The sequence below is a fragment of the Actinomadura sediminis genome, assembly GCF_042675525.1.
Lineage (GTDB): Bacteria > Actinomycetota > Actinomycetes > Streptosporangiales > Streptosporangiaceae > Spirillospora > Spirillospora sediminis.
Map to the genome: position 1 here is coordinate 1 of NZ_JBHTJA010000002.1, position 54,507 is coordinate 54,507.

Sequence of the window (54,507 nt, forward strand, 5' to 3'; positions counted from 1 at the left end):
CCGCCGCGGCGCCCGCCGCCGCGGCCGCCGGACCGGCGGCCGCGGCGGCCTCCGCCGCGTCCGTCGCGGCGGCGGGGCCGATCGCCTTCCCGGTGTGCCCGGGGACCTGGATCTGCGGGAGCGGGCCGGTGTTGCGCAGCGGCATCAGCGTGATCTGCTGCAGGGTGACGGGCCCGGCGATGGCGCGGGCCTGCGGCTCCGGCGGCTTGGGCGCCTCGGCCTCGGCCTCGTCCGTTTTCTGCGATACGTACCGATGCAGTGTTCGCAGCAGGACGAACAGTCCCAGCATCGACACGATCGGCGGGACGGCGGCCGTCACCTGGTACGAGAACGTCCGGTTGCCGACGTGCCCGACGTTGAAGATGAGGCTCGCGGTCCACCCGGCGAGGGCGATCGTCAGCGGCAGGAAGAAGTCGAGCCAGCTCATCGCGCTCCTGCGGTGCAGGACGAACGCGTCCACGGCGAGCAGGAACAGGCCCAGTTCGCCGACGATGATGAACAGGTCGACCAGCAGCGGGAACGAGCTGGCCTTCCAGCCGGTCAGGCCGTGCTCCAACGCCCAGTGGTACAGACCGGCGTACGACTGGGCGAAACCACCGGCGGTGGCGGTGATGACCGCTGCCGCCATGAAAGAGATGGCCCCCCACCGTGTGATGACCTGTACGCGGTTGGCAGCGCTCATGCGGCGTACGCTCCAGACTTCCTAACGCGACCAAAGGTGATCGTCGGGAGACTATCCGTTTCGTCCGCGCTTCGTGGGGTAATCCCATTACTTCGAGGTCACGTTCGCCGAAATCGGCGAAAGCGGGCGCCCCCGCCGCGGCGGAGCGGCCGCGGCGGGGGCGGTTCCCTGGAGGGGGCTTCGCGGAGCGTTACGGGACCCGCAGGACGAAGTCGAACGTGGCGGCGCGTCCCGACGGGCCGCCCTGGACGTCCATCAGCAGCGCGGGGTCGAACAGCATGTCCGTCCGGTTGCGGGGCTCGCCCGGGAAGTAGAGCTGCGTGGTCAGGATCGGCTGGTAGGGGGCCTGCACCTTGACGTGGATGTGGCGGGTGCGGCCCGGGTAGAGGCCCGGCACGATGGTCGACAGCGTGAACCGCCCGGACGCGTCGGTGTACTGGTGGCCGCGCAGCGTGTAGCCGTAGTTGTCGTACCGGCCGTAGTAGTCCGCCTGCCAGAAGTCGAGCAGCGCGCGCGCCACGGGGCGGCACGACAGCGAGTACACGTATCCGGTGACGGTGAGCGGCGTGCCGGGCATGCCGGGACGGACGAGCGAGGCGCGCTCCGGCGAGCCGGGCTTGAAGTACGGGCCCTCCATCTGCGGCGGGGTGGGGTCGTCGCCGTCGTCGCACATGGGCGTGGGCGTCAGCGGCCCCTGCTTCGTGCGGGCCGAGGCCGGCGCCGCCGCGGCGGACACCGCGGCCGGGACCGCGAGCGCGCCGAGGCCCGCGGCGATGATGAACTTCTTGCGGGTGATGCCGGATTCCTGGGGTTCGTCCTCGGGCATGGTGTTCCTCTCCGGGATCGTCCGGTTCGGGCGGGGGATTCGGAGCCCCCTTCGCCGGTTCACGGCGGCGGGCGCTCGTAGCGACATGTATAGGCCGCGCGGGAGCGGCCGGTCTTGGCGTTGCCTGCCACCGTCTTGGCGCCGAGTGCCGAATCCGGCGCGGAGTCTCGTCTCGACTCGCTCATTGACGGGCCCGGGGTGCTGTAGAAGCCTTGCGGGTGGCGTCCGGGACCGCCTCTGCACCGTGAAGGAGCGTCATGGCCACGCTCGTCCGCACCTCGGACCGCCCTGCCGCCGACCAGGCCGACTTCTGGCGGCACACGATCAGCTCGGCCTTCGGGCCGTTCCATCTCCGTCCCGCCGCGCCCCGCGACGCCTTCCCCGCCCGGCTGCTCGGCCGGACGTACGGGGACGTCGAGGCGGGCGACGTCCGGGCGCCCGCGCACGAGGTGCGGCGCGGCGACCGGCAGATCGCCCGCGACACCCGCGAGTGCTACAAGATCGGCCTCGTCCTGCGCGGCTCCTGCGTGCTGCGGCAGAACGGCCGGCGGGTCGCGGTCGCCGCCGGCGACGCGGTGTTCTACGACCTGACCCGCCCGGTCGAGATCGCGTTCGGCGCCCACCACATCTTCACCGTGGTGATCCCGCACCGCGCCCTGCCGCTGCCGCACGCCCGGGTGGCGGCGCTGGGCGGGACCCTGCTGTCCGCGCGGGCCCGCACCGGGCGGGCGGTGACGTCCCTGCTCGCGGCGCTGGCCGAGGACGCCCGCGAGCACGGCGAGGACGGTGAAGACCGCGGGCGCGGTGGCCACGGCGGGCCCGGCGGCGACCCGGACGGCCCCGCGCCCCTGTCCGACGAGCCGTACGCGCACCATCTCGGCGGGGCGATCGTCGAGCTGGTCGCCGGGGCGGCGGGGGAGTGGCTGGGCCTGCGCGGGGAGTGCGCGGACCGCGCCCCCGAGCGGGCGGCGATGCTGCGCGCGGTCCGGGAGTGGATCGAGGCGCGGCTGCACGAGCCCGACCTGTGCCCGGCGCGGATCGCGGACGCGCACCACATCTCCGTCCGGCAGCTCTACCGGCTGTTCCAGCCGACCGGCACCACCGTCGCCCGGTACGTCCGGGAGCGCCGCCTCGAGCACTGCCGCCGGGAGCTGGCCGACCCGTTCCTCGGCACCCAGCGGATCGGCGCGATCGCGGCGCGCTGGGGGATGCCGGACGCCGCCGGGTTCAGCCGCGCGTTCCGGGCGGCGTACGGGGTCACGCCCAGCGCGTACCGGGCGGCCTCGACCGGCCTGCACCGCCCCGGGTAAACCCCCACAAAAGGGATGTTTCGGCCGGGAATTGAACCGCCCATCGGGGGGAAGGCGGGGAGCACGACGAACAACGGAGAAGGCGCAACGTCGGGACAAGGGGGAACACCGATGCCACGCCCCGGAAGCCACAAGTACGACACCGAACGCGCCCGCGCCCGCAAGCGCCTCGAGAACGAGGGCACGGCGAACGACCAGGGCGCCGACCGCAGGGCCAACGAGGAGCTCCAGATGCGGGAGGACCACCGGCCGCGGCGCGCCACCGAGCGGGGCGCGGGACCCAAGGGCGAACGGAGGGGGTCGCGGTGAGCGATGCCGACGACGTGCGCGGCGCCGCCCTGCCGCTCGAGTACGAGGAGGACCTCGGCCCGCTCCTGGAGCGGGTCGGGGACGCCTCGTGCGTGCTGCTCGGCGAGGCCAGCCACGGGACGCACGAGTACTACGCCTGGCGCGCCGCGATCACCCGGCACCTGATCGCCGACAAGGGCTTCTCGTTCGTCGCCGTGGAGGGCGACTGGCCGGACTGCCGCCGCGTCGGGCGGTCGGTGGCGCTCGCGCCCGGCGCCGCCGACGACCCGCGCGCCGAACTGGACGCCTACGAGCGCTGGCCGACGTGGATGTGGGCCAACGAGGAGACCGTCCGGTTCTGCCGCTGGCTGCGCGAGCACAACGCGGGCCTCCCGGCGGACGAGCGCGCCGGCTTCTACGGGCTCGACGTCTACAGCCTGTGGGAGTCGCTGCGCGCGGTCGTCGACTACCTCGCCGACCGCCGCCCGGAGTACCTCGAGACGGCCCTGCGGGCCTACCGGTGCTTCGAGCCGCACGGGCAGGACCCGCAGTCCTACGGGTGGAACACCTCGCTCGTCCCCGAGGGGTGCGAGGACGAGGTGCTGGCGCTGCTGACCCGGCTGCGCCGTCCCGTCGGGCACGCCCGCGACCACGAGCGGGAGGCCGAGTTCGACGCCCGGCAGAACGCCGAGGTCGCGGCCGGGGCGGAGCGTTACTATCGGTCCATGATCGGCGGGGGAGCGGAGTCGTGGAACGTCCGGGACGTCCACATGGCCGACACCCTCGGCCGGTTGATGGAGTTCCACGCCGCCGGCGGACGACCCGGCAAGGCCGTGGTGTGGGCGCACAACACCCATGTCGGCGACGCGCGCGCCACCGACATGGCGCGGGCGGGGATGGTCAACCTCGGGCAGCTCGCCCGGGAGCGGCACGGACGCGACCAGGTGGTCGCGGTCGGGTTCGCGGGCGGTCACGGCGAGGTGATCGCGGCGCCGGCCTGGGGCGCGCCGATGGAGGACATGAACGTCCCGCCGCCGCGGCCCGGGTCGCTGGAGGCCGTGCTGGCCGAGTCGGAGCTGCAGCGCGGCATGTTCGTGATGCCGCCCGAACGCGACAAGCCGTCCTTCCTCACCCGCACCCTGGGGCACCGGGCGATCGGCGTCGTCTACGACCCGGACCGGGACGGGCGCCAGTACGTCCCGACGAACCTCGCCGAACGCTACGACGCCCTGTGCTGGTTCCGCGCCACGACCGCGCTGCAGCCGCTCCACCTGGAGCGGGCGCGCCTCGGCGAGCTGGAGACGATGCCCACCGGTGTATAGGAGTCGCTGATGTCGCTCACCATGCCGCCCGGGCCGCTCGCGGGTTCGCCCGGCGAGACGGTCAATTTCACTATCGACGGGCCGAAGCACCGGTTGTTCATGCAGGACTTCCCGCGCCGCGTCCGCGCGCGCTTCGCGGGCGAGACCGTGCTGGACACCGAGCGGGGCAAGTTCCTGCACGAGACCGGCCTGCTCCCCGTCCTGTACGTGCCGGAGGAGGACGTCCGCACGGACCTACTGGAGCAGACCGAGCACAGCACGCACTGCCCGTTCAAGGGCGACGCCGCGTACTGGACGCTGCGGGTGGGCGACCGGGCCGCGGAGAACGCCGTGTGGGCCTACCCAGAACCGCTCCCCACCGCGTCCTGGCTGCGGGGCCACATGGCGTTCTACTGGGGCCGGATGGACGCCTGGTTCGACGAGGACGAGGAGGTCCGGGGCCATCTGCGCGACCCGTTCCACCGGGTGGACGCGCGCGCGACGTCCCGCCGGGTCCGCGTGCTGCGGGGCGACGACGTCCTCGCCGACACGACGCGGGCGAAGCTGCTGTCGGAGACGGGGCTGCGGAACCGGTTCTACATCCCGGCCGACGACGTGAACACCGATCTCCTGACGCGCAGCGGCACCCGCTCGGTCTGTCCCTACAAGGGGGAGGCGACGTACTGGTCGCTGCGGGACGGCGCCGCCGACGTGGCGTGGTCCTACGAGGAACCTTTGGAGGACGCGGCCAAGGTCGCCGGTCACCTGTCGTTCGACCACGACGACCTGACGGTCGAGGCCGGCCCGCCCGCGCCCTGACGGCCTGGCCGTCGGGCACGCGGGTGCGATCGGCCGGATGTGATCCGCCTCCCGGACGGCGATTCCGCGTTGCCTCGCCCGCAACGCCGGTTTACCGTTCGGGTGACGGATCCGCACCCGCCGCGCAAGGAGGACCGTTGGCCCCGCACGCGTCCTCCCCGCATCCCGGCTTCTGGCCCGCGCTCGACGCCGCCCAGCAGGCCGCGCTCCGCGCCGTCGCGCGCGTCCGGCAGTTCGGGGCCCGCGCGCCGCTCGTCTACCAGGGCGACGAGTCCGACCATGTGATCGTGATCGAGCGCGGCTGGGCGAAGGTGACCGCGACGACCGCGGACGGCCACGACGTCGTGCTCGCCGTCCGCGGGCCGGGCGACCTCATCGCCGAGAGCGCCGCACTGGGCGGCCGCACCCGCTCGGCGACGGTGACGGCGCTGTCGCCGATCCGCGCGCTGGTCGTCCCGGCGTCCCGCTTCACCGGGTTCCTGGAGACCCATCCGGAGGTGTGGCGGCTGGTCACCGGCACGTTCGTCGACCGGCTCGACGACCACGACCGCCGCCTGCAGGCGCACGCCGCCGCCCGCGGCGCCCGCCGGCTCGCGCTGCTGCTCGCCCGGCTCGCGGAGCGGTCCGCGCAGCACGTCCCGCCCGCCCGCGACGGCGCGATCGAGATCGGCCCGCCGCTCTCCCAGGCCGAGCTGGGCAGCTGGACGGACGCGTCGCGCGAGACGGTCGCCCGCGCGCTCACCGTGCTGCGCCGCGCGGGGCTGATCCGCACCGGCCGCCGCCGCATCGTCGTCCTCGACCTGCCGGGCCTGCGCGACTACGCCGCCCAGGACCCCGACGACCTGGCCGACCCCGACGACCTGGGCGACCCCGACGCCCCGGACGGCTCCGGCCGGGACGCGTCGCGTCCCACCGGCTGAGGCGTTCCTCCGAACCACCGGTCCGCAGCACCGGCATCTCACTTCCGCGCGGCGGGGTCCCGCGCTTCCGCGGCGAGGCGGCGTTGCGCGTCGGCCCAGTCGATCGGCAGCTCGGAGCCCGTGACGCTCCAGAACACGAACGTCGAGTCGCGCATCACCCCGCGCTTGCGGCGCATGGTGGACCGGTGCGGCTCGGCGGCCGCGTACGCCCGCAGGGCCGCGTCGTCGCGCCACGCGGACAGCGTCCAGAACGTCCGCTTCGCGAGTTCGGCCTTCAGTGTGAACCCGTGCGCTCCCGGCGCCGTGCGCGCCTGCCGCAGCAGCGCGAGCGAGGCCAGGAAGAAGCCCGGGACGTGCCGGAGCGAGCGGACCTCGAACCGGGAGGCCATCACGACCGCCTCGGCGGCCGGGTCCGGGGCCTCCCGGGGGATCCAGGGCAGTGTCGGCATGTTCCCCTCCTCGGCGAGCAATCTAGTCAATGTCTAGATTGCCTCGGCGTCGCAAACTTGTCAATGGCAAGATATGATCGGCGCGACCGAGGGAGGACACCATGGAGCAGCCGAGCTACCACCACGGGAACCTGCGGCGCGCCGTCCTCGACGCGGCCGCCGACGCCATCGCCGAGTCGGGCCCGGCCGGCTGGAGCCTGCGCGAGCTGGCCCGCCGCGCGGGCGTCTCGCACGCCGCCCCCGCCCACCACTTCGGCGACAAGACGGGCGTGCTGACCGCCGTGGCCGCCGAGGGCTACGCGCGGTTCGCCGACGCGCTCGAGGCCGCCGGCGACGACCTGCACGCGACCGGCCTCGCCTACGTGCGCTTCGCCGTCGACCACCCCGCCCACTTCGCGGTGATGTTCCGCCCCCAGCTCTACCGGCCGGACGATCCGGAACTGGCCGACGCGCGCGCCCGCGCGGACGCCGCCCTCACCCGGGGCGTGCGCGGCGTCGCCCCCGGCGGCGTGGACGCCGACGGCACCGCGGCGCTCGCCGCCTGGTCGATCGTGCACGGCTTCGCCGACCTGTGGCTGAGCGGCGCGCTGCCCGCGGACCTGGGCGACGACCCGGTCGCCGCCGCGCGGCCCATCATCGGCCACCTGTTCCGCGCCTAGAACGGCCGGCGGCCCCGCCGGGCGTCCTCGATCAGCGGGACGTCAGAAGGCGGGACGTCAGAAGGCGGGGGCGGCGCGGTGCCTGCGACGCCGGTAGCGCGGCAGCCAGCTGCGGCGGCAGACCAGCCGGATCGGGACCGGCTGCAGCTCCAGCACGGCGCGGCACGTCGGCTCCGGCGCGCCGTCCAGCAGCCAGGGCAGGAAGAGCCGCAGGCCGCGGACGCCGATCTCGTGCCGGAACTCGACGTCGAAGGTGCCCCACTCGAACGCCGTGAGGCTGTCGTGGATCAGCGGCAGGACCTCCGCCTCCTTGTGGTCCAGGAGGGCGTGCACCGCCTTGCGGAGCTCGCGCGCGTACGCGGTGAGCACCTGCGCGTCGTCATGCTCCACCGCCGCGTCCACCGCGTCGATCAGCGGGACGACGCGGAGCGCCAGGGCGTCCATCGCGTCGAGCGCGGCGGCCCGGCCGGGCGGCCCGCCGGGCACGTGCCGCATCACCGACCACAGCGCCCGCCGCTCGGCGGCCTGCTGCGCCCGCCAGTGCAGCGCGAACAGGGGCCACACGTCCGCCGCCGCCGGTCCGGCCCGGTCCTCCGCCGCCAGCCAGTCGGCGTCGCGGCGGAACGCGCCGTACGCGGCGTGCAGCATCGTGAGGTCGAAACGTCCCGGTGCGTCCCGCATGTGTTACCTCTACCCCGCAGACCGTGTACCTACCGGGCCCGCGCCGCTGCCGCGGCCCGGCGGCTTCAGCGTACGACGCCCCGCACCCGCCGATCACCCGGGGGACGATCATGCCTCGCCGGCGCGCTCCCGGAGCCGTTCCCGCTGCGGCACCACCGTGTACTTCGGGTCCTCCGCCGACCGCATGCCCGCGTGGAACGCGCCGAACCGGGTGCAGGCGGAGGCCGCCAGCAGGGCCGCGCCGCCGAGCGCCGCCGCCGTCCGGTTCCGGCCGCCCAGCAGCGCCCCGGTGGCCGCGCCCGCGACCGTGAGCACCCGCGCCGCGCGCACCAGCCGCCCGGCCGTGCCCTCCCGGTAGGCTTCGGCGATCACGCCGAGCCGCCGCTGCATCAGCTCCATCGCGCCCAGCTCGAGCGCCGCGCCGCACACCGCGGCCGTCCGCATCGGGCCCGTCTCCCGGCGCGGCGCCGCGACCAGCGCCATCCCGGCCGCCGCGATGGTCGCCGACCCCGTGAACACGAACGGCATCTCCCGGTACCCCTCGTGCCACGCGGGGACGGCCGTGTCGGCCGCCAGCACGGCGGTGTAGGCGGCGACCGCCGGCCCGAGCGCCGCCGCGCCCGCCGTGGCGGCGTGCCCGAGCCGCGGGAACAGCCCGGTGACGTCCAGGACGGCCGCCGCGCCCGCCGCCGGGCCGTACGCCGCCAGCAGCCACGAGCCCATGCTCATCGGCGACGTCGGCTTCATCACCCGCAGCATGTTGTAGAACCGCCCGGGACGGCCCAGATCGTGGATCAGCGCGGCGGTGGAGCCGGAGATCGCCGCGAGCGACGAGACCTTCAGCGCCCGCGCCGCCGCCGGACGTCCGGTCCACTGCGCGCCCGCGGCCAGCACCGACCCGGCCCCGGCGAGCCCGCCGAGGAAGAAGTACCCGGCGATATCGGCGGCCTTCCAGACCGGCGGGTTCAGGATCGGCTTGCCGTAGTACGAGCCGAACTCGGCGTCCGGCACCATGGCCCGCTCGCCGCGCCCGCCCCGGCGCCGCCGCCCGCCCGGGCGGTCCCGGTCCCGCCCGTCCGGGCGGTGCCCGCCCTGCCCGATCATCGCCTCCCGGTCGGGCCGCGCCCCCTCGACGCCCTCGCGCCCCACGTCCGACGTGCTCATCGCGCGCCTCCCCGCAGGCCGTGGACGGCGAACACCGCGGCGAGGCCGCCCGCCAGCGCGGCCGCCGCCGCGCCCGCGTGCCGCCACATCGACGGCAGGTCCCGGGTGGTCACCACCGGGTCGGGCGGGAGCCCGTACACCTCCGGTTCGTCCAGCAGCAGGAAGAACGCGCCGTCGCCGCCGACCCCGTCCTCGGGGTCGTGCCCGTACAGCCGCGCGTCCTCCACCCCCATGTCGTGCAGCTGCTCGACGCGCATCGAGGCCCGCTCGCGCAGCTCGTCCAGCGGCCCGTACTGGATGGAGTCGGTGGGGCACGCCTTCGCGCACGCGGGCTCCATGCCCTCCCCGAGCCGGTCGTAGCACAGCGTGCACTTCCACGCCCGCCCGTCGCCCTTGCGCTGGTCGATGACGCCGTAAGGGCACGCCGGGATGCAGTACCCGCACCCGTTGCAGATGTCCTCCTGCACCACCACCGTGCCGAACTCGGTCCGGAACAGCGAGCCGGTCGGGCAGACGTCCAGGCACGCCGCGTGCGTGCAGTGCTTGCAGACGTCCGACGCCATCAGCCAGCGCATCCCGCCGTCGCCCTCGGCGGACGGGACGCCGTCGGCCATCGGCCGCGACGACACCGGCCTGTCCTGCTCGATGAACGCGACGTGCCGCCAGGTGTCGGCGCCGAGGCCCTGCGTGTTGTCGTACGACATGCCCGTGAACTCCAGGCCGTCCTCGGGCACCGCGTTCCATTCCTTGCAGGCGACCTCGCACGCCTTGCAGCCGATGCACACCGACGTGTCGGTGAAGAAGCCCATCCGGGGAGGCGGGTCCCGGTGGCCGGCGTTGCCCGCCACGTCGGGTTCCGGTCCCGCGAGCAGGTTGCGGCCGACGAGCGTCCCGTCGGATCCGGAGCGGCCCATCCGACGACCTCCATCCCGGTGGTGCACGGCGCGTGTCCATGGCGCCGCCCGCCGCACGGCGCGCGCGGCGGGCGGAGTGCCTGCACCCTTCCCGGGACGCGGCCCCCTACACGTGCTTCCGCGGAGGCGCGCGCCGCCGGGGGCGGGCCGGGAGGTCAGGGGCGTGTTGCCGTGCGGGTCGAGGAAGTAGGGCTGCCACGCGGCGAGCTGGAGGGACGCCGCCACGGCGGCCCGCGCGCGCTCGAACCGGCGGTCCGTGAACGCGTCGAAGACGTCCCGGCCGGGGCCGCCCGCGGCGAGCAGCAGCCCGGCGAGGACGGCCGCGTCCTCCAGGCACTGCGCGGCGCCCTGCGCGAGGGTGGGCGGGCGGGCGTGCGCGGCGTCCCCGATCAGGACGGCCCGCCCCCGGTTCCACGGCCGGTCGACCAGCAGCGACTCGAACCAGGTGTCGTTGATGCGGTCCGGGGCGGTGATGTCGTCGCGGATCTCCTCCCACGTCCCGCCGTACGCCCGGGCGAGCGCCCGCATGTGCGCCGGCTTGTCGGCGTCCGCGATCTCCGCGAGCAGGCTCCCGTCCGGAGCCCGCGGGCCCAGCACGTCGAACGCGAACCCGGCCGCCGCGACGCGCTCCCAGACGCCGAGGTCGCGCAGCACCCGCAGCGCGTTGCCCTGCAGGGTGATCCCGGACCCGAGCGCCGTCGGCCGGGCGCCGAGCCCGGCGACGTCGACGTCGACGCCCGCGCGGGCGAACGACCTCGAAGTCCAGGGCAACGTGGGTTTATCCACCACGTTCCGGGACAGGGTGACGGCGAAGCCGCCGGGCTTCGGGGAGCGCGAGCCACGCGCGGGCCCGGCGACCGGGGGAAGTGAACACGATGAGGGTGATGCTCAGAGCACGCCTGGACACCCAGATCGCGAACGAGCTGATCGAGGACGGGACACTGCCGGAGCTCATGCGGTCGGTCATGGAGCGGCTCAAGCCCGAGGCGGCCTACTTCCACGCCCACGACGGCGGACGCGCCTGCACGCTCGTCTTCGACATGCAGGACAGCGCGCAGCTCCCGTCCATCGCCGAGCCGTTCTTCCTAAAGCTCGGCGCGGAGGTCGACGTCTTCCCGGCGATGAACGTCGACGACATGCAGAACGGGCTCGCCGCACTCCCGACCTGACGGCCGAGCCGGACGGGCGCGCGGCCCGGCCGCCGCGCGCCCGGGGCGTCAGCGCGCCAGGTGGCGGGAGATGACCAGCCGCTGGATCTGGTTGGTCCCTTCGAAGATCTGCATGACCTTGGCTTCGCGCATATTGCGCTCCACCGGGAAGTCGCGCGTGTAGCCCGCGCCGCCGAGCACCTGCACGGCGTCCGTCGTCACCTTCATGGCGTTGTCGGTCGCGACCAGCTTCGCCACCGACGCCTCCCGCCCGTACGGCCGTCCCGCGTCTTTCAGCCGCGCCGCCGCCAGGTACGTGGCCCGCGCCGACTCGATCGCCGCCTCCATGTCGGCCAGGACGAACGCGAGCCCCTGGTGCTCGATGATCGCCTTGCCGAACGCCTCCCGCTCCTTCGCGTACGCCACCGCCGTGTCGAGCGCCCCCTGCGCGAGGCCCGTCGCGACCGCCGCGATGCCGAGCCGTCCGGCGTCCAGCCCCGCCAGCGCGATCGACAGGCCCTGCCCCTCGCGCCCGATCAGGTGGTCCGCCGGGACCCGGACGCCCTCCAGCCGCACGGTCGCGGTCGTCGAGCCCATCAGGCCCATCTTGTCCTCGGGCGGGTCGAACTCCAGCCCGGGCGTCCCCGCCGGCACGTGGAAGCACGAGATGCCGCGCGCCCCGTCGTCGGACGTCCGCGCCATCACCGTGTAGAAGTCGGCCTCGCCGCCGTGCGTCGTCCACGCCTTCGCGCCGTTCAGCACGTAGGAGCCGCCGTCCCGGACGGCCTTCGCGCGCATCGCCGCCGGGTCCGACCCCGCGTGCGCCTCCGACAGGCAGTACGCGCCGAGCCGCTCGCCCGACAGCATGTCCGGGAGCCACCGCGCGCGCTGCTCGTCCGTCCCGTACGCGAACAGCGGGAAGCACGACAGCGCGTGCACGCTCACCCCGACGCCCACGCTCGCCCACACCGCGCCGATCTCCTCGAGGACCTGCAGGTAGACCTCGTACGACTGGGCGCCGCCGCCGAACTCCTCGGGGTAGGGGAGCGTCAGCAGCCCCGCCCGTCCCAGCGTCGTGAACACGTCGCGCGCGAACTCCCCGGTGCGCTCGGCGTCCGCGACCCGCGGCGCCAGCTCCTTGGCCGCGATCTCCCGGGTCAGCGCGATCAGGTCCGCCGACTCCTCGGTCGGCAGGTGGCGGATGGCGGGCATGGGCGTGCTCCTCTCGTCACCCCGACGGTACCAAAACGGGTACCAGCGAACCCATTTTGGTACTGTCCTGCTCATGACCTCGGTGGACGGCACCCCACGGACCCGCGCGGAACGCCGCCGCGCCGACCTCGTCGACCGCCTCACCGACCTCTTCCTCGCCCGCGGCTTCGCCGCCCTCGGCGTCGCCGACCTGGCCGCCGAGCTGCGCTGCTCCAAGAGCACCCTCTACACGGTCGCCCCCAGCCGCGAGCAGATCATCGTCACGGTCGTCCGCGCCTTCTTCCGCCGCGCCGCCGAGCGCGTCGAGGCCGCCCTGGACGCCGTCCCCGCGCAGGACGGCCCGCGCGAGCGCGTCGGCGCCTACCTGCGGGCCATCTCCGCCGAACTCGCGCCCGCGTCCCCCGCCTTCTTCGCCGACCTCGACGCGTTCCCCCCGGCCCGCGAGATCTACAAGGAGAACACCGGCTTCGCCGTCCGGCGCGTCCGCCGCCTGGTGCGCGAGGCGTCCCCGGACGCCGACGCGGCCTTCGTCGGCGCCGTCGCCGGCCAGGTCATGGAGTCGATCCACCGCGGCGACATCAAGGCCCAGACCGGCCTGGACGACTCCGCCGCCTACGCCGCGCTCGCCGCCCTCATCGTCGCCCGCATGCGGGGCTGACCGCTCCCCGGTGCCCGCGGCGGCGCGTCCGTGGCCTCCCGCTCGGGCGCGGTCAGTAGCCCGCCGTCTGCAGTGCGTGCTCGACCAGGGTGACCAGGATGCTCTTCGCCACGTCCGGACGGCGGACGTCGCACAGCACCACGGGCACGTGGGGGTCGACGTCGAGGGCGTCGCGGATCTCCTCGGCCGAGTAGCGGCGGGCGCCGTCGAAGACGTTCGCGGCGACCACGAACGGGATCTCGCGCTGCTCGAAGAAGTCGATGGAGGCGAAGCTCGTCGTCAGCCGCCGGGTGTCGACGAGGACGACCGCGCCGACCGCGCCGTAGGCGATCTGGTCCCACATGAACCAGAACCGCTCCTGGCCGGGCGTGCCGAACAGGTACAGGCGCACGCCGCCGGAGAGGGTGATGCGGCCGAAGTCCATCGCGACGGTCGTGGTGGTCTTGCCCTCCACGCCGCGCAGGTCGTCCACGCCGGCGGAGACGTCGGTGAGCGTCTCCTCGGTGCGCAGCGGGCGCACCTCGCTGACCGCGCTCACCAGCGTCGTCTTCCCGACGCCGAAACCGCCCGCCACCAGGATCTTCAACGTGTGCAGCGGGACGTCGTCGTCCCGCGCGGCGGCGGAGACGGCGTCAGAGGCGGCGAAGTTCATCGAGCACTCTCATCAGTAGCCGGGGGTCGGGTCGGTCGGCCTGCCGGACCTGCTGCACCTCTTCGATGAGGCCGTAGTGGTGCAGGTCCTCGAGCAGGATCTGCACCACCCGGAACGGCAGGTCGGTCTCGGAGGCCAGGTCGGCGGGGGTGGAGGGCCGCCGGCACAGTTCCAGCAGCGCGCGCTGCTCGCGCGACAGCCAGACCCGCTCGCCCGGTGGGCGCCCGGTCGCGACCAGGACCGTGACCAGGTCGAGGACGAGCCCGCGGGTGCGGGTCCGTCCACGGGTCATCGCGTACGGCCGCACGACCGGGCCCGCGTCCCGGCCGACCCAGCGTTCCCTCGGCGTCTCCACGGCCGCGCTCAGCCGGAGGCGCCGGCCCGCATCGCCGGGTCCTCCGGGCCGGACGAGCGCGGCGCCGTGCCCAGCTGGCGCCGCACCCGCTTGATCAGCATGGTGGTCTCGTAGGCGACGAGCCCGGCGTTGCCGCCCGCGTCGCTCAGCACGGCCAGGCAGCTCCCGTCGCCCGCCGGCATGATGAAGAACAGCATGCCGTCCAGCTCGACGACGGTCTGCCGCACGTGCTTGGCCTGGAAGTGCTCCCGCGCGCCGTTGGCCAGGCTGTGGAAGCCCGACGACAGCGCCGCCAGGAACTCGGCGTCCTTGCGGGTGACGCCGCCCGAGGCGCCCATGACCAGGCCGTCGCGGGACAGCAGCACCGCCTGGTGCACCTCGCCGACCCGTTCGACCAGGTCGTCGAGCAGCCAGTCGAGCTCACCGGTCGCGTGCCCCTGCTGCTTCATGATCGCCCCCATTCATCGCGTGGTTCGAGATCGTGTGGTTCGTCGTCCTCGTCCCTGCCGCGCAGCCATCCCGACTGTAGCGAGGACATCAGGTCGCGGCTGAGCTCCGGGCTCGGCTCCGGGAAGTCGTCGTCCACCGGCCCGCCGTCCGCCGACCCGCCGTCCGGCGGCGCGGGCCGCCGGCGCAGCTGCGGCGCGAGGTTGCGCTGCCGCACCCGCTTGGGGAGCCGGCCGGTGACCTCGCTCGACTCGGCGTCGCCCGGCCCGCCGTCCGCTCCGGGATCCGCCGGGACGGACGGTTCCGCGGGCGGCCCCGCGTCCGGTTCGGCTTCCGGCTCCGAGGCGGGCGCCGCGAGGGGCAGGGGACGGTGGGACGGCGGGGGCGCGTCGAACGGCCCGGCGGCCGGTGCGCCGACCGGCCGCGGATCCGGCCGGGGCGTGCCGTGGACGGCGGGGGGATCGGCGGGCGGGGCGTACAACGGCGTGTAGGTCGGCGTGTAGGTCGGTGTGGGCGGGGCCGCCGGCTCCGGGCGGGCGCCGCGCCCGAGGCGCGGCAGCGACTCCAGCCGGGTGACCGAGCGGCGGCCGCCCGGCCCGTCCGGGCCCGCCGCCGCGGACAGAACGGGCCGGTCGGCGGCCGCCGCCGCGGGCTCCAGGTCGTCGTCCACCGTGACCAGCGCGTGCGGGACCAGGACGATCGCGGTCGTGCCGCCGTACGCCGACTGCTGCAGCGACACCTTGACGCCGTGCCGGGCGGCCAGCTTCGCGACGACGAACAGCCCGAGCCGGTCGGTGTCGGCGAGGTCGAACTCGACGTCGCTGGCCAGCCGCCGGTTCAGCTCGGCGCGCTCCTCGGCGCTCAGGCCGATCCCGCGGTCCACGACCTCGACGGCGAGCCCGTTGGCGACGGTGTCGACCTTGACGGTCACCTCGGTGGCGGGCGGGGAGAACGCCGCGGCGTTCTCGATCAGCTCGGCCAGCAGGTGGATGACGTCGGCGACCACGGTGCCGATCACGGCGGCCGACGAGGCGCCCGTGACCACCACGCGCGTGTAGTCCTCCACCTCGGCGATCGCGGCGCGCACGACGTCCTCCGCCGGGACCGGACGGTCCCAGGCCCGCACGGTGGGGGACCCGGACAGGATGACCAGGCCCTCGGCGTGCCGCCGCATGCGGGTGGTGAGGTGGTCGAGCCGGAACAGGTCCTCGAGCTCCTCCGGGCTGGACGCGCGGCGCTCCATCTGGTCGAGCAGCCGCAACTGCCGGTGCAGCAGCGACTGGCTCCGCCACGACAGGTTGATGAACACGCGGTTGATGCCGGCGCGCAGCTCGGCCTCCGCGATCGCCTCGCCGATCGCGGTGCGCTGCACCGCGTCGAACGCCTCGCCGACCAGCGCGATCTCGGTCGTCCCGCCGGTCGCGGGCGGGGGCGCGGCGGCGTCGACGTCCACCGTCTCGCCCTTGCGCAGCCGCGCCACGACCGCCGGCAGCCGCTCGTGCGCGAGCCGCTGCGCCGTCTCCTGCAGGCGCCGCAGCTCGTCGGTGAGCCGCCGCGCGAACAGCAGCGACAGCGTCACGGACGCGATGACCGCGAGCAGGCCGAGGCCGCCCGCCGCGTAGAACCCGAGCATGATCCGGTCGCCGGCGGGCTCGACGTACTCCCGGGACAGCGAGTCGTTGGCCTGCACGGCCGCGCGCAGCCACACCGGGTCGAGCTTCTCGACGCCGCCGCGCCACTCCCGGCGGGACGGCGCGATGCCGTTGTTGACGACGCCGCTCTCGAGCGTCGTGTACGCGGCGTACTCCCCGGAGTCCGCCAGGTCCTCCATGATCGTGGCGATCTCGCCGTCCGCGCCGGCCCGCCCCAGCGCGAAGAACTGCTCCCGGCTGCCCGCCCAGGACGCGAACGCGGCGCGGCTGACGGTGTCCATCGGCCCGGCCCCGAGCGCCGTCAGCAGCGCGTCCTCGCGGAGCATGAACTCGCGGGCCCAGTAGTTGTGCAGGACGGCGCTGGTGTTCCGGTAGACGGTGACGTCGTCCACGCTGACCAGGGTGGTCAGCGTCCGGACCACGGTGTCGACCACCGCGCTGTAGCCGTTGATCGCCGCGAGCGGGGTGGTGCCGCCGATCTCCACCTGGGAGCGCAGCGAGCCGAGGACGTCGAACGTCCCGGCGCTCCACTCGACGCGCCGCTCGATCGGCGCCTCCATCGCGTCCCGGGTCCCCTGGGACAGCGCCGAGGAGCGGAACGCCGCCACCGCGGCGTCCGTCCTGTCCGCGAGTTCCCGGAAGCGCTTCTCGTCGGTGGCTTCGCCGGTCACCAGGGCGCGGACGGCCGCGGCGCGCTCCTGCTGGACCGCCTCGACCGCCGTCGTCGCCGGGACGCCGACGTCGGTGTAGACGGTCGAGAAGTCGAACCGCTGGAGGGCGTTGGTCAGCGTGACGGTGGCGGGGACGCCCCACATGACGAGCAGGGCGCTGAGCGGGATCGCCAGCAGCAGCGCGATCCGGCGCCGGATGGGGCGCGTGCGCCGCCGCGCGGGCGTCCCGCCGGCGTCCCGTGGGTTCGACACTGCTTCACACTCCGCGCATTCATAACGGCCGTCACCAAAGGCCACGGAGCATACTTGCGTTTATTTGAGGAAGGCCAGAGGGGATGCCGGTTGAGGACACGCGCGACCTTCGTCGTTCACGGAACGCGACGGCGTGATCACGTTCGATCGTTCCGAGTTGCATTCGGCGAGGCCGGGGTTGTAATGGGCGCCCGGGGCGCCGGCTCCCGGTGAGCGGTCCGTCCCGAACGCCTGATCACCGTCCCGCGGGCGGACCATTTCCGCCGTCCCGTCGAGCACGGAAATCGTTTCCGAGTCCGTTCAGGTGATCATTAGCGGGACCGGCGATGCGTGAGCCGCACCCTGATGTGCGGTTTCGTCCAGGGGCCCAAGAAAGGCGTCAGTCATCCCTTGTGGCGTGAATTACCTCATGTCAGGATTCGGATGCTTCGTCCCCCGGACATCGGAGACAGAGTCATGCGCAGAACCGCGCTGGCGTCGCTCCTCGGCCTGTCGCTCGCCGCCACCACCGTGACGGCGACCGCGGCCCAGGCACAGCCGACGCGCCCAGCGGACCCCACCACCGGCGCCGCGGCCGGACCGGCGAACGCGGCACGCTCCGAGCTGGCCCGGCTGGTCCGGCTCAAGGACGTCCGCCGCCACCAGCTGAACCTGCAGCGGATCGCGGACGCCAACGGCGGCAACCGGGCCGCGGGGCTCCCGGGCAACGAGGTCACGATCAAGTACATCGTGAACCAGCTCGAACGGGCGGGATACGACCCGCGGGTCCAGAAGTTCGAGTTCGACTTCTGGCAGGAGGTCTCCGAGCCGGTCTTCGCCGAGACGGCGCCCGACCCGCGCACGTTCGCGCCCGGCACCGACTACGAGACGCTGCAGTACTCCGGGGCGGGCGACGTCACGGCCGCCGCCACGCCCGTCGACCCCGCCGCGGGCGGCGCCGGCAGCGGGTGCGAGGCCGCCGACTTCGCGGGATTCCCCGCCGGGAACATCGCGCTGATCCGGCGCGGCGGCTGCTTCTTCTCGGTCAAGGCCGACAACGCCATCGCCGCCGGCGCGAAGGCCGTCGTCATCTACCAGCAGCCCGGCACGGAAGGCCCCGTCGCGGGCACGCTCACCACCCCCTACGACGTCCCGGTCATCGGCCCGACGCACGCCGTCGGCACCGCGCTCGTCGAGAAGGCGCAGGCGGGCGGCGTGACGCTGCGCGTCAAGACCGACGTCCTCAACGACCGCCGCGAGACCGCCAACGTGATCGCCGAGACCGGCCGCGGACGGGACGACAACGTGGTGCTCGTCGGCGCGCACAACGACAGCGTCACCGACGGGCCCGGCGTCAACGACGACGGCTCGGGCGTCGCCGCGCTGCTCGAGATGGCGAAGCAGATCCGCAAGCTCGGGCCGAAGGTCCGCAACCAGGTGCGGTTCGCGTTCTGGGGCGCCGAGGAGGAGGGCCTGATCGGCTCCCAGCACTACGTCGACACGCTCCCGCAGGACCGGCGGGACGACATCGCGCTCGTCCTCAACTTCGACATGCTCGGCTCGCCCAACTTCGTCCGGTTCGTCTTCGACGGCGACAACAGCGCGGGCCAGAACAACGTCGAGGCGCCCGCCGGATCCGGCGCGATCGAGCACGCGTTCAACGAGTACTTCGCCGCGCGGGGCCTCCGGACCGACCCGACGCCCTTCAACGGGCGGTCGGACTACAACGCCTTCATCACGGTCGGCATCCCGGCGGGCGGCCTGTTCACCGGCGCGGAGGGCCTCAAGACGCCCGAGCAGGCGGCCGTCTACGGCGGCACGGCCGGGGAGCCCTACGACCCCTGCTACCACTCCGAGTGCGACCGCTACGGCAACGTGAACCTCCGCGGCTACGACCAGATGGTCGACGGCGCCGCCGCGATCACGCAGAAGTTCGCGCACAGCACGCTCACCGTCAACGGGAACGCGCTGGCGCCGCAGCAGGCCCGCCCGGTGACGAAGAGCGCACCGGAACACCGCGGCCATTACGCGACCGAGTAAAGGCGCGCCCGAACAAAGGAAAGAGGGACGCGCCGGACCATCGTTCACCGATGGTCCGGCGCGTCCCTCAATTCCGCCCGGCCGTGCCGCGCTCCGGAAAACGGAAAGGCGTCAGAGTCCCAGTTCCGCGGCGAGCGCCCGCAGCCCGGGAACCGGGTCCTGCTCGTCCTCGGTCAGCAACTGGACGGCCACGTGGTCGGCGCCCGCGTCGTGGTGCGCCTCCAGCGCCGCCGCGACCGCCGCCGGCTCGCCGTGCGGCGCCAGCGCGTCGATGAGCGCGTCGCTGCCGTCGCCGGCGATGTCCTCCTCCGCCCAGCCGAGCCGCTCCAGGTTCGCGGTGTAGTTCCGCAGCTTCAGGTACGGGTTCGCGACCTGCGCCCGGCCGATCGCGCGCGCCCGCTCCGGATCGGCGTCCAGGACGACCTTCTGCTCGGGCGCGAGCAGCCGCCCGTCGCCGAGCTCGGTGCGCGCCCGGCGGGTGTGCTCGGGCGTGACCAGGTACGGGTGCGCGCCGGCCGTCCGCTCGGCGGCCAGCCGCAGCACCTTCGGCCCGAGCGCCGCCAGCACCCGGCCGTCCGCCGGGACGCCCGCGGCGTCCAGCCGGTCCAGGTAGTCGACGATCATCTCGTACGGCGCCCGGTACTCCTGGGTCGCCTCCCGATGACCGACCCCGACGCCGAGCACGAACCGCTCGCCGTGGGCGTCGCGCAGCCGCAGGTAGGACGCCGCGGCCTCCGCGGCGGGCGTCGCCCACATGTTCACGATGCCGGTCGCGACGACGATCCGCTCCGTCGCCGCGAGCAGGCGCTCCGCGATGCCCGGGTCGGTGGGCGAAGCGCCGATCCAGATCGCCCCGTACCCGAGCGCCTCCACCTCGCGTGCCAGCTCCGGAGTCAGCCGCGGCCACGGCCGCCAGATGCCGTACCGGCCCATGTCGATCTTCGTCATGCTCGCTCCAACATCGCGCCTCGCCGGATCATGCCCGGCCTTCCCCGCCGCACCACATCTACCGGTCTCCCGGCACGCGCGTCCCGTAAGCGCGCACCGTGTTTCTCGCACATCCCCACGGGCAGGTCCTCAGGCGTTGCGACGACCGGCCCGGGAACCGGGACGGGCCGGGCGAGGGGGAGGTTTTCGATAATGACCGCGGGCTGGTACGGAGCCGGGGGAATGGACCCGTTCGAGGAGATGCTCGCCCGGTTCTTCGGAGCGCGGGCGCACCGCCGTCCCACGGAGCGGGTCAGCATCGCCCGGCTCATGAGCGAACCCGCGCGCGAGCTCGTGCGCGACGCCGCGGCGCAGGCGGCGCAGTGGGGCAGCCTCGACCTGGACACCGACCACCTGCTGTGGGCGGCCACCCGGCAGCAGGGCACCCGGCACTGGCTGGTGCGCGCCGGCGCCGACCCCGACAAGATCAAGGCGGAGATCGAGGAGAGCGCCCGGCGCGGCGATCCCCGCGACGTGCCGCCGCAGCTGACGCCGTCCGCCAAACGCGCGCTGCTGGACTCGCACCAGATCTCGCGCGCGCTCGGCTCGTCCTACATCGGACCGGAGCACCTGCTGTTCGCGCTCGCCCTGGACCGCGACTCGCACGCCGGCCGCATCCTGGACGCCGAGCACGTGACACCCGACTCGCTGCAGAACGCCGCGGCGGGCGGCGGCGGCCACGGGCCGCAGCCCCCCGGCGGGGGCGGCGGCCAGCAGCCGACCGGCACCCCGACCCTCGACGAGTACGGCCGCGACCTCACCGAGTACGCCCGCGAGGGCCGCATCGACCCGGTGATCGGCCGGTCCGAGGAGATCGAGCAGACCGTCGAGGTGCTGTCGCGGCGGACCAAGAACAACCCGGTGCTGATCGGCGACCCCGGCGTCGGCAAGACCGCCATCGCCGAGGGCCTCGCGCAGCGCATCGTGGACGACGACGTGCCCGACACCCTCCGCGGCAAGCGGCTCGTCCAGCTCGACCTCAGCGGGATGGTCGCCGGCACCCGCTACCGCGGCGACTTCGAGGAACGGCTGAAGAAGGTCATGGACGAGATCCGCGACCACTCCGACGAGCTCGTCATCTTCATCGACGAGATCCACACGGTCGTGGGCGCGGGCGGCGCGGAGGGCGCGATGGACGCCGCCAACATGCTCAAGCCCGCCCTCGCCCGCGGCGAACTGCACGTCGTCGGCGCCACCACCATCGACGAGTACCGCCGCAACATCGAGAAGGACGCGGCCCTCGAGCGCCGCTTCCAGCCGATCATGATCGCGGAGCCGTCCGGCGACGACAGCATCGAGATCCTGCGCGGCCTGAGCGACCGCTACGAGGCCCACCACCAGGTGCGGTTCGCCGACGAGGCGCTGGTCGCCGCCGTCGACCTGTCCAGCCGCTACCTCACCGACCGGTTCCTGCCCGACAAGGCGATCGACATGATCGACCAGGCGGGGGCGCGCGTCCGGCTGCGCTCGCACGCCAGGGACGGCGGGCGCCGCGAGCTGGAGGACCGCCTCGAGCGGCGGCGCCGCGAGAAGGACCAGGCGGTCTTCGACGAGGACTACGAGAAGGCGTCGCAGCTCCGCGACGAGATCGCGAACCTGGAGGGCGACCTGGCCGCCGCGCGCTCCGGCGACGGCCACGAGACCGTCCCCGAGGTCACCGTCGAGGACATCGCCGAGGTGGTCTCCCGCATCTCCGGCGTCCCCGTCACCCAGCTCACCCAGGCCGAGAAGGACCGCCTGGCGAACCTGGAGGAGCACCTGCACGAGCGCGTCGTCGGGCAGGAGGACGCGGTCGCCGCCGTCGCGCGCGCCGTGCGCCGGTCCCGCGCGGGGATGAGCGACCCCGACCGCCCGATCGGCGGGTTCCTGTTCCTCGGCCCGACCGGCGTCGGCAAGACCGAGCTGGCCAAGGCGCTCGCCGAGGCCCTGTTCGGCAGCCGCGACCGGATGGTCCGCTTCGACATGAGCGAGTTCCAGGAGAAGCACACCGTCAGCCGCCTGATGGGCGCACCGCCCGGATACGTCGGCTACGAGGAGGCCGGGCAGCTCACCGAGGCCGTCCGCCGCCAGCCCTACTCGGTGATCCTCCTCGACGAGATCGAGAAGGCCCACCAGGACGTCTTCAACGTCCTCCTCCAGCTCCTCGACGACGGCCGCCTCACCGACGCGCAGGGCCGCACCGTCGACTTCCGCAACACCGTCGTCATCATGACCAGCAACCTCGGCTCCGAGCTCATCACCGGCCAGGTCGAGATCGGGTTCGGCACGGTCGGCGGCGACGGCCGGGGCTCCGCCCTCAGCGACCGCATCATGCGCCGCCTCCGCGAGGCGTTCCGGCCCGAGTTCCTCAACCGGATCGACGAGATCATCGTGTTCCACCGGCTCGAGGCCGTCCAGCTCCGGGAGATCACCGACCTGCTCCTGGACGAGACGCGCCGCCGGCTCCGCGCGCAGGACGTCACCGTCTCGTTCGGCACCGAGGCCGTCGACTGGCTCGCCGAACGCGGCCACCAGCCCGAGTTCGGCGCCCGCCCGCTGCGCCGCACGATCCAGCGCGAGGTCGACGACCGGCTCTCCGACCTGCTGCTGTCGGGCGACCTCGCGCCCGGCCGGCACGTCGACGTCACCGCGACGTCCGACGGCCTCGCCTTCGAGATCACCACCCCCGAACCGGCGTCCGCCCCGTAGGGCGCCGCCCGGGAACGGATCCGCGACCACGGCGCCCGCGCGACCTGCACCGCCGGGCGCCGTCCCTTGCCCGGGTGTTCTCGGGGCACGAAAAAGCCCAGGCGCGGGACGTAGGTCCTGGCCTGGGCAGTGGTGGGCGATACTGGGATTGAACCAGTGACCTCTACCGTGTCAAGGTAGCGCTCTCCCACTGAGCTAATCGCCCGGGTCCGCCGCCTCCGGGGGGAGACGCGGGATCGAGGTGGAGACGGGATTTGAACCCGTGTACACGGCTTTGCAGGCCGTTGCCTCGCCTCTCGGCCACTCCACCAGAAGAGACCTTCTGGGTTCACAGCCTGAAAGGCCCCTCAGAGCGGAAGACGGGATTTGAACCCGCGACCCTCACCTTGGCAAGGTGATGCTCTACCCCTGAGCCACTTCCGCCTGTCTGCCTCCCGGCCCGTCCGGCCCGTTCGGCGACGGGGAAAACATTAGCGCGTCCGAGCGCGATGTGCGAACCGGATTCCCCGGCGAGCCGTCCGGGGGACGCTTCGGCGCAGGTCGAAGCGTCCTTCGCCTAGGGTTGGCGGCATGTCCACCGAGGATGCGGTCGCCGCGGACTTCGCGCCGGTCGCGGCCCTGCTCGCCGACCGGGCGCGGGCGGCGATGCTGACGGCGCTGCTGGACGGACGGCCGCTCGCCGCCGGCGAACTGGCCCGCGCGGCGGGCGTCGGGGCGTCCACCGCCAGCTCGCACCTGGCGCGGCTGCTGGACGGCGGCCTCGTCACCGTGGCCGTCCAGGGACGGCACCGCTACTACGAGCTGCGGGACGCCGAGGTGGCGCAGCTCGTCGAGGGGCTGTCGCGGATCAGCCCGCCCGTGCGGGTGCGCGGACTGCGGCAGTCGCGGGAGGCGCGGCGGCTGCACCGGGCCCGCACCTGCTACGACCACCTCGCCGGGCAGGCGGGCGTCGCGCTGTTCGCCGCGCTCCTGGACGGCGCCCTGCTGGAGCCCGACGCCGACGGCTACACGGTCACGCGCGAGGGCACCGGACGGTTCGACCGGCTCGGCGTGGACGTCGCCGCCCTGCGGGCCTCGCGGCGGAGGTTCGCCTGGCGGTGCCTCGACTGGACCGAGCGGCGCCCGCACCTCAACGGGGCCCTCGCCGCCGCGCTCACCGACCGGATGATCGACCTCGGCTGGTTCGAGCGCGGGGCGGCGCCGCGCGCACTGACCGTGACCGACGCGGGCCTCGCCGGGCTCGCCGACGCCTTCGGCTGCGTCCTGCCGTGAACACCGCGCGCGGACCCGCGTTCGCGTACGCCGGGGGAATGCTCGCCACCGGCCTCGCGGACGTCACCACCGACCCGGCCGCCCTCGACTCGCGAGGCTGGTGGGCCGTCGTCGTCACGTACGAGGGCAAGGTCACGTGCGCCCGGTTCGACGACGTCCGTCCCGCACCGCATCCCGCGGGCCCGTGGGCCGCGCCGGGGGAGTGGACGTCCTCGCTCGACGAGCCCGCGTACGTCGCGGGCGTCGAGGCGATCCGCGCGGCGATCGCCGAGGGCGTCGTCTACCAGGCGAACCTGTGCCGCGTCCTGTCCGCGCCGGTCGCGCCGGGCGCCGACATCGCCGGGCTCGGCGCCCGGCTGGCCGCCGGGAACCCGGCGCCGCACGCGATGACCGTCCGGCTGCCCGGCCTCGCGGTGGCGTGCGCGTCGCCCGAGCTCTACCTGGCCCGCGACGGCGCCGCGGTGACGTCCCGTCCGATCAAGGGCACCGGGCGGACGGCCCGCGACCTGCTGCCCAAGGACCGTTCGGAGAACGTCATGATCGTCGACCTGGTCCGCAACGACCTGGGCCGCGTCGCCGAGGTCGGGACGGTCCGCGTCCCCGGGCTGTGCGAGATCGAGGAGCACCCGGGCCTGGTCCACCTGGTCTCGACCGTCGGCGCGCGGCTCGGCCCCGGAACCGGCTGGCCCGAGCTGCTCGCCGCGACGTTTCCTCCCGGTTCGGTCACCGGCGCGCCCAAGTCCAGCGCCCTCGCCCTGCTCGAAGAACTCGAACCCGTCCCGCGGGGGCCGTACTGTGGAGCCATCGGCTGGGTGGACGCGGACGCCCGGCGCGGCGCCCTCGCGGTGGGCATCCGGACCTTCTGGACGGAGGACGGCATGCTCCGCTTCGGCACCGGCGCCGGGATCACGTGGGGGTCCGATCCGGGCCGGGAATGGCGCGAAACGGAGCTGAAGGCGGCTCGGCTATTGGAGGTGGCGTCCGGGTGACGGAGCAGGCCAGGGTCTGGATGAACGGCGACCTGATCGACGCGGAGCGGGCGGCCGTCTCGGTGTTCGACCACGGCGTGCTCGTCGGGGACGGCGTGTTCGAGACCGTCAAGGCCCAGAACGGGGAGCCGTTCGCGCTCACCCGGCACCTGAAGCGCCTCGCCCGCTCCGCCGCCGCCCTCGGCCTCCCCGAACCCGACCACGACACGCTCGCCCAGGGCACCCTCGAGGTGCTGGCCGCCGCGCCCCGGTGGCCGCTCGGCCGCGTCCGCATCACCTGCACCAGCGGCCCGGGCCCGCTCGGCTCCGCGCGCGGCGACGCCGGCCCGACCATCACGATCATCGCCGACGAGCAGACCCCGTTCCCCGCGACGGGCGACGTCACCGTCGTGCCGTGGGCCCGCAACGAGCGCGGCGCGCTGACCGGCGTCAAGAGCACCTCCTACGCCGAGAACGCGCTCGCGCTCGCCTACGCCAAGGAGCGGGGGAGCGGCGAGGCGATCTTCGCCAACACCGCCGGGCGGCTCTGCGAGGGCACCGGCAGCAACGTCTTCGTCGTCCGCGGCGGGCGGCTGCTCACCCCGCCGCTGTCGTCCGGGTGCCTCGCCGGCATCACCCGCGAGCTCACGCTCGAATGGTGCGGCGGCGAGGAGGAGGACCTCTCCCTCGACGACCTGTACCGGGCCGACGAGGCGTTCCTGACGTCCACGACGCGGGACGTCCAGCCGATCCGCGCCGTGGACGGCACCGCCCTGCCGGCCGCGCCGGGGCCCATCACGCTCAAGGCCATGGAGGCGTTCGCCGCCCGCGCCGCCGAGCTGATGGACCCCTGACACGTCACCCCTCGACGGCCTTGAGGCCGATCACGCCGGCGAGGATCAGCGCCAGGCACGTCACCCGCATCGGGGTGACGCTCTCGCCGAGCACCGCCATCCCGGTCACCGCCACGCCCAGCGATCCGAGCCCGACCCAGACGGCGTAGGCCGTGCCGACCGGCAGGTCCCGCAGCGCCAGCGTGAGCACCACCACGCTCAGCAGGCACACCGGGACGCCGATCACCGTCGGCCACAGCCGCGTGAACCCCTCCGACCGCTTCAGCGCCGTCGCCCACACCAGTTCCATCCCGGCGGCCACGACCAGCAGGACCCACGGCATCCGGATCACGCCGCGTATCCGCCGTCGACCGCGATCGCGGCGCCGGTCACGTAGTCGCCGCCGGGCCCGGCGAGGTGCGCGACCATCGCCGCGACGTCGTCCGGGCTCCCGTACCGGCCGAGCGCGCCGTGCGCCCGCTCGTGCACGGCGTCCGGCCCGTCCGCCGGGTTCATCTCGGTGTCGGTCGACCCCGGGTGCACCAGGACGGCGTTGACGCCGCGCGGCCCCAGATCCCTCGCCAGGCCCTTCGTCAGCCCGAGCAGCGCCGACTTGGTCATCGCGTAGAGCGTCCATCCGGGGTCGGGCACCCGCTCGGCCATCGAACTGCCCACGCCGATGATCCGGCCGCCCGGCCCGAGGTGCCGCGCCGCCGCCTGCGCCGCCAGGTACGCCGCCCGGACGTGGACGGCCAGCGCGTGATCGACCTCGTCGCGGCGCACGTCCTCGAGCGGCCCGTGGGGCGCGATCCCCGCGTTGTTCACCAGGACGTCGAGCCGCCCCAGCTCCGCCGCCGCCCGGTCGACGGCCCCGACGACCGCGTCCGGGTCGGCCGCGTCCGCCCGGAGCGCGACGCCGCGCCGGCCGTGCTCCTCGATCTCCGCGACCACCGACCGCGCGCGGTCGTCCGCCCGCAGGTACGTGATCGCGACGTCCGCGCCCGCCTCCGCCAGCCGCCGGGCGATCGCCGCGCCGATGCCCCGTGCGCCGCCGGTGACCAGCGCCGTCCGTCCGTCCAGTTCCATGAGTGCCCCAATCCGGAGAGTTCTCCGGAACAGTAAGCGGAGAACCCTCCGTTTGGCAACCGGAAACGGAGAGTACTCCGGTTGCTAGACTCGCCCCGATGGACGAACCCAGGCGCGTCCTGCCCATGGTCGGAGGCCCCCGCCCCGAGCGGGCCGACGCCGCGCAGAACCGCCGCCGGATCCTCGCCGCCGCCGGCCGGGTGATCGCCGCGCGCGGCGTCGACGGCCTCTCCCTGGACGACGTCGCCCGCGAGGCCGGCGTCGGCGTCGGCACCGTCTACCGCCGCTTCGGCGGGCGCGCGCGCCTCCTCTACGCCCTGATCGACGAGCGCGAACGCGAGTTCCAGCGGGCGTTCATGCACGGCCCCGCCCCCCTCGGCCCCGGCGACGGCGGCGCCCCGCCCGCCGCGCGCGTCCGGGCGTTCCTGCACGCCCTCGTCGACCGCACCGAGGAGCAGTCCGAACTCCTGCTGGCCGCCGAGAGCGACACCCCGTTCGCCCGCTTCCGCGACCACTACTACGACCTCTACCGGCTGCACCTCGGCACGCTGATCGAGCGGGTCTCTCCCGCCGCCGACGCCGACTACCTCGCCGACGCCCTCTTGGCCCCCCTCGCCGCGAACCTCTTCCGCCACCAGCGGCACGCCCGCGGCATGGACGTCCCGCGCATCAAGGCCGGACTGGACGACCTCCTCGACGGCGTGATCCGTCCCGCGTAGGGGGTTATGCGGAGGACGGGTGCGCGTTCACACTGGGGGACGTGAACGACTTCGATCTCCTCGTGCTCGGATCCGGACCCGGCGGCCGGCGCGCCGCGATCGCCGCCGCCAAGCTCGGACGGCGGGTCGCGATCGCCGACCGCCGCGAGATGATCGGCGGCGTCTGCGTCAACACCGGAACGATCCCGTCCAAGACGCTGCGCGAGGCCGTCCTGTACCTGACCGGACTCAACCAGCGCGAGCTCTACGGCCAGAGCTACCGGGTCGACGACGACATCACGGTGGCGGACCTGAGCATGCGGACCCGGCACGTGATCGGCCGCGAGATCGACGTCCTCCGCAGCCAGCTCGCCCGCAACCGCGTCACCGTCCTGTCCGGCACCGGGCGCTTCCTCGACCCCCGCACCGTCGGCATCACGGCCGACGAGGGCCGCGAGCAGAAGGTCACCGCCGACCGCATCGTGATCGCGACCGGGACCCGCCCCGCCCGTCCGGACACCGTCGAGTTCGACGACCGCACGGTCATCGACTCCGACGGCATCATCGACCTCCACCGCGTCCCCGACAGCATGGTCGTCGTCGGGGCGGGCGTGATCGGCATCGAGTACGCCTCGATGTTCGCCGCGCTCGGCACCAAGGTCACCGTCGTCGAACGACGCGAGCGGATGCTCGACTTCTGCGACCTGGAGATAGTCGAGGCGCTCAAGTACCACCTGCGCGACCTCGCGGTCACGTTCCGCTTCCGCGAGACCGTCGCCTCCGTCGAACGGGTGGAGCACGGCGCGATCACCGTCCTGGAGAGCGGCAAGCGCATCCCCGCCGACACCGTCATGTACTCCGCGGGCCGCCACGGCATGACCGACGGCCTGAACCTCGACGCCGCCGGCCTCACCGCCGACCACCGCGGCCGCATCGCGGTCGACGGGAACTACGCCACGGACGTCCCGCACATCTACGCGGTCGGCGACGTCATCGGCTTCCCCTCGCTCGCCGCCACCTCGATGGAGCAGGGCCGCATCGCGGCGCACCACGCCTGCGGCGAGCCCCTCGCGCAGATGCACGAACTGCAGCCCATCGGCATCTACACGATCCCCGAGATCAGTTTCGTCGGCCGGACCGAAGACGACCTCACCGAGGCCAAGGTCCCCTTCGAGGTCGGGATCTCCCGCTACCGCGAGCTCGCCCGGGGCCAGATCACCGGCGACTCCTACGGGATGCTCAAGCTCCTGGTCTCACCGGAGGACCGCCGGCTCCTGGGCGTCCACGTGTTCGGCACGGGCGCCACCGAGCTCGTCCACATCGGCCAGACGGTCATGGGCTGCGGCGGCACGGTCGACTACCTGGTCAACGCCGTCTTCAACTACCCCACGCTGGCCGAGTCCTACAAGGTCGCCGCACTGGACGCGATGAACAAGATGCGGCACATCGCACGCCTCACGTCATGAGGGCCAGAGCAGGTTCTCCAGCTCGGCGTCGATGTCGATGAAGTCGGGCTCCTCGCCCGCCGGCACCGCCTGGTACGTCCGGTGCAGGAAGTCTGCCAGCGGCGACAGGGGAACCTCGAACAGAGCGTTGCCGAACGGGGAGGACAGCGCGATGTGCAGCGTGCTGTCGTCGTCGCCCGGCCACACCTCGACATCGCCGTCTCCGACCTTGCGCACGATGCCGACGGTCAGCAGCTCCCGGGCGAAGATCCACTCCACCGGTTCGTCGTCGCCCACGAAGAAGGCCATCCGGATCGCGTACGGATCGTCGGCCGCGTACTCCAGCCCGGCGAGCAGAGGGACGGTCGTGCGGTCGGGGACGACGAGACGAAGGCCCAGCTCCGCTGAGACTGTGGTACTGCTGTTCATGGCCATTCCTTCATACGTCGATCCCGCTGGCGCGCGGGGAGCTCCGTTGGGTGCCTCTCCCTCATCACGGATGTCCCCACGATCTATGACGCCTAACTGTCGGAGCTCGGCCGAACATTCCGCCGCCCCCGTCCCGTGTGACCCATCTCACGGAGGCAAAACCCCACCCTGAGCTGGGCAAAAGCCGATCTTTCGGACACCCGGGTGCTCCCTCCGCACACCCCGCGCATGCCACCATCGGACGTCCCTGACAGGCGTTCCGCTGGCTTAGGGTAAATCCGTGGTAGTTAAAGACGAAGAAAAGGCCGCCCCCCGGGGCTACGGCCGCTTCCGCGACACCATGCGCCGCAACGCGCTCCTCAACACCGCCTGGCGGGTCGGAGTCTTCACCGTGGGCGCCACCGTCGCCCTCGGCGGCCTGGTCATGATGATCACCCCCGGCCCCGGCATGCTCGGCATCATCGTCGGCCTCGCGATCCTCGCCACCGAGTTCGCCTGGGCCCGCCGAGCCCTCAACCACGCCAAGGCCGCCGCCGAGCGCGCCAAGGAACGCGCCCTCGACCCCAGGAGACGCCGCCGCAACCTCGTCCTCGGCGTCACCGGCGGCCTCGTCGCCGGCGCCGCCATCGTCGGCTACCTCGCCGTCTACGACTTCGTCTTGCCCTGGCAGATCCAGGACGTCAGCTTCTGGGACTGAGCCGCGCCCCGTCCGGCCGCCGGGGCACCGCGAACCGATGCGCGAACACCCCCCGACATGCGCTAGAGTTTCCGACGTCGGGAACGCCCACCACGGCGGCCCGCACGGGCGATTAGCTCAGTGGGAGAGCGCTTCGTTCACACCGAAGAGGTCACTGGTTCGAACCCAGTATCGCCCACCTCACGTTTACGTAGGTCAGAGCAAGTTATGCGATTGGTTCCAGCGGTTCTCCGGTGACCTCTTCGCAGGCTCGGGAGCCAATCGGGGAGCCACCGGGAGACTGTTTCGGTCCCCCGAACAGGTCACGCGGCGGTCGATCATCATGCTCCGAACTGCCGTCCTGCAGGACGGCGACGTGCGGATGTTCAAGGCCGACCAGGGCGCAGCCGGGGAGATCGTCGCGGTCCCGCCCGGGACGCATCCGCTCCCCGACCCGATGGTGACCCGGCGCGGAGTATCGCGTTGCCAGTTGAGCTTAGCGCCGATGGTGGGCTCGACCGGCCCGGCCGCGTCGGCGACGCCAGCACCTGTGAGAGGCGTCAACCTCAACCGCGCCCTGCCCCTGGCCGCCGACGTGTCCAGACTTGAGACCCGCGTTGTACCAGTCTGTCCGCATCCAGCATCATCTCCGTGCCGCTACATCTCGCCCCGTGCCGCTCCGTTTCGACACCGCCGAGCGAAGAACGAGCAAACACGGCCGACGCCGCGATGTGGCGGTTCAACCGTCGAAGCCCCTCCACGGCACGCTGAGGTGCGCGAGCGGTCGCAACAGGTTGCGGTGGGTGGTCCCGACCCAGATGTCGCACTGGCCTTCGCCTTGGTCGCTGACCCGTGCGACGAGACCGGGGGCAGCGTAGAAGGAGGTCTTGAGCTTCCCCCTAGAGCACGGACGCCTGCGGGGCGATTGACAGAAGCTCAAGGGCACGTGGCGGGGAACCAACGCCTCGTCACTGTCCGGGGAGGCTTGGCCGGCACCAATGTGCGCACGGATCGCGGTGGTGGCTCCTTGCGTATGGAGGTCTCGCCGGCCGGTACTCCTATATGGCTGCGGGTCGGCGGCTGTGATGGCGGCTCTTCCTGGGCGGGCTCACGCAGGGCAGGAGGATCCTCTCGCCGGTTCGCTCGCGGCCCATGGGCCGAGGGCGAATCCGGTACGGTTCCGTCGGATCTCCAGGGCGCCGGCACCGCCGAAGTGCGCGGGGACGAGCAGTTCCCGCTCATCGGCCGCGCGCCCGAGAATCCGCTGGCGGCTGTCCGCCGCTTGTTCGGGGGCCAGGCAGGCGTTGCTGTTGCAGCAGGGGTGCAGGATCTGCACGGGGCTGTGCAGCAAGTCTCCGACGAAGACCGCCCGGTCGTTCCCGGACGCGAGTCGCAGTACCGACGAGCCGGGGGTGTGGCCGGGCGCCGATTCCAGGGTGAGGTGCTCGTCGATGCGGTGGAGGCCGTCCCACAGCACGGCCTGCCCGGTTTGGTGGACAGGCGCGATGCTGTCCTCGTAGATCAGGCGGTCGACCTCCTGGGCGCCGTTGCCGTACGCGTTGTCCGGACCGTAATGGAAGTCGTCGGCGGCCGGGATGAGGTAGCGGGCATTGGGGAACGTCGGTGCCCACTGCCCGTCGGCGTCGACGGTGTTCCAGCCGACGTGATCGACGTGCAGGTGGGTGTTGACCACGACGTCCACGTCCTGCGGCCGGACACCGGCCTTCGCGAGCAGTCCGAGGAGGTCGCTCGGGGACCGGTGATACGGTCCCATGCCCGGTCGTTCGCGCCCGTTGCCCGCTCCGGTGTCGACGAGGACGGTCTGCCCGGCGCTGCGCAGCACCCAGCTCTGCAGCGCGGACACCACTCTGCCGGTGTCCGGTTCCCAGTGGTCCGGTGCCAGCCAGCCCTCGTTGTCCTTCCACACGTGGGCGCCGACTCCGGGGAACATGTCGGAGGTCGGCAGGAACGGTTCGTGCCATTCAACGACCCGGATGACTTCGACATCTCCTAGCAGCATGCGCTGCACACTCTCGTTCTCGTGCGTCATGCGCTCAACTGTAAGAAGACTGAAGCGAGCTTCTCAATGCTCGCCTGGCTCAATAAAATACGCATACGTCTCACACGGGACGTGTGGAGATATCCTGGCCGGATGGATGTGGTGAGTGACGCGATCTCCGCCGTTCACCTCGGCCACCCGTGGTTCCACCGGGTGCGGACGAGCGGGAGCTGGTGCGCGCGGCTCGACCCCTACGACGGCGCGGGCTTCTACGTCGTCCTGAAGGGAGGCTGCCGGCTCCTGACCGACGGCGGCGCGTCGGTGTCCCTCGGCGTGGGCGACGCGGTCCTGCTGCCTCACGGCACGGGCCATGTGATCGCAGACTCTCCCGCCGATCCGGCCGTCGCGACGCAGAGGGCGAAACCGTTCGAGCAATGGCTTGCGGAGATCGAGCCGCAGGCAGACCCCGGCCGCGACGGTACGGAGATGCTGTGCGGCAAGTACTGGCTCGATTGCAGCCGCATTCACCCGCTCATGGCGGAGCTACCCGAGATCGTCTATCTCCCCAGCCGGATCGGCGGCAACCTCGAACTCCGTGCCGCGATCGACCTGCTTGCCGGCGAGCTGGACGAGGTGCGGCCCGGCTCCTGCATGGCGCTCCCGAACCTGCTCGACCTCCTCCTCGTCTACATGATCCGCTCCTGGATGGCCGAGACCACCAGCGGAACCTGGCCCGGCGCACTGGGCGACCCGGTGACGGCCGCCGCCCTGCGGGCGCTGCACTCGCACCCGTCCGCGCCGTGGAGCAACGACCGCCTGGCCGCGGAGGCGGGCGTCTCCCGTCCCACCCTGGCGCGCCGGTTCACCGCCCTGGTCGGCCGCCCTCCGATGGCATACCTCGCCTGGTGGCGCGTGATCCTCGCCGCCACTCTCCTCCGCGACACCAAGGAAACCCTGGCCGCCATCGCCGGTCGAGTCGGTTACGGCAGCCCGTACGCGCTCTCCCACGCCTTCGAGAGGGAGTTCGGCACCACACCGGGGCGATACCGAAAGCAGGCCGCGGCTAGAGTTGCTTCCGCCGCAAAACCCGCCACCAACCGCCAAACAAGCTGACACCAAAGCCTGAAGCAGTCGGCGCCCCGGGGCGTGAGGGACTGAAACAGTCTTCGGCCATGCACGGGCGGGCACCGACGAGCCGCCGCCCAGATCGACGGTCGGTGTCCCCGGTCGGCAAACAAGAAGAACGATGCCAGGACGCGCGAATGTGCTGCCTGCCGGCGCTGGACGCCTCTCTGGAGCTGCGCGCGTCGATTCCGCGCGGCGAGCTGGGCGCGATCGCCCACAACGATGTGGGCGCCCAGCGCGACGAGCGGCGGCTGGGCAACCGGCTGCGCGCCGATCTTCCGGCGACCTTCGCGGCAGCGATGGACATCGCCGACGGTGACCTGGGTGACCGTCTCGCCGCCAGGGGCGCCGCGGGAATCGGCGAGCACCGGCATTCGCCCTGCGCGCCCTGGGCGACCGCTGGCTCGAGGTGCTGTGGTAGTGCCTGCGCCTGAACATCACCTACGACGAGGCCGTCCACACGCGCGACCGCGCCCGATCCGTCAAGCCCGCCGCTGAGGTTGACAGAGGGTGTCTGCTGCACGCCTGCTCGGCGCGGATCGCCTCGATGTCGTCGGCGAGCTGCTCCGGGGCGGCGACGTCCTCTTCGGAGAACACGTCGCGCTGGCGGATGTCGTCGAAGATTCGCAGGGCCTCGGATTCGAGAAGTTCGATGAGGGGCGCCGACTTGACCAGGCTGGCGAAGGCCGCTCGGTTCACCGAGATTCCGGCGGGACGGCGCATCTGCAGCGAGGCGGATCCCCGCGGAACGGTTTTGGCTCGTGCGGCACGGGACCGTGTCACCTGTGCACGCCGGGCCGCGGTTCGTTCGTCATCGACACAGTCGGCACGGACGCGATGCTGGGCTGGTTGTGACTGTTCCGCCCGCACTGGAGGGTCGGGGCGAGCGCGAGCACCCGGTGCGGGCCGTCGAGTTCGACGGACCGCTGGTCTGGACGCTGTGCGCGGTCGGCCCCTCGCCGGGTACAAGCTGACCCGCCGCTTCGGCGACCTCGTCGTGCGACGCCTGGAAGCGGCCCGGGCTTGGCAGGCGGAACCGTCCTGTCCCGACGCTCCGTAAGGTCCTTCGCCGATGCGCCAGGGCGGAAAGGCCCGTTGAAGGCCACCGAGCCGAGGCGCGGGCAACGGTTCGGGACGAAAGGCCCTATTGGGGGATTAGGAGCGTCAGTCATGGTGAAGATCGTCCACACGGATCGGTGTGTTGGCGGCGCGGGCTCGACGCGGGGCCAGCGAACGAATGAGAAACGGACCGCAATGATCGAGACATCGGAAGAGGCGGGCTCGCGGCGGAGCGGTGGACGCGAACGTCCGGTAGTCATGCTCGCGGTCGCCACCGTCGGGTTCGCGGTCAATTTCTGGGCGTGGGCGCTGCTGAGCCCGCTCGGGCCGCGCTTCAAAGACGTGCTGGCATTGTCGACGTTCGAGCAGTCCCTGCTGGTCGCCGTGCCGGTCGTGGTGGGATCGGTGGGCCGCGTGCCGGTGGGCGCTCTGACCGACAGGTTCGGCGGCCGGGTGATGTTCCCCGTCGTCTCGCTGATCACCATCGCCCCCGTCCTGTATCTGGGTTTGGTCGGGCACTCCTCTCTGGCCGCGCTGCTGGTGGGCGGCTTCTTCCTCGGCATCGCCGGCACGGTGTTCGCGGTCGGGGTGCCCTTCGTCAACGGATGGTTCCCACCCCATCGGCGCGGGCTGGCGATCGGAGTCTTCGGCGCCGGGATGGGCGGCACGGCGATCAGCGCGCTGACGACCGTGCAGCTGGTCGACGGGCACGGAACGGCGGCGCCGTTCGTGCTGACGGCGGTCCTGCTCGCGCTCTACTCCGTGGTGGCGTGGACGGTGCTGCGGGAATCGCCGGGACGAACCGTGCCGGGCGAGCCGCTGGTGAGGCGGCTGGCGGCGACGTTCCGGTTGGGCGTCACCTGGGAGTTGTCGGCGCTGTACGCGGTGACCTTCGGCGGGTACGTGGCGTTCTCGGTGTATCTCCCGACCTACCTGAAGACGGAGTACGGGCTGTCGCAGCCCGACGCGGCGACGCGGATGGCCGGCTTCGTCCTGCTGGCCGTGGCGATGCGCCCGGTCGGCGGATGGCTGGCCGACCGGGCGGGCCCGGTGCGGGTGCTGGGCGTGTCGCTGGTGGTGACGGTGGCGGGCGCGGCGGTCCAGGCGTTCGCGCCGCCGCTCATGCCCCTCGGCACACTCGCGTTCCTGACGATGGCCGCGGCGCTCGGCGCGGGCAGCGGCGCGACGTTCGCCCTGGTGGCGCGGCTGGCGCCCGGGAACAAGGTCGGAGCGGTCACCGGCGTGGTCGGCGCGGCGGGCGGCCTCGGCGGGTTTGTTCCGCCGCTGGTCATGGGGGTGGTCTACGAGGGGTTCGGCTCCTATGCGGTCGGGCTCGCCCTGCTCGCCATCGTCGCGGGGGCGGCCGCCGCGTTCACCGGCACCGTCGTCAGGCGCGAGGTGATGAGCCACAAGGCCGGAGGCTGACGGACCTTGACAGAAGACACGATGCCGGACGGCGACCCCGAGACGGGGAGTCAGGCGAGGAAGGAAAGCCGAGGGGTGAGTTCGACCAAGGGTCGACCGGGACTTGACGGCCCGCTCGAAGACGCACTGGTGAGCACGCGGAGATTTTTCACCCGTACGCAGGTTTCGTCCGATCTGCGGACGATGACCAAGAAGGGCGGTCGCGGCGCCGATGCGTTCTACCGGGACCGGTGGTCGCACGACAAGGTCGTCCGTTCGACGCACGGGGTGAACTGCACAGGTTCGTGCTCGTGGAAGGTGTACGTCAAGGACGGCATCATTACCTGGGAGGCGCAGCAGACCGACTACCCCTCGGTCGGTCCCGACCGGCCCGAGTACGAGCCGCGCGGCTGCCCGCGCGGGGCGTCGTTCTCCTGGTACACGTATTCGCCGACCCGGGTGCGCTACCCGTACGTGCGCGGTGTCCTGCTGGAGATGTACCGGGAGGCGCGCGCGCGGACGAACGATCCGGTGGAGGCTTGGCGTGAGGTGGTCTCCGACCCGGAGAAGGCCCGCCGGTACAAGTCGGCCCGCGGACGCGGCGGGCTGGTGCGGGCGTCGTGGGACGAGGCGGTCGAGATGGTCGCGGCCGCGCACGTGCACACGATCGCCGAGTTCGGACCGGACCGGGTCGCGGGGTTCTCGCCGATCCCGGCGATGTCGATGGTGTCGCATGCGGCGGGGTCGCGGTTCGTGTCGCTGGTCGGCGGGACGATGCTGTCGTTCTACGACTGGTACGCCGATCTGCCGGTGGCGTCCCCGCAGGTGTTCGGCGACCAGACCGACGTGCCGGAGTCGGGCGACTGGTGGGACGCCGGTTACCTGATCATGTGGGGCTCCAACCTGCCGGTGACGCGCACCCCGGACGCGCACTGGATGACCGAGGCCCGGTACCGGGGCCAGAAGGTCGTGGCGGTGTCGCCCGATTACGCCGACAACGTGAAGTTCGCTGACGAGTGGCTGCCCGCGCAGCCCGGCACCGACGGCGCCCTGGCGATGGCGATGGGACACGTCGTCCTCAAGGAGTTCTTCGTCGACCGCCGGGTCCCCTATTTCACCGACTACGTGAAGCGGTTCAGCGACCTGCCGTTCCTCGTGCGGCTGGACCGGCGCGGTGACGGCGCCGTGTACGCCCCCGGGAAGTTCCTGACGGCCGCGGACCTGCCCGGCGCCGAGGCCGAGTCGGAGAACGCGGCGTTCAAGACCGTCCTCCTGGACGCGGCCACCGGGCACCCGTTCGTTCCGAACGGGTCGCTCGGGTTCCGGTACGGCGAATCGGGCGAGGGGAAATGGAACCTGAACCTCGGCGACGCCGACCCGCTGCTGTCGGTCGAGGGAGGGGAGGCCGTCGAGCTCGAATTGCCCCGCTTCGACGCCCCCGACGGGACGCCCGGGACGCTCCGGCGCGGGGTGCCCGTCCGAAAGGTGGGCGACCACCTGGTCACCACCGTGTACGACCTGATGCTCGCCCAGTACGGAGTCGGACGGCCGGGGCTGCCGGGGTCGTGGCCATCCGGGTACGACGACGCGTCGCAGCCGTGCACCCCGGCCTGGCAGGAGGGCGTCACCGGCGTGCCCGCGCGGGCCGCCGAGCGGATCGGCCGCGAGTTCGCCGCCAACGCCGAGGAGACCCGCGGCCGCTCGATGATCATCATGGGCGCGGGGACGAACCACTGGTTCCACTCCGACACCATCTACCGGGCCTTCCTCGCCCTCACCACGCTGACGGGCTGCCAGGGCGTGAACGGGGGCGGCTGGGCGCACTACGTCGGCCAGGAGAAGTGCCGCCCGGTCACCGGATGGGCGCAACTGGCGTTCGGGCTGGACTGGTCCCGGCCGCCGCGCCAGATGATCGGTACCGCGTTCTGGTACCTGCACACCGACCAGTTCCGCTACGACCGGTTCGGCGCCGACACCGTCTCGGCGGCCGCGAGCGCCGGGCGGCTGGCCGGGCGTTCGACGGCCGACGTGATCGCGCAGTCCGCTCGGCTCGGCTGGATGCCGTCCTACCCGACGTTCGACCGCAACCCGCTCGACCTCGCCGACGAGGCCGAGGCGGCCGGGCGTCCGGTCGGCGAGCACGTGGTGGACGAACTGAAGGCCGGACGGCTGAGGTTCGCGGCCGAGGACCCCGACGCGCCCGAGAACTTTCCGCGCGTCCTCACGGTCTGGCGGTCGAACCTGCTCGGCTCGTCCGCCAAGGGCAACGAGTACTTCCTCAAACACCTCCTCGGTGCGGACGACGCCGTCCGCGCCGAGGAGGCGCCGCCCGGGGCGCGGCCGAAGGACGTCGTCTGGCGGAACGAGGCTCCGGCCGGGAAGCTGGACCTGCTGCTGTCGCTGGACTTCCGCATGACCAGCACCACCATCTATTCCGACATCGTGCTGCCCGCCGCGACCTGGTACGAGAAGCACGACCTCAACACCACCGACATGCACCCATTCGTACACTCGTTCAACCCGGCGATCTCCCCGCCCTGGCAGACCCGCAGCGACTGGGACGCCTTCCACGCCATCGGCGGCGCATTCTCCGCGCTCGCCGAACGGCACCTCGGCGTCCGCAAGGACGTCGTCGCCGTCCCGCTGCTGCACGACACCCCGGACGCGATGGCGACCCCTCACGGGAGCGTCGCCGACTGGGCGGAGGGCGAGTGCGAGCCCGTCCCCGGCGTGACGCTGCCGAAGCTCGTCACCGTCGAGCGCGACTACCCGGCGATCGCGGCGAAGATGGGGGCGTTGGGGCCGCTGGCCGAACGGCTGGGGGCGACCACCAAAGGCCTCGAGTTCGATGTGCGGGAGCAGGTCGAGTACCTGCGGCACACCAACGGAACGGTGCGCGGCGGCCCCGCCGACGGACGTCCGTCGCTGAGACGGGACGTTCACGCGTGCGAGATGATCCTCGCCTTCTCCGGGACGACGAACGGGCATCTGGCCGTGCAGGGCTTCCGCACGCTGGAGCGGCGGACGGGAACGCGGCTCGCCGACCTGGCCGCCGAGCACGAGGGCAAGCAGATCACCTTCGCCGACACCCAGGCACGTCCCGTCCCCGTCATCACGTCGCCGGAGTGGTCGGGGTCGGAGAGCGGGGGCCGCCGCTACTCGCCGTTCACCATCAACGTCGAGCGGTCGAAGCCGTGGCACACCCTGACCGGACGGCAGCACTTCTACCTCGACCACGACTGGATGGCCGAGCTCGGCGAGCAGTTGCCGGTGTTCCGGCCGCCGCTGAACATGTCCCGGCTGTTCGGAGAGCCCGAGCTCGGCGAGACGGGCGAACTGGGGCTGGCCGTCCGGTACCTGACGCCGCACAACAAGTGGTCGATCCATTCGGAATACCAGGACAACCTGTTCATGCTGTCGCTGTCGCGCGGCGGCCCGGTCATCTGGATGAGCGGCGTGGACGCGGCGAAGATCGACGTCCGCGACAACGACTGGATCGAGGCGGTGAACCGCAACGGCGTCGTGGTCGCCCGCGCGATCGTCACGCACCGGATGCCCGAGGGCACCGTGTACATGTACCACGCGCAGGACAAGCTGATCGACGTTCCGCGCGCCGAGACGTCCGGCCGCCGCGGCGGCATCCACAACTCCCTGACGCGGCTGCTGATCAAGCCGACCCACCTCATCGGCGGGTACGCGCAGCTTTCCTTCGCGTTCAACTACCTCGGGCCGACCGGGAACCAGCGCGACGAGGTGACCGTAATCCGCCGCCGCTCCCAGGAGGTGACGTACTGACATGCGCGTGATGGCACAGATGGCGATGGTGATGAACCTCGACAAGTGCATTGGCTGCCACACCTGCTCGGTCACCTGCAAGCAGGCGTGGACGAATCGCAGCGGCGTCGAGTACGTCTGGTTCAACAACGTCGAGACCCGCCCCGGGCAGGGCTACCCGCGCCGGTACGAGGACCAGGAGAAGTGGAAGGGCGGCTGGACGCTCAACAAGCGCGGCCGGCTCGCCCTCAAGGGCGGCGGCCGGTTCCGCAAGCTCCTGACGATCTTCGCCAATCCGAAGCTGCCCGGCATCGACGACTACTACGAGCCGTGGACCTACGACTACGAGACGCTCACCGACGCGCCCCTGCAGGACCACTCGCCGGTCGCCCGGCCCAAGTCGCTGCTGTCCGGCGAGGACATGAAGATCTCCTGGTCGGCGAACTGGGACGACGACCTCGGCGGCTCCATCGAGCACGGTGACAAGGACGTCCTGCTCAAAGAGATCTCCGACAAGGTGAAAATGGAGTTCGACGAGACCTTCATGTTCTACCTGCCGCGGATCTGCGAGCACTGTCTGAACCCGAGCTGCGCGGCGTCCTGCCCGTCCGGCGCCATTTACAAGCGCACCGAGGACGGCATCGTGCTCGTCGACCAGGACAAGTGCCGGGGGTGGCGGATGTGCGTGTCCGGCTGCCCGTACAAGAAGATGTACTTCAACCACCGGACCGGCAAGGCCGAGAAGTGCACCTTCTGCTTCCCTCGCATCGAGGTCGGCATCCCCACGGTCTGCTCGGAGACGTGCGTGGGACGGCTCCGCTACATCGGCCTGATGCTCTACGACGCGGACAGGGTGCTCGAGGCCGCGTCCACGCCCGACGACACCGGCCTGTACGAGGCGCAGCGGGAGGTCTTCCTCGATCCGAACGACCCCGAGGTCGTCCGCGCGGCCGAGCGCGCGGGCATTCCCCGCGACTGGATCGAGGCCGCCCAGCGGTCCCCGATCCACTCGCTGATCAATACCTACAAGGTCGCGCTGCCGCTGCACCCGGAATACCGGACGATGCCGATGGTCTGGTACATCCCGCCGTTGTCCCCGGTCGTGGACGCCGTCCGCGACACCGGCCACGACGCCGAGGACACCGGGAATCTGTTCGCCGCGATCGACGCGCTGCGCATCCCGGTCGAGTACCTCGCCGAGCTGTTCACCGCGGGCGACACCGCGCCCGTCGACCTCGTCCTGCGCAAGATGGCCGCGATGCGCGCCTACATGCGCGACATCAACCTCGGCCGCGACCCTGACGAGTCGATCCCCGCCGGGGTCGGCATGACGGGGGAGGAGATGTACGACATGTACCGACTTCTCGCGCTCGCCAAGTACGACGAGCGGTACGTCATCCCCACCGCGCACGCTGAACAGGCGCACCACCTCGAGGAACTGGCCACCGAATGCAGCCTGGACTACGAGGGCGGGCCAGGCATGGGCGGCGCCGGGGCGGGCGGCGGCTCCGGCCCGTTCGGGGAGGCGTCCGGCGGCCCCGCGCCGATCGCCGTCGAGAACTTCCACATGCTCAAGCAACGGCAGACGTCCGACAGCCCCGTCGACCCGGCCGACAAGCACAAGCGCGTCAACCTCCTCAACTGGGACGGCAAGGGCGCCCCCGCCGGGCTGTTTCCGCCCCGGCAGGGCGGTCAAGGCCTCGGCGACGGGAATCCGCCCGCCGACTCCGGTGATGCCGAAACGGAGCCAAAGCCGTGAAGATCAGCGCCCGGACCAGAAATGCGTTCACCGAGACGCGGCCGACCGCCGCCTGGCAGTCGGCGTCGCTGCTGCTCGGCTACCCCGACGAGGAACTGCTCGCCCGCCGGCCGCTGCTGCGCCGCGCCGCCGCGAGCCTGCCCCCGGACGCCGGGGCGCCCCTCGCCGCGTTCATCGACCACCTGGACGCCACGCCGCTGCGGGATCTACAGGCCGACTACGTCGCCACCTTCGACCACCGCAAGCGGTGCTGCCTCTACCTCACCTACTACGCCCACGGCGACACCCGGAAACGCGGCATGGCGCTGCTGCGGTTCAAGCACGCCTACGCAGCCGCCGGTCTCCACCTGGAAGAGGGCGAACTTCCCGACCACCTCGCGGTCGTCTTGGAGTTCGCCGCCACCGGCGACCAGCGCGAGGGACGCCGCCTCCTCCTCGAGCACCGCGCCGGGCTCGAACTGCTGCGGCTCGCGCTCACCGACGCGGGGTCGCCGTGGACACGCGTCTTGGAGGCCGTCTCCGCGACCTTGCCGCCGCTCAGCGGCCGCGACCACGACGCCGTCGCCCGGCTGATCGCCGAGGGACCGCCCGATGAGGAGGTCGGCCTCGCGCCCTACGGGTCGGGAACCGGACCCGTCTTCCTGCCCGACCCAGCACTGGAGGTGCGCTCGTGAACCATGTCCCGCTCCCGGCCGCGGCACCGGAGGGAGGTGAGGCGGGCGCAGGCGGAGTGCTGCTGTGGGTGGCCCTTCCGTACGTCGCTCTAGCGATCTTCGTCCTCGGGCACGCCTGGCGGTACCGCTACGACAGGTTCGGCTGGACGACCCGCTCGTCCCAGCTCTACGAGCGGCGACTGCTGCGCATCGGCAGCCCGCTGTTCCACTTCGGAATCCTCGTGGTCTTCCTCGGCCACGTCGGGGGACTGGTGATCCCGGACGCCTGGACCGAGGCCGCCGGGATCACCGAGCACACCTACCACGTCGTCGCCGTCGTGCTCGGCACCGTCGCCGGTTTCTGCACGCTGGCGGGGCTGGCGATCCTCGTCTACCGGCGGCGCACCGTGGGTCCGGTGTTCTCCGTGACGACCCGCAACGACAAGCTCATGTACGCGGTTCTGACGGTGACGATCCTGCTGGGGCTCGCGGCCACCGTCATCGCGAACATCGTCGACGGCGGATACAACTACCGCGAAACGGTCTCACCATGGTTCCGGTCGATCTTCTACTTCCAGCCCGACCCGGAACTGATGACCGGCGTCCCGATCCTGTTCCAGCTCCATGCGCTGAGCGCGCTCCTGCTGTTCTCGATCTGGCCGTTCACGCGGCTCGTCCACATGCTCACCGCGCCCATCGGCTACCTGACCCGCCCCTACATCGTCTACCGCAGCCGCGACGAGCAGTTGGGGGCGCGCCCGGCCCGCCGGGGCTGGGAGCGGGTCTCCTGAGCCCCGGCGGGCCGAAACCAGCCGACGGCACTCGTCCTCGTCTAGGATCTCCAGGCCGCTCCCGTCAAGTCGCATACCCCAGGGTGTGGCAGCGGGGCCGCCGGTCACCAGGGACCAACGTCCTGAACGTGATGCTTCCGAGCGGGGCGCGGCGGCCGCGTGGCGGTGAGGTGCCGGATCGCCGCTCGGACGGCATCGGGATCACGGGGCAACTTGCTCAGGCGCGCGCGAGGACTTCCGGGAACGGCCGGCGCGGCGTGCCTGGCACCAGTTGTCCGTAACCGATCCGGACGATGGCCTGGATGTGGCCGGGCGCACCGGAGAGGCCCGCATGGCCATGGATGAGTAGCCGGGAACCTTCGGCATGATGCGGCAGGTCTAAACGCTGTCTTCAGGTTTCGCTGCGCCCGCTGGTCATCCCGTAACCCCGATGACTGGGGATTCACGGGCGGCGTCGACGATCCCTTGGTGACGGTCGACATCTGGTTGATTTCCGGAACGTGTTCGATCTGGGCGATCAGGCGGCTGGTGAGCCGGAAGTTGCCGCTGATGATGCGGGTGACGGTGGCGACGGCTTCGCCGGTGGCGAAGTCGTCGGCGTCGTCCAGGCGCAGGTGGGACCAGTGCCGGGCCAGCACGAAGGCCTGCTCGGTGGCGGACAGCGGCCGGTAGTGGTGGACGAATCCGACACGGCGGTAGAGCTGGGGAGCGAGGCGCTTTTCGATGCCGGGCATGCCGATGAGGATGACGCCGATGCAGGTGCGGTCGTGGTGGTCGCGGTGCTGTTCCGGCGCCGGAGTCTTGAGCCGGTCGGCCTCATCGACGATCAAGAGTTCGGCGTAGCGGCCGCGAGGGTGGTCCAGGCCGGTTACGTCCCGGTCGGGATGCGGTGTGCTTTCGATCGTCCAGCTGAGCTGGTCGTGCAGGAACCTGAACTCCTTGTCCAGCATTCGCGGGTGTTGTGGACCTTGGGCGTGTACACGATCGTGCGTGTCTGCAGGCATTGGCGGGGCGCCTGGCCGCACCGAACGCGCTCGCGAGGCCGGGCTGCTGCCTTCCCTGGGGACCATCGGCGACCCCCACGACAATGCCGCCGCCAAGGCGTTCTGGGGGCAGGATGCAGACCGAACTGCTCAACCGGCGGCGCTGGAACACTCGTCCTGAACTCGCCAACGCGATCTTCGAGTACATCGAAGGGTTCCGAAACCGCACCCGGCGCCACTCCGCACTCGGGTGGAGTACACCACCCTGGTTCCCTCACCTCACAGCGAATTCCCCTGCGCCGTCCGTCGCAACGGACCAAGGTCCTTTGTGGGCTCCCGCGACGAAAGGAGGCCTTGTACAGGCATTTGATCGCCTGAGCGGCGCTGAGGGAAGGGCGGCTGAGTGTGACCTTCGGCCCTGCCTGCGGGGCGGCGCGGTGTGATGCGCTGGATCAACGAGCGTATGGAGGAACCGTGACGTCGACGACCGCGAACAGCGCCCTGCCGTCTGCCACCGAACTTGAGTTGATCGATGCCTATTGGCGGGCGGCGAACTATCTGTCGGCCGGGCAGATCTATCTGCTGGACAATCCGTTGCTGCGGGAGCCGCTGCGGCCGGAGCACATCAAGCCGCGGCTGCTGGGGCATTGGGGCACCTCGCCGGGGCTCAACTTCTGCTACGTCCACCTGAACCGGGTGATCAAGGCCCGCGACCTGGACATGATCTACATCATGGGACCGGGGCACGGCGGTCCCTCGGCGGTCGCGAAGGCGTGGCTAGAGGGCACGTACAGCGAGGTGTACCCCCGGGTTTCGCAGGATGCGGCAGGGATGCGGCGGTTGTTCCGGCAGTTCTCCTTTCCGGGCGGGGTGCCCAGCCATGTGGCACCGGAGACGCCCGGTTCGATCCATGAGGGCGGTGAGCTCGGCTACTCCCTCGCGCACGCCTACGGCGCCGCGTTCGACAACCCCGACCTGGTGGTGGCGTGCATCGTCGGGGACGGGGAGGCCGAGACCGGGCCGCTGGCGGCGAGCTGGCATTCCACCAAGTTCGTGGACCCGGTGCATGACGGGGCGGTGCTGCCGATCCTGCACCTGAACGGCTACAAGATCGCCAATCCGGCGGTGCTGGCCCGTATTCCGGAGGACGAGCTGGTGCGGCTGCTGGAGGGGTACGGGCATGCGCCGATCGTGGTGTCCGGCGCCGACCCGGCCGTCATGCACCGGCAGATGGCGGCCGCGCTCGACCGGGCGCTGGACGAGATCGCCCGCATCCAGCGCGCCGCCCGCGAGCAGGGCGTGGCGGACCGGCCCCGCTGGCCGATGATCGTGCTGCGAAGCCCGAAAGGCTGGACGGGTCCGAAGGAGGTCGACGGGCTGCCGGTGGAGGGGACCTGGCGTTCCCATCAGGTGCCGCTCGCCGGCGTCCGCCAGGATCCAGGCCACCTGGCGGAGCTGGAGGCGTGGTTGCGCTCTTACCGTCCGGAGGAGCTGTTCGACGAGGACGGCCGCCTGGTCGCGGAGCTGCGCGCACTCGCGCCCGAGGGAGCGCGGCGGATGAGCGCCAACCCGCACGCGAACGGTGGGACGCTGCTGCGCCCGCTCGACCTGCCCGACCCGCGGGTTCACGCGGTGCGGGTGGCCGAGCGCGGCAAGCCCACGGCGGAGCCCACCCGGGTCCTTGGCGACTATCTGCGCGACGTTGTCGCGACCAAATCGTCGACGTTCCGGATCATGGGGCCGGACGAGACCGCGTCCAACCGGCTGGGCGCGGTGTTCGAGGTGACCGACCGGGTCTTCGCGGGCGAGACGCTCGACACCGACGAGCACCTGGCCCGCGCCGGACGGGTCATGGAGGTGCTGTCCGAGCATCTGTGCCAGGGCTGGCTGGAGGGCTATCTGCTGACCGGGCGGCACGGGCTGTTCAACAGCTATGAGGCGTTCGTCCACATCGTGGACGCGATGTTCAACCAGCACGCCAAGTGGCTGAAGGTCACCCGGGGCCTGCCATGGCGGCGGCCGATCGCGTCCCTGAACTACCTGCTGTCGTCGCACGTGTGGCGCCAGGACCACAACGGCTTCACCCACCAGGACCCAGGGTTCCTGGACGTGGTCATGAACAAAAAGGCCGAGATCGTCCGGGTGTACCTGCCGCCGGACGCGAACACGCTGCTGTCGGTCGGCGACCATTGCCTGCGCTCGCGCGACTACGTCAACGTGATCGTCGCCGGGAAGCAGCCCGCGCCGGTCTGGCTGTCGATGGACGAGGCCGTGGCGCACTGCACCCGCGGCATCGGCATCTGGGAATGGGCGTCCACTGAGGACGGGTCCGATCCCGATGTCGTGCTGGCCTGCGCGGGCGACGTCCCCACGCTGGAGACGCTCGCCGCCGCCGACCTCCTGCGACGGTACTTCCCGGATCTGCGGGTCCGGGTGGTGAACGTGGTCGACCTGATGCGGTTGCAGCCGGTCGAGGAACATCCGCACGGGCTGTCCGACACCGAGTTCGACGCGCTGTTCACTACAGACAAGCCGATCATCTTCGCTTTCCACGGCTACCCGTACCTGATCCACCGGCTCACCTACCGACGCAGAGGCCACGGCAACCTGCACGTCCGGGGCTACAAGGAGGAAGGCACCACCACGACTCCGTTCGACATGGTCATGCTCAACGACCTGGACCGCTTCCACCTCGTCATGGACGTCATCGACCGCGTCCCGTCCCTCGGCGGACGGGTCGCCCACGTCCGGCAGCGCATGATGGACGCGCGGCTGCGGCTGCGGGCCTACACGCGCGAGCACGGCGAGGACGCCCCAGAAATCCGTGACTGGGCCTGGTCCCGCTGAGCCGGGAAGGACCTCCGCTGCGGGTCCTCACCGTCAACCCCGGCTCCAGCAGCGTCAAGCTCGGCCTGCTGGAAGCCGATGACACCTCCCGCGCGCGGATCGAGCTGCCGACCGGCGGAGCCGACCGGGCGGTCGAGCGCGTGCTCGCCTCCGTGGAGCGGCTGCCGCGCCCGGACGCGGTCGGCATCCGCTTCGTCCACGGCGGACCGCGACTGCACCCAACCCGTACTGATCGGCGGTGAGGTCACCGAACGGTTGCACGCGCCGGCCGATCTGGCGCCGCTGCATCAGCCGCTGTCGCTGTACGCGCTGGGGGAGATCCGCCGGGCGCTTCCGGACGTCCCGGCCGTGGTGTGCTTCGACACCGCCTTCCACGCCACCATCCCGGAGGCCGCGGCGACCTACGCGATCCCCGCCGAATGGCGGGAGCGGTTCCGGCTGCGCCGCTACGGCTTCCATGGGCTGTCCCACGCCTACGCGGCACGCCGCGCGGCGGAACTGCTGGGCGCCGGCCTCTCCGGCCTGCGCCTGGTGGTGTTCCATCTGGGATCGGGTGCGTCCCTGTGCGCCGTCGCCGACGGCCGTTCGGTCGACCACGACGGGATTACCGCCGCCCGACGGGCTGGTGATGGCCACTCGGGCGGGCGGCATCGACCCGGGCATCCCGCTGTGGCTGCTGGCGCACGGCGTCCCCGCCGCGGGGTCCGCGACGGCCTTGAGCACCGTTCCAGGCTGCGCGCCCTGGCCGGGACGGGTGACATGCGGGAGCTGCGGTCGCGTGCCACCGCTGGGGACGAGGCGGTCGCTTCGGCGCTGGCCGCGCGGCCCGGACGCGCTTGTGTTCACCGGCGGAATCGGTGAGCACGACCCCCGGACCCGCCGGCGCCTCGGCACCGAGCTGGTCTACCCGGGCACCCGGATCGACCCGGAAAGCAACGCCGCCGCCCGCGGCGACGGGTGATCAGCCCGCCGGGCGCGGCGGTGGCGGCTGTCGTGGTCACCACTCGCGAAGACCTGGAGATCGCCGCGGGCACAGGCGCCGCCCTGCAGACGACGGTCAACCAAGGGGCTGACCCGGGACGAACGGACCGATCTCGGGTCATGTCCTTAGCGGGCGATCCGATGAAGGTCCGCCGCCCGGAGAGGCCGAGATCGATGATGGCGCTGAAGATCTTGGTTGAAACAGGGATTGAGGCGGGCCGGTCGCCGATTCGGTCCTGCTGCCCGCACCGCACTGTCGGCTGCCGCGCTGGTCGGCGGACAGGGGCGCTACTTGCGGGCTCTTGCAGACCGACCGAGGGCCGGTATCAGGTGGGCAGGGTCGCGGAGTGGTCGGGGACGTAGGTCTGCATGTCGCGCGGTGACCGCTCGTAGCCCTTCCGAGGAGGCCGCTCGGGCAGCTCCAGCCGCGGGCGCTCCACGGCGCGGTAGGGGATCGTCGACAGCAGGTGGGCGATCATATTGATCCGCGCGCGCCGCTTGTCCTCGCTCTCCACGACGTACCAGGGTGCCTCGGGGATGTCGGTGTGGACGAACATCTCGTCCTTAGCGCGCGAGTAGTCTTCCCAGCGGGTGATGGACTCCAGGTCCATTGTTGACAGTTTCCATCGGCGCATCGGGTCGTCGAGCCGGCTGCGGAAGCGGCGTTCCTGTTCGGCGTCGCTGACCGAGAACCAGTACTTGCGCAGCAGGACGCCGTCCTCGACCAGCAGCCGCTCAAAGATCGGGCACTGGTGGAGAAAGCGCATGTACTCCTCTTTGGTGCAGAACCCCATGACGCGCTCGACGCCCGCCCGGTTGTACCAGGACCGGTCGAACAGGACGATCTCCCCGGCCGCGGGCAGGTGCTCGATGTAGCGCTGGAAGTACCACTGCGTGCGCTCGCGGTCGCTCGGCGCGGGCAGCGCCGCGATCCGGGCGACGCGGGGATTGAGGTACTCGGTAACCCGTTTGATCGCGCTGCCCTTGCCGGCCGCGTCCCGCCCCTCGAACACCACGACGACGCGGGCGCCTTCGTCGCGCACCCATTCCTGCAGCTTCACCAGCTCCGCCTGGAGACGCGCCAACTCGGGCTCGTACACCCCTCGGGGCAACCGCTTGACCTTGCTCATAACACCATCCCTACCCGACGATCCACCGGCCCGCGGACGTTTGGTCCTTGCCGGGCGACGGCCGGCTGGACGGGGGCCGCGGGGACCGGGCAGGGACGTTGGGCCCGCCCATCGGGACCTTGAGCACTATCGGCGCCATACCGCCGGATTCGAGGCTGGAAGTGGCAGCAGAATCGATGGAGGAGGCACGTCATGCGAGCGCTGGTGTATCACGGCCCTGGGAAGCGGGCGTGGGAGGAGGTTCCCAAGCCGCAGATCATTGAGGACGGCGACGCTGTCGTCCGCGTGGACGCGGTGACGATCTGCGGGACCGACCTGCACATCCTCAAGGGCGACGTCCCGGCCGTGACCGACGGCCGGATCCTCGGCCACGAGGCGGTCGGCACCATCGAGGCGGTCGGCCCGGGTGTGCGGACGGTCAAGCCCGGCGACCAGGTGCTCGTGTCGTGCATCACAGCATGCGGCACGTGCCGGTTCTGCCGTGAGGGCCGCTACGGGCAGTGCCTGGGCGGCGGGGGCTGGATTCTCGGCCACACGATCGACGGGACGCAGGCGGAGTACGTGCGGGTGCCGTTCGCGGACACCTCCGTCTACCCGGTGCCCTCGGGCGTGCCCGCGCAGGAGGTGCTGATGCTCGCCGACATCCTCCCGACCGGCTACGAGGTCGGCGTGATCAACGGCGCCGTCCAGCCCGGCGACACCGTGGCCGTCGTCGGCGCCGGGCCGATCGGGCTGGCCGCGATCATGGGGGCGCGGCTGTTCAGCCCGAGCACCATCGTCGCCGTCGACCTGGCCGACAGCCGGCTGGATGCGGCCAAGCAGTTCGGCGCCGACGTCACGGTCAACAACTCCCGGCAGGACCCGCTCGCCGCCGTCCGGGACCTGACCGGCGGGCTGGGCGCGGACGTGACGATCGAGGCCGTCGGCGTCCCGGAGGCGTTCGAGCTGACGGTCGCGCTGGCCCGGCCGGGCGGTCACATCGCCAACATCGGCGTGCACGGCGCCCCGGCCGCGCTGCACCTGGAAGAGCAGTGGATCCGCGACATCACCATCACCACCGGCCTGGTGGACACCTTCTCTACCCCGACCCTGCTCCGGCTCGTCGCCGGCGGGCAACTCGACGCCGCACGGTTCATCACCCACCACTTCACGCTGGATGAGTTCCCGAAGGCCTACGACGTGTTCGCCGACGCCGCCAACACCTGCGCGCTCAAGGTCGTGCTCACCCGCTGAGCCGCCCGCACCCTCCGTCCGAATGCTGCTGTTCGTGCACGGGTCCCGCGCCCTGGTGCCCGGCGGGGAGATCCCGCCGGACGCGCTGCGCCGGCTCGTCGCAGAACGCGAGGACCTGCTCGCCGTGGCCCGGCAGTACGCGCTCAAGGTCCATCCGACCTTGGAGGTCGAGACGCGGCTGGTGCCGGAGGGCCCGGGCCATGCGCTGGTGGGGGAGAGCGAGCGAGCGGACCTGGTGGCGGTGGGGCCGCGTGGGCTCGGCGGTTTCGAGGGTCTGCTGTTCGGGTCCGCCGGCCTGTACGTGGCGGCGCGTGCCCGCTGCTGGTGGTGCCGCGCTCGGACCCATTCCCGGTGGACGCGCCGGCGGAGATAGTGATCGGTCTCAAAGGCCGCGGCGGTGAGAGGACATCGTCCACGACGACCCCGCCGCCGCGCTGGTCGCCGCATCCCGCGACGTCGACCTGGTGATCGCGGGTCCGCATGGCCGCGAGGGCCTGACCGTCCCGCGGAGCCGGGCGGTGACGCACGCGCTCGTACACCATGCGCACTGCCCGGTCGCGGTCGTGCCCGATCCCCGCGGCGCCTGATCGACGCCGCCGCACACGAACGAGGCCCGGCACGTGCCGGGCCTCTTCTTACGTGCCTTCTCACTGGGCCCGGAATTCGGACTGCACACCTTTACCGGGGTGTCCTAACAAGATGCGACGCATCGGGCCCAGCCCCAACCGCGACTTCTACCTCAAGAAGCGCGCCCAGGGGCTCAAATACACCCGGACCGTCATAGCGCTCGCCCGCCGATGCGTCAGTGCCCCGCTGGGCGAGTTTGAGCAGCTCGACCGCCGTGTAGGAGATGACGGCGATGCGGGCCCAGGCGGCGGCGCCGAGCGGTGCGGAGTGGAACAGGTCGTTCATGGAAGGGGTGTAGGTGTAGAGGAGTTGGAGGGCGATGAGGCCGAGGGGGCTGGCGGCGGTCCAGGGGTTGCGGCGGATGCCGCGCCACAGCAGGGGCGGTCGAGGGAGAGGCAGTTGAACAGGTAGGTCGTCAGGGTGAGCGCGAACACGTTGACGACGATGGTCTGCGCGACGTCGGGGGAGGCGTCGTGGCGCGTTCCCAGTGCTGGAGGCCGAACGCGCCGGCGAGCAGGATCGCCGAGACCAGCAGGATCCGGACGGTCAGCGCCCGGTAGATCAGCGGCATGGACGGGTCGCGCGGCGGGCGTGTCATGATGTGCTCGTCCTTAAGCTCGACCGCGAACGGCAGGCCGAGGACCCGGACGGCGGTCATGTTCAGCCACAGCACCTGCAGCGGCAGGATCGGCAGGTCGGTGCCCGCGACGATCGCGGCGATCAGGACCAGGCCGAGCCCGACGTTGGACGGCAGCGCCCACACGATGAACCTGACCAGGTCGTCGAAGACGCCGCGGCCCTCCTCGATGGAGGCGAAGTCGTCGCCGGTCAAGACCATGTCGGCCGATTCCTTGGCGGCGTCGGTGCCGGTGCGTCCCATCGCGACGCCGATGTCGGCCTGCTTGAGGGCGGGCGCGTCGTTGACGCCGTCGCCGGTCATCGCGATCACGTGCCCGCCGGCCTGGAGGCCTGGACGAGCCGGAGCTTCTGCTCGGGGGAGACGCGGGCGAACACGGTGGTGTCGCGGACGCGTTCGGCGGAGACGTCGGCGGTGAGCTCGGTGCCGGTCATGACCCAGCGACCGCCCACCCCAGTGCGCGTACAGACCGGCGATCAGCGGCAGCCCGGCCAGCACCGTGTACGCCACCGCCTGCGGCACCAGATACGCGGCGACCGTGATCCCGGCTGCCGCGTCCCCGCCAGCCACGAGCGCCGGTAGCCGCGCAGGACCCCGACCCCCGGGAAACGACCGGCTGAACACTCCGGCCCATCGCCGGCGTACAGGGCTCGGCGGGGCAGGGGACATCGTCACCTCCGCTCCGGGCCGAAGGTCCCGGCATGAGGGACTTTGGGCGCCGTACCGCCCGCCGCGCGGCCCGGCAGCCTGGAGGTGCCGGGCACTCACGGCTGGAGGTCACCATGATCGGCGCTACACGGTCCGCGGCGAAGAGCAGAGATGCCCGCGCGAGGCCTCCCGAACGCGAAGGACCTGATCTGGCGGCGCGGTTCGTGGTGCGCGCGGCGATCCTGGCGCCGTCGGTCCACAACACCCAGCCGTGGCGGTTCGTCGACCGGCCGGGCGGGCTGGAGCTGTGGGCCGACCGGGCCCGGCTCCTGCCGATCGCCGACCCGGCCGGACGCGAAATGGTGATCAGCTGCGGTGCGGCGCTCTTCAACGCGCGGCTGGCCGTTCGGAGCCTCGGCTTCACCCCGCTGGTGCGGCTGGTGCCCGATCCGGCGTACCCGGACCTGCTCGCCCGGATCGGCTGGGGGAGCGGCACGGCGCCCCGCCCGTACGAGGACCTGCTGTACCGGACGATCCCGCGCCGCCACACGTACCGCGGCGCCTTCCTGACGACCCCGCTTCCGCCGATGCTGACGACCGTGCTGGCCGGCATCGCGCGGCACGAGGGCGCGGGCCTGCGCGTCGTGTCCGACCTCGCGCAGCTGCGGCGGCTGGCCGAGCACGTCGAGGTCGCCGAGGCAGCCCAGCGCCGTGATCCCCGCATCGCCGGTGAGCTGCTCGCCTGGGTCGCCTCCCCGACCGGTGAACGGCGCGATGGCCTGTCGCCTGGCTCGTACCCGATCCAGCCTGACGGCCTGGCTTTCGCCGCCCGCGACTTCGCCGCCGCGACGCGATGGGGCCGCAGCCGTCAAGGACGCCAGAGCACTGACCCCGATGCCGCTCAAGGGGCCGACCCGGCCGCCGTCGGGACGGTGGCGGTGCTGGTCACCCGGGGGGACCGGCGCCTGGACTGGCTCCTGGCCGGTCAGGCGCTCCAGCACGTGCTCCTGCACGCCGAGACCGCCGGAGTGAGCGCGGCCTTTTACACCCAGCCGCTGGAACTGCCCTACCTGCGGGCGGCGATGCACCGTGACCTGCGCGGACACGCCCAGATGCTGCTACGCCTCGGCCGCCCGGCACGCCGCCTGCGCAGCCGGCGACGCCCGGTCACCGACGTCCTCAGCGGCGAACGGAACCCATCAGCAGAACCCGGCCCCGGCATTCCCAGCTCCCTGCGTGGCGGTGCCGGGAGCTGACATCGGCGGCCAAAGAGCCCGCCCGGTTGACGGCAGGTCGCCGGGTGCGCGGCCGGAGAGGAGAGCCCGATGAACGGGAGCGAGATGCCTGTCCGGGTGGACGGCCGGCTGGACGAGCCGCTGTCGCGATGGCTGTGGCCGGTGAAGTGGCTGCTGCTGATCCCGCACTACCTGGTGATCGCGCCGTTCACGGGCGGCGGCATCGGCGGCTACCACGGGATCTGGAACGCCCCCGGGGCTGGTCGCCGTGCTGGTGTTCATCACCGCCGTCGCGCTGCTGTTCACGACCCGCTACCTGCGCGGCGTCTTCGACCTCGTCATGGGGATGAACCGCTGGCTGCTGCGAGTGGCCGGCTACGCGTTCCTGGTGACCGGCCGCTATCCGCCGTTCCGGCTGGACATGGGCGGCCCCGAGCCCGCCGCACCGCCCGCACCGCCCGCGCCGCCCACGCCTTGAGCGGTGACCGAAAGGCCCGGCCTTTGCCGGGCCTTCGGGTTTTGTCGTGGTGGGTGGTTCAGGCGGCGTTTCCGTAGCTGTTGACAGCTGGTTCGGCCCTACTCGCACTCCTGAGATGCGCTGGCAGGAGATCCGGACGAACTCCGGGGAGGAACCGGCCGTCCATGGCCGGAGCGCCTCGCGGGCGCGGTCTCCCGGATCCTGGACGACCCGTGCCGGCCCGACGATGGTGACCGACCAGCCGGTGGGGCCGTCGGTGTCCAGGTCGTCGGCCTCGAATGCCACGATCGTGTCGCGGGTCGCGGCGGCCAGACGGCTCGAGCCGGATGGGACGCACATGACCACGTCACCGCGATCGAAGACGAAACCGACCGGCATCACGGCGGGGAGTGCCTGCTCAGTGAAGATGACCCTGCCGATCTTCACCGTGCTCAGCAGGCCAAGGCACTCGCCTCGGGTGAGGCTCTGTGGCGTGTCCCTGACGTCCTTCATGTCTCCATGGTCCGTCGTCGCCGGTGGGGGCGGCAGGGGCCAATGTCACAGGCGCGGATGCCGTCCGTCCCTCCCCGGCCGGACGTTCGCGTCCGCCGTCGGGGGCGCCGCCGCGCACGACGCCGGGTGGGACGAGCACGACGGGGAACACCGAGCGCCGCAGGCGTGCCGTCCGGACCGGACCGACGACCGCCGACAACGCGGAGCCTGGGCGGTGGCCCCGAGGACGAGGAGGTCCGCCGTCGCGGCATGGTCGAGGAGGGGCTGGTGCCGCTACGCCGAAGGCCAACTCCTGACGCACCCGCACCGCGGGGGCGGGGCCGAGGACGGCGCGGATGTCGGCCGCGAGTGCGCGCCGCGTCCGCTCCTGCTTCCGCTCCGGGGACGGCGGGTGGTCCGCCGCCGTGTACGGCGGCACGCATTCCCGCCTGGCTCGCCGCGCCCGGACGGCCACCGGCTCGGCGTGCCGCAGCGCGGCCTCGGCGGCGGCC

52 protein-coding genes, 4 tRNA genes and 4 pseudogenes are annotated in these 54,507 nt (G+C 72.2%); 33 read left to right on the plus strand and 27 right to left on the minus strand.

What is annotated here, in order from left to right:
* Positions 1-628: DUF2637 domain-containing protein (locus tag ACFQ11_RS01635; RefSeq protein ID WP_378295915.1), on the minus strand; the 628-nt coding region annotated here is incomplete at its 3' end.
* A 244-nt stretch (positions 629-872) separates the two neighbouring features.
* Positions 873-1,508 carry a dioxygenase family protein gene (locus tag ACFQ11_RS01640; RefSeq protein ID WP_378295916.1) on the minus strand — a complete coding sequence of 212 codons (636 nt, stop codon included), beginning with the start codon at positions 1,506-1,508 and terminating at the stop codon, positions 873-875.
* A gap of 257 nt (positions 1,509-1,765) precedes the next feature.
* Here ACFQ11_RS01640 and ACFQ11_RS01645 point away from each other — a divergent pair, with 257 nt between their 5' ends.
* From ACFQ11_RS01645 to ACFQ11_RS01665, 5 genes are all read left to right on the plus strand, one after another.
* Positions 1,766-2,818, plus strand: a complete 1,053-nt coding sequence (locus ACFQ11_RS01645) for an AraC-like ligand-binding domain-containing protein (RefSeq protein WP_378295917.1) — start codon at positions 1,766-1,768, stop codon at positions 2,816-2,818.
* A 111-nt stretch (positions 2,819-2,929) separates the two neighbouring features.
* Complete coding sequence (locus ACFQ11_RS01650) at positions 2,930-3,127, plus strand: hypothetical protein (protein WP_378295918.1); 198 nt, start codon at positions 2,930-2,932, stop codon at positions 3,125-3,127.
* Entirely contained in the window at positions 3,124-4,428 is a 1,305-nt protein-coding gene (locus ACFQ11_RS01655; RefSeq protein WP_378295920.1) for an erythromycin esterase family protein, read from the plus strand. Before ACFQ11_RS01650 ends, ACFQ11_RS01655 begins: the two co-directional genes overlap by 4 nt.
* Before the next feature lie 9 nt (positions 4,429-4,437).
* Positions 4,438-5,226 carry a DUF427 domain-containing protein gene (locus ACFQ11_RS01660; protein WP_378295921.1) on the plus strand — a complete coding sequence of 263 codons (789 nt, stop codon included), beginning with the start codon at positions 4,438-4,440 and terminating at the stop codon, positions 5,224-5,226.
* A gap of 137 nt (positions 5,227-5,363) precedes the next feature.
* Positions 5,364-6,146 (plus strand): Crp/Fnr family transcriptional regulator, encoded by a 783-nt coding sequence (locus ACFQ11_RS01665; RefSeq protein WP_378295923.1) that lies wholly within the window; start codon positions 5,364-5,366, stop codon positions 6,144-6,146.
* Positions 6,147-6,184: 38 nt separating this feature from the next.
* On the opposite strand, the gene ACFQ11_RS01670 is transcribed toward ACFQ11_RS01665, so the two are convergent.
* On the minus strand, positions 6,185-6,595 hold the full coding sequence (locus tag ACFQ11_RS01670) for a DUF3291 domain-containing protein (RefSeq protein ID WP_378295925.1): 411 nt from the start codon (positions 6,593-6,595) through the stop codon (positions 6,185-6,187).
* Positions 6,596-6,696: 101 nt separating this feature from the next.
* Between ACFQ11_RS01670 and ACFQ11_RS01675 the strand changes: the two genes are divergently transcribed.
* Positions 6,697-7,254, plus strand: coding sequence for a TetR/AcrR family transcriptional regulator (locus tag ACFQ11_RS01675; RefSeq protein WP_378295926.1), 558 nt, complete (start codon positions 6,697-6,699; stop codon positions 7,252-7,254).
* A gap of 57 nt (positions 7,255-7,311) precedes the next feature.
* On the opposite strand, the gene ACFQ11_RS01680 is transcribed toward ACFQ11_RS01675, so the two are convergent.
* The 4 genes and pseudogenes from ACFQ11_RS01680 to ACFQ11_RS01695 all read right to left on the minus strand — a co-directional run.
* Positions 7,312-7,935: a hypothetical protein gene (locus ACFQ11_RS01680; RefSeq protein ID WP_378295927.1), complete on the minus strand. Its 624-nt coding sequence runs from the start codon at positions 7,933-7,935 to the stop codon at positions 7,312-7,314.
* 108 nt (positions 7,936-8,043) lie between these two features.
* Positions 8,044-9,099: an NrfD/PsrC family molybdoenzyme membrane anchor subunit gene (gene nrfD / locus ACFQ11_RS01685; protein WP_378295928.1), complete on the minus strand. Its 1,056-nt coding sequence runs from the start codon at positions 9,097-9,099 to the stop codon at positions 8,044-8,046.
* Complete coding sequence (locus ACFQ11_RS01690) at positions 9,096-9,908, minus strand: 4Fe-4S dicluster domain-containing protein (RefSeq protein WP_378296163.1); 813 nt, start codon at positions 9,906-9,908, stop codon at positions 9,096-9,098. The genes nrfD and ACFQ11_RS01690 overlap by 4 nt, the downstream gene beginning before the upstream one ends.
* Positions 9,909-10,241: 333 nt before the next feature.
* Positions 10,242-10,541, minus strand: a pseudogene (locus tag ACFQ11_RS01695) (FAD-dependent monooxygenase); the annotation flags it as partial.
* A gap of 356 nt (positions 10,542-10,897) precedes the next feature.
* Between ACFQ11_RS01695 and ACFQ11_RS01700 the strand changes: the two are divergent.
* On the plus strand, positions 10,898-11,182 hold the full coding sequence (locus ACFQ11_RS01700; protein WP_378295930.1) for a hypothetical protein: 285 nt from the start codon (positions 10,898-10,900) through the stop codon (positions 11,180-11,182).
* Between the two features lie 48 nt (positions 11,183-11,230).
* Here ACFQ11_RS01700 and ACFQ11_RS01705 read toward each other — a convergent pair whose 3' ends face one another.
* Complete coding sequence (locus tag ACFQ11_RS01705) at positions 11,231-12,373, minus strand: acyl-CoA dehydrogenase family protein (protein ID WP_378295931.1); 1,143 nt, start codon at positions 12,371-12,373, stop codon at positions 11,231-11,233.
* Between the two features lie 73 nt (positions 12,374-12,446).
* On the opposite strand from ACFQ11_RS01705, the gene ACFQ11_RS01710 reads away from it, so the two are divergent.
* Positions 12,447-13,031: a TetR/AcrR family transcriptional regulator gene (locus ACFQ11_RS01710; RefSeq protein ID WP_378295932.1), complete on the plus strand. Its 585-nt coding sequence runs from the start codon at positions 12,447-12,449 to the stop codon at positions 13,029-13,031.
* 52 nt (positions 13,032-13,083) lie between these two features.
* Here the strand turns inward: ACFQ11_RS01710 and ACFQ11_RS01715 are convergent, their stop codons facing one another.
* Genes ACFQ11_RS01715 through ACFQ11_RS01730 form a run of 4 tightly spaced genes read right to left on the minus strand, consistent with a single transcriptional unit; the run spans position 13,084 to position 17,060 of the window.
* On the minus strand, positions 13,084-13,683 hold the full coding sequence (locus ACFQ11_RS01715; protein WP_378295934.1) for a GTP-binding protein: 600 nt from the start codon (positions 13,681-13,683) through the stop codon (positions 13,084-13,086).
* Positions 13,664-14,038 carry a DUF742 domain-containing protein gene (locus tag ACFQ11_RS01720; protein ID WP_378295935.1) on the minus strand — a complete coding sequence of 125 codons (375 nt, stop codon included), beginning with the start codon at positions 14,036-14,038 and terminating at the stop codon, positions 13,664-13,666. Before ACFQ11_RS01720 ends, ACFQ11_RS01715 begins: the two co-directional genes overlap by 20 nt.
* A gap of 8 nt (positions 14,039-14,046) precedes the next feature.
* The gene (locus ACFQ11_RS01725) at positions 14,047-14,487 is read right to left on the minus strand and encodes a roadblock/LC7 domain-containing protein (RefSeq protein ID WP_378295936.1); all 441 of its coding nucleotides are present in this window, start codon (positions 14,485-14,487) and stop codon (positions 14,047-14,049) included.
* Entirely contained in the window at positions 14,484-17,060 is a 2,577-nt protein-coding gene (locus tag ACFQ11_RS01730) for a sensor histidine kinase (RefSeq protein ID WP_378295937.1), read from the minus strand. The genes ACFQ11_RS01725 and ACFQ11_RS01730 overlap by 4 nt, the downstream gene beginning before the upstream one ends.
* A 456-nt stretch (positions 17,061-17,516) precedes the next feature.
* On the opposite strand from ACFQ11_RS01730, the gene ACFQ11_RS01735 reads away from it, so the two are divergent.
* Positions 17,517-19,079, plus strand: coding sequence for a M20/M25/M40 family metallo-hydrolase (locus ACFQ11_RS01735; RefSeq protein WP_378295938.1), 1,563 nt, complete (start codon positions 17,517-17,519; stop codon positions 19,077-19,079).
* Positions 19,080-19,190: 111 nt separating this feature from the next.
* Here ACFQ11_RS01735 and ACFQ11_RS01740 read toward each other — a convergent pair whose 3' ends face one another.
* Entirely contained in the window at positions 19,191-20,027 is an 837-nt protein-coding gene (locus ACFQ11_RS01740) for an LLM class F420-dependent oxidoreductase (RefSeq protein ID WP_378295939.1), read from the minus strand.
* 192 nt (positions 20,028-20,219) lie between these two features.
* Between ACFQ11_RS01740 and ACFQ11_RS01745 the strand changes: the two genes are divergently transcribed.
* A complete protein-coding gene (locus ACFQ11_RS01745) occupies positions 20,220-22,754 on the plus strand; it encodes an ATP-dependent Clp protease ATP-binding subunit (protein ID WP_378295940.1) in 2,535 nt (844 codons plus the stop codon).
* Between the two features lie 130 nt (positions 22,755-22,884).
* Here the strand turns inward: ACFQ11_RS01745 and ACFQ11_RS01750 are convergent.
* The 3 genes from ACFQ11_RS01750 to ACFQ11_RS01760 all read right to left on the minus strand — a co-directional run bounded on the left by ACFQ11_RS01750 (position 22,885) and on the right by ACFQ11_RS01760 (position 23,177).
* A tRNA-Val gene (locus tag ACFQ11_RS01750) sits at positions 22,885-22,959 on the minus strand.
* A 34-nt stretch (positions 22,960-22,993) separates the two neighbouring features.
* A tRNA-Cys gene (locus tag ACFQ11_RS01755) sits at positions 22,994-23,064 on the minus strand.
* Between the two features lie 41 nt (positions 23,065-23,105).
* A tRNA-Gly gene (locus tag ACFQ11_RS01760) sits at positions 23,106-23,177 on the minus strand.
* Positions 23,178-23,324: 147 nt separating this feature from the next.
* Here ACFQ11_RS01760 and ACFQ11_RS01765 point away from each other — a divergent pair.
* From ACFQ11_RS01765 to ACFQ11_RS01775, 3 genes are read left to right on the plus strand one after another with little or no spacing between them, the layout of a single operon-like run.
* Complete coding sequence (locus ACFQ11_RS01765) at positions 23,325-24,026, plus strand: ArsR/SmtB family transcription factor (protein WP_378295941.1); 702 nt, start codon at positions 23,325-23,327, stop codon at positions 24,024-24,026.
* Positions 24,023-25,015: a chorismate-binding protein gene (locus ACFQ11_RS01770; RefSeq protein ID WP_378295943.1), complete on the plus strand. Its 993-nt coding sequence runs from the start codon at positions 24,023-24,025 to the stop codon at positions 25,013-25,015. Before ACFQ11_RS01765 ends, ACFQ11_RS01770 begins: the two co-directional genes overlap by 4 nt.
* The gene (locus ACFQ11_RS01775) at positions 25,012-25,848 is read left to right on the plus strand and encodes an aminotransferase class IV (RefSeq protein WP_378295944.1); all 837 of its coding nucleotides are present in this window, start codon (positions 25,012-25,014) and stop codon (positions 25,846-25,848) included. Before ACFQ11_RS01770 ends, ACFQ11_RS01775 begins: the two co-directional genes overlap by 4 nt.
* Before the next feature lie 4 nt (positions 25,849-25,852).
* Here the strand turns inward: ACFQ11_RS01775 and ACFQ11_RS01780 are convergent, their stop codons facing one another.
* Together ACFQ11_RS01780 and ACFQ11_RS01785 are read right to left on the minus strand one after the other, a co-directional pair.
* On the minus strand, positions 25,853-26,170 hold the full coding sequence (locus ACFQ11_RS01780; protein WP_378296164.1) for a DMT family transporter: 318 nt from the start codon (positions 26,168-26,170) through the stop codon (positions 25,853-25,855).
* Between the two features lie 5 nt (positions 26,171-26,175).
* Positions 26,176-26,913 (minus strand): SDR family NAD(P)-dependent oxidoreductase, encoded by a 738-nt coding sequence (locus tag ACFQ11_RS01785; protein ID WP_378295945.1) that lies wholly within the window; start codon positions 26,911-26,913, stop codon positions 26,176-26,178.
* 98 nt (positions 26,914-27,011) lie between these two features.
* Here ACFQ11_RS01785 and ACFQ11_RS01790 point away from each other — a divergent pair, with 98 nt between their 5' ends.
* Complete coding sequence (locus tag ACFQ11_RS01790) at positions 27,012-27,632, plus strand: TetR/AcrR family transcriptional regulator (RefSeq protein WP_378295946.1); 621 nt, start codon at positions 27,012-27,014, stop codon at positions 27,630-27,632.
* A gap of 41 nt (positions 27,633-27,673) precedes the next feature.
* Positions 27,674-29,077 (plus strand): Si-specific NAD(P)(+) transhydrogenase, encoded by a 1,404-nt coding sequence (gene sthA / locus ACFQ11_RS01795; RefSeq protein ID WP_378295947.1) that lies wholly within the window; start codon positions 27,674-27,676, stop codon positions 29,075-29,077.
* Here sthA and ACFQ11_RS01800 read toward each other — a convergent pair.
* On the minus strand, positions 29,072-29,485 hold the full coding sequence (locus tag ACFQ11_RS01800; RefSeq protein ID WP_378295948.1) for an SsgA family sporulation/cell division regulator: 414 nt from the start codon (positions 29,483-29,485) through the stop codon (positions 29,072-29,074). The two genes, sthA and ACFQ11_RS01800, sit on opposite strands and share 6 nt — an antisense overlap.
* 280 nt (positions 29,486-29,765) lie before the next feature.
* Between ACFQ11_RS01800 and ACFQ11_RS01805 the strand changes: the two genes are divergently transcribed.
* Positions 29,766-30,182: a PGPGW domain-containing protein gene (locus ACFQ11_RS01805; RefSeq protein ID WP_378295950.1), complete on the plus strand. Its 417-nt coding sequence runs from the start codon at positions 29,766-29,768 to the stop codon at positions 30,180-30,182.
* A 106-nt stretch (positions 30,183-30,288) separates the two neighbouring features.
* Positions 30,289-30,360 (plus strand) — tRNA-Val (locus ACFQ11_RS01810).
* 909 nt (positions 30,361-31,269) lie between these two features.
* Here ACFQ11_RS01810 and ACFQ11_RS01815 read toward each other — a convergent pair.
* A complete protein-coding gene (locus ACFQ11_RS01815; protein ID WP_378295951.1) occupies positions 31,270-32,211 on the minus strand; it encodes an MBL fold metallo-hydrolase in 942 nt (313 codons plus the stop codon).
* 102 nt (positions 32,212-32,313) lie between these two features.
* Here ACFQ11_RS01815 and ACFQ11_RS01820 point away from each other — a divergent pair, with 102 nt between their 5' ends.
* The 8 genes from ACFQ11_RS01820 to narI all read left to right on the plus strand — a co-directional run bounded on the left by ACFQ11_RS01820 (position 32,314) and on the right by narI (position 42,725).
* Positions 32,314-33,273: an AraC family transcriptional regulator gene (locus ACFQ11_RS01820; RefSeq protein ID WP_378295952.1), complete on the plus strand. Its 960-nt coding sequence runs from the start codon at positions 32,314-32,316 to the stop codon at positions 33,271-33,273.
* A 149-nt stretch (positions 33,274-33,422) separates the two neighbouring features.
* Positions 33,423-33,719 carry a hypothetical protein gene (locus ACFQ11_RS01825; protein WP_378295953.1) on the plus strand — a complete coding sequence of 99 codons (297 nt, stop codon included), beginning with the start codon at positions 33,423-33,425 and terminating at the stop codon, positions 33,717-33,719.
* 76 nt (positions 33,720-33,795) lie between these two features.
* Complete coding sequence (locus tag ACFQ11_RS01830; RefSeq protein ID WP_378295954.1) at positions 33,796-34,140, plus strand: hypothetical protein; 345 nt, start codon at positions 33,796-33,798, stop codon at positions 34,138-34,140.
* Between the two features lie 399 nt (positions 34,141-34,539).
* Positions 34,540-35,769 (plus strand): MFS transporter, encoded by a 1,230-nt coding sequence (locus ACFQ11_RS01835; protein WP_378295955.1) that lies wholly within the window; start codon positions 34,540-34,542, stop codon positions 35,767-35,769.
* Positions 35,770-35,790: 21 nt separating this feature from the next.
* Positions 35,791-39,543 (plus strand): nitrate reductase subunit alpha, encoded by a 3,753-nt coding sequence (locus ACFQ11_RS01840; protein WP_378295956.1) that lies wholly within the window; start codon positions 35,791-35,793, stop codon positions 39,541-39,543.
* Between the two features lies 1 nt (position 39,544).
* Positions 39,545-41,281, plus strand: a complete 1,737-nt coding sequence (gene narH, locus ACFQ11_RS01845; protein ID WP_378295957.1) for a nitrate reductase subunit beta — start codon at positions 39,545-39,547, stop codon at positions 41,279-41,281.
* Complete coding sequence (narJ, locus tag ACFQ11_RS01850; RefSeq protein WP_378295958.1) at positions 41,278-41,955, plus strand: nitrate reductase molybdenum cofactor assembly chaperone; 678 nt, start codon at positions 41,278-41,280, stop codon at positions 41,953-41,955. The genes narH and narJ overlap by 4 nt, the downstream gene beginning before the upstream one ends.
* The gene (narI, locus tag ACFQ11_RS01855) at positions 41,952-42,725 is read left to right on the plus strand and encodes a respiratory nitrate reductase subunit gamma (RefSeq protein WP_378295959.1); all 774 of its coding nucleotides are present in this window, start codon (positions 41,952-41,954) and stop codon (positions 42,723-42,725) included. The genes narJ and narI overlap by 4 nt, the downstream gene beginning before the upstream one ends.
* A 104-nt stretch (positions 42,726-42,829) precedes the next feature.
* On the opposite strand, the gene ACFQ11_RS01860 is transcribed toward narI, so the two are convergent.
* Positions 42,830-43,675 (minus strand): TniB family NTP-binding protein, encoded by an 846-nt coding sequence (locus ACFQ11_RS01860; protein WP_378295960.1) that lies wholly within the window; start codon positions 43,673-43,675, stop codon positions 42,830-42,832.
* A gap of 73 nt (positions 43,676-43,748) precedes the next feature.
* Between ACFQ11_RS01860 and ACFQ11_RS01865 the strand changes: the two are divergent.
* The 3 genes and pseudogenes from ACFQ11_RS01865 to ACFQ11_RS01875 all read left to right on the plus strand — a co-directional run.
* Positions 43,749-43,971: pseudogene (locus tag ACFQ11_RS01865) on the plus strand (integrase core domain-containing protein); the annotation flags it as partial.
* Positions 43,972-44,182: 211 nt separating this feature from the next.
* A complete protein-coding gene (locus ACFQ11_RS01870; protein WP_378295961.1) occupies positions 44,183-46,555 on the plus strand; it encodes a phosphoketolase family protein in 2,373 nt (790 codons plus the stop codon).
* 255 nt (positions 46,556-46,810) lie between these two features.
* Complete coding sequence (locus ACFQ11_RS01875) at positions 46,811-47,416, plus strand: hypothetical protein (protein WP_378295962.1); 606 nt, start codon at positions 46,811-46,813, stop codon at positions 47,414-47,416.
* A 446-nt stretch (positions 47,417-47,862) separates the two neighbouring features.
* On the opposite strand, the gene ppk2 is transcribed toward ACFQ11_RS01875, so the two are convergent.
* Positions 47,863-48,666 carry a polyphosphate kinase 2 gene (gene ppk2, locus ACFQ11_RS01880; protein WP_378295963.1) on the minus strand — a complete coding sequence of 268 codons (804 nt, stop codon included), beginning with the start codon at positions 48,664-48,666 and terminating at the stop codon, positions 47,863-47,865.
* A gap of 192 nt (positions 48,667-48,858) precedes the next feature.
* Between ppk2 and ACFQ11_RS01885 the strand changes: the two genes are divergently transcribed.
* Genes ACFQ11_RS01885 through ACFQ11_RS01895 form a run of 3 tightly spaced genes read left to right on the plus strand, consistent with a single transcriptional unit; the run spans position 48,859 to position 50,486 of the window.
* Complete coding sequence (locus tag ACFQ11_RS01885) at positions 48,859-49,899, plus strand: zinc-dependent alcohol dehydrogenase family protein (protein ID WP_378295964.1); 1,041 nt, start codon at positions 48,859-48,861, stop codon at positions 49,897-49,899.
* A 22-nt stretch (positions 49,900-49,921) separates the two neighbouring features.
* Positions 49,922-50,272, plus strand: coding sequence for a universal stress protein (locus ACFQ11_RS01890; protein ID WP_378295965.1), 351 nt, complete (start codon positions 49,922-49,924; stop codon positions 50,270-50,272).
* A gap of 34 nt (positions 50,273-50,306) precedes the next feature.
* On the plus strand, positions 50,307-50,486 hold the full coding sequence (locus ACFQ11_RS01895) for a universal stress protein (RefSeq protein ID WP_378296165.1): 180 nt from the start codon (positions 50,307-50,309) through the stop codon (positions 50,484-50,486).
* A 91-nt stretch (positions 50,487-50,577) separates the two neighbouring features.
* Here the strand turns inward: ACFQ11_RS01895 and ACFQ11_RS01900 are convergent, their stop codons facing one another.
* From ACFQ11_RS01900 to ACFQ11_RS01915, 4 genes and pseudogenes are all read right to left on the minus strand, one after another.
* On the minus strand, positions 50,578-50,925 hold the full coding sequence (locus ACFQ11_RS01900) for a cation transporting ATPase C-terminal domain-containing protein (RefSeq protein ID WP_378296166.1): 348 nt from the start codon (positions 50,923-50,925) through the stop codon (positions 50,578-50,580).
* Positions 50,926-50,941: 16 nt separating this feature from the next.
* A complete protein-coding gene (locus tag ACFQ11_RS01905; RefSeq protein WP_378296167.1) occupies positions 50,942-51,466 on the minus strand; it encodes a cation transporting ATPase C-terminal domain-containing protein in 525 nt (174 codons plus the stop codon).
* Positions 51,467-51,471: 5 nt separating this feature from the next.
* Positions 51,472-51,597: a hypothetical protein gene (locus ACFQ11_RS01910; RefSeq protein ID WP_378296175.1), complete on the minus strand. Its 126-nt coding sequence runs from the start codon at positions 51,595-51,597 to the stop codon at positions 51,472-51,474.
* A gap of 73 nt (positions 51,598-51,670) precedes the next feature.
* A pseudogene (locus tag ACFQ11_RS01915) lies at positions 51,671-51,832 on the minus strand (hypothetical protein); the annotation flags it as partial.
* A gap of 113 nt (positions 51,833-51,945) precedes the next feature.
* Between ACFQ11_RS01915 and ACFQ11_RS01920 the strand changes: the two are divergent.
* Both ACFQ11_RS01920 and ACFQ11_RS01925 read left to right on the plus strand, forming a co-directional pair.
* The gene (locus ACFQ11_RS01920; protein WP_378295966.1) at positions 51,946-53,067 is read left to right on the plus strand and encodes an Acg family FMN-binding oxidoreductase; all 1,122 of its coding nucleotides are present in this window, start codon (positions 51,946-51,948) and stop codon (positions 53,065-53,067) included.
* A gap of 247 nt (positions 53,068-53,314) precedes the next feature.
* Positions 53,315-53,524 (plus strand): DUF4389 domain-containing protein, encoded by a 210-nt coding sequence (locus tag ACFQ11_RS01925; RefSeq protein WP_378295967.1) that lies wholly within the window; start codon positions 53,315-53,317, stop codon positions 53,522-53,524.
* A gap of 120 nt (positions 53,525-53,644) precedes the next feature.
* Here the strand turns inward: ACFQ11_RS01925 and ACFQ11_RS01930 are convergent.
* Positions 53,645-54,016: pseudogene (locus tag ACFQ11_RS01930) on the minus strand (pyridoxamine 5'-phosphate oxidase family protein); the annotation flags it as partial.
* Between the last annotated feature and the right edge of the window lie 491 nt (positions 54,017-54,507).

Excerpts from the sequence above, each read along its gene's own strand:
- ACFQ11_RS01705 (WP_378295931.1), bottom strand. The coding sequence starts at position 12,373 with ATGCCCGCCATCCGCCACCTGCCGACCGAGGAGTCGGCGGACCTGATC.
- ACFQ11_RS01840 (WP_378295956.1), top strand. The coding sequence starts at position 35,791 with ATGCCGGACGGCGACCCCGAGACGGGGAGTCAGGCGAGGAAGGAAAGC.
- ACFQ11_RS01740 (WP_378295939.1), bottom strand. The coding sequence starts at position 20,027 with ATGACGAAGATCGACATGGGCCGGTACGGCATCTGGCGGCCGTGGCCG.
- ACFQ11_RS01910 (WP_378296175.1), bottom strand. The coding sequence starts at position 51,597 with ATGACCGGCACCGAGCTCACCGCCGACGTCTCCGCCGAACGCGTCCGC.
- ACFQ11_RS01920 (WP_378295966.1), top strand. The coding sequence starts at position 51,946 with ATGATCGGCGCTACACGGTCCGCGGCGAAGAGCAGAGATGCCCGCGCG.
- ACFQ11_RS01835 (WP_378295955.1), top strand. The coding sequence starts at position 34,540 with ATGATCGAGACATCGGAAGAGGCGGGCTCGCGGCGGAGCGGTGGACGC.
- ACFQ11_RS01820 (WP_378295952.1), top strand. The coding sequence starts at position 32,314 with ATGGATGTGGTGAGTGACGCGATCTCCGCCGTTCACCTCGGCCACCCG.
- ACFQ11_RS01660 (WP_378295921.1), top strand. The coding sequence starts at position 4,438 with ATGTCGCTCACCATGCCGCCCGGGCCGCTCGCGGGTTCGCCCGGCGAG.
- ACFQ11_RS01800 (WP_378295948.1), bottom strand. The coding sequence starts at position 29,485 with ATGAACAGCAGTACCACAGTCTCAGCGGAGCTGGGCCTTCGTCTCGTC.
- ACFQ11_RS01905 (WP_378296167.1), bottom strand. The coding sequence starts at position 51,466 with ATGACCGGCGACGGCGTCAACGACGCGCCCGCCCTCAAGCAGGCCGAC.
- ACFQ11_RS01680 (WP_378295927.1), bottom strand. The coding sequence starts at position 7,935 with ATGCGGGACGCACCGGGACGTTTCGACCTCACGATGCTGCACGCCGCG.
- ACFQ11_RS01785 (WP_378295945.1), bottom strand. The coding sequence starts at position 26,913 with ATGGAACTGGACGGACGGACGGCGCTGGTCACCGGCGGCGCACGGGGC.
- ACFQ11_RS01890 (WP_378295965.1), top strand. The coding sequence starts at position 49,922 with ATGCTGCTGTTCGTGCACGGGTCCCGCGCCCTGGTGCCCGGCGGGGAG.
- nrfD (WP_378295928.1), bottom strand. The coding sequence starts at position 9,099 with ATGAGCACGTCGGACGTGGGGCGCGAGGGCGTCGAGGGGGCGCGGCCC.
- ACFQ11_RS01670 (WP_378295925.1), bottom strand. The coding sequence starts at position 6,595 with ATGCCGACACTGCCCTGGATCCCCCGGGAGGCCCCGGACCCGGCCGCC.
- narH (WP_378295957.1), top strand. The coding sequence starts at position 39,545 with ATGCGCGTGATGGCACAGATGGCGATGGTGATGAACCTCGACAAGTGC.
- ACFQ11_RS01690 (WP_378296163.1), bottom strand. The coding sequence starts at position 9,908 with ATGGGCTTCTTCACCGACACGTCGGTGTGCATCGGCTGCAAGGCGTGC.
- ACFQ11_RS01815 (WP_378295951.1), bottom strand. The coding sequence starts at position 32,211 with ATGACGCACGAGAACGAGAGTGTGCAGCGCATGCTGCTAGGAGATGTC.
- ACFQ11_RS01640 (WP_378295916.1), bottom strand. The coding sequence starts at position 1,508 with ATGCCCGAGGACGAACCCCAGGAATCCGGCATCACCCGCAAGAAGTTC.
- ACFQ11_RS01645 (WP_378295917.1), top strand. The coding sequence starts at position 1,766 with ATGGCCACGCTCGTCCGCACCTCGGACCGCCCTGCCGCCGACCAGGCC.
- ACFQ11_RS01780 (WP_378296164.1), bottom strand. The coding sequence starts at position 26,170 with ATGCCGTGGGTCCTGCTGGTCGTGGCCGCCGGGATGGAACTGGTGTGG.
- ACFQ11_RS01650 (WP_378295918.1), top strand. The coding sequence starts at position 2,930 with ATGCCACGCCCCGGAAGCCACAAGTACGACACCGAACGCGCCCGCGCC.
- ACFQ11_RS01825 (WP_378295953.1), top strand. The coding sequence starts at position 33,423 with ATGTGCTGCCTGCCGGCGCTGGACGCCTCTCTGGAGCTGCGCGCGTCG.
- ppk2 (WP_378295963.1), bottom strand. The coding sequence starts at position 48,666 with ATGAGCAAGGTCAAGCGGTTGCCCCGAGGGGTGTACGAGCCCGAGTTG.
- ACFQ11_RS01675 (WP_378295926.1), top strand. The coding sequence starts at position 6,697 with ATGGAGCAGCCGAGCTACCACCACGGGAACCTGCGGCGCGCCGTCCTC.
- ACFQ11_RS01885 (WP_378295964.1), top strand. The coding sequence starts at position 48,859 with ATGCGAGCGCTGGTGTATCACGGCCCTGGGAAGCGGGCGTGGGAGGAG.
- ACFQ11_RS01715 (WP_378295934.1), bottom strand. The coding sequence starts at position 13,683 with ATGAACTTCGCCGCCTCTGACGCCGTCTCCGCCGCCGCGCGGGACGAC.
- ACFQ11_RS01765 (WP_378295941.1), top strand. The coding sequence starts at position 23,325 with ATGTCCACCGAGGATGCGGTCGCCGCGGACTTCGCGCCGGTCGCGGCC.
- ACFQ11_RS01710 (WP_378295932.1), top strand. The coding sequence starts at position 12,447 with ATGACCTCGGTGGACGGCACCCCACGGACCCGCGCGGAACGCCGCCGC.
- ACFQ11_RS01735 (WP_378295938.1), top strand. The coding sequence starts at position 17,517 with ATGCGCAGAACCGCGCTGGCGTCGCTCCTCGGCCTGTCGCTCGCCGCC.
- ACFQ11_RS01700 (WP_378295930.1), top strand. The coding sequence starts at position 10,898 with ATGCTCAGAGCACGCCTGGACACCCAGATCGCGAACGAGCTGATCGAG.
- ACFQ11_RS01725 (WP_378295936.1), bottom strand. The coding sequence starts at position 14,487 with ATGAAGCAGCAGGGGCACGCGACCGGTGAGCTCGACTGGCTGCTCGAC.
- ACFQ11_RS01860 (WP_378295960.1), bottom strand. The coding sequence starts at position 43,675 with ATGCTGGACAAGGAGTTCAGGTTCCTGCACGACCAGCTCAGCTGGACG.
- ACFQ11_RS01745 (WP_378295940.1), top strand. The coding sequence starts at position 20,220 with ATGACCGCGGGCTGGTACGGAGCCGGGGGAATGGACCCGTTCGAGGAG.
- ACFQ11_RS01790 (WP_378295946.1), top strand. The coding sequence starts at position 27,012 with ATGGACGAACCCAGGCGCGTCCTGCCCATGGTCGGAGGCCCCCGCCCC.